The 57,140-nt window shown below is 70.6% G+C and carries 49 protein-coding genes and 1 riboswitch (1 of these 50 running past the window's edge); of the genes, 12 read left to right on the forward strand and 37 right to left on the reverse strand.

The genetic code is table 11. The features are described 5' to 3' along the window. Positions 1 to 178 precede the first annotated feature (178 nt). A complete protein-coding gene (locus AC5YDV_RS02235; RefSeq protein ID WP_496182013.1) occupies positions 179 to 1,513 on the forward strand; it encodes a glucose-6-phosphate dehydrogenase in 1,335 nt (444 codons plus the stop codon). A gap of 156 nt (positions 1,514 to 1,669) precedes the next feature. Here AC5YDV_RS02235 and AC5YDV_RS02240 read toward each other — a convergent pair whose 3' ends face one another. Then, positions 1,670 to 3,520: a glycoside hydrolase family 15 protein gene (locus AC5YDV_RS02240; RefSeq protein WP_496182012.1), complete on the reverse strand. Its 1,851-nt coding sequence runs from the start codon at positions 3,518 to 3,520 to the stop codon at positions 1,670 to 1,672. 96 nt (positions 3,521 to 3,616) lie between these two features. Here AC5YDV_RS02240 and AC5YDV_RS02245 point away from each other — a divergent pair, with 96 nt between their 5' ends. Further along, the gene (locus AC5YDV_RS02245; protein WP_496182011.1) at positions 3,617 to 4,102 is read left to right on the forward strand and encodes a VOC family protein; all 486 of its coding nucleotides are present in this window, start codon (positions 3,617 to 3,619) and stop codon (positions 4,100 to 4,102) included. A gap of 37 nt (positions 4,103 to 4,139) precedes the next feature. On the opposite strand, the gene AC5YDV_RS02250 is transcribed toward AC5YDV_RS02245, so the two are convergent. The 3 genes from AC5YDV_RS02250 to AC5YDV_RS02260 are packed head-to-tail and all read right to left on the reverse strand — an operon-like array spanning position 4,140 to position 8,054. Then, positions 4,140 to 5,096, reverse strand: a complete 957-nt coding sequence (locus AC5YDV_RS02250) for a GNAT family N-acetyltransferase (RefSeq protein WP_496182010.1) — start codon at positions 5,094 to 5,096, stop codon at positions 4,140 to 4,142. A gap of 15 nt (positions 5,097 to 5,111) precedes the next feature. Continuing rightward, positions 5,112 to 6,548 carry a threonine synthase gene (thrC, locus tag AC5YDV_RS02255; protein WP_496182009.1) on the reverse strand — a complete coding sequence of 479 codons (1,437 nt, stop codon included), beginning with the start codon at positions 6,546 to 6,548 and terminating at the stop codon, positions 5,112 to 5,114. Between the two features lie 27 nt (positions 6,549 to 6,575). Continuing rightward, positions 6,576 to 8,054, reverse strand: a complete 1,479-nt coding sequence (locus AC5YDV_RS02260) for a helix-turn-helix domain-containing protein (protein ID WP_496192325.1) — start codon at positions 8,052 to 8,054, stop codon at positions 6,576 to 6,578. A gap of 118 nt (positions 8,055 to 8,172) precedes the next feature. Between AC5YDV_RS02260 and aceA the strand changes: the two genes are divergently transcribed. Next, entirely contained in the window at positions 8,173 to 9,477 is a 1,305-nt protein-coding gene (gene aceA, locus AC5YDV_RS02265; protein WP_496182007.1) for an isocitrate lyase, read from the forward strand. 27 nt (positions 9,478 to 9,504) lie between these two features. Next, entirely contained in the window at positions 9,505 to 11,148 is a 1,644-nt protein-coding gene (aceB, locus tag AC5YDV_RS02270) for a malate synthase A (RefSeq protein WP_496182006.1), read from the forward strand. 223 nt (positions 11,149 to 11,371) lie between these two features. Here the strand turns inward: aceB and AC5YDV_RS02275 are convergent, their stop codons facing one another. The 19 genes from AC5YDV_RS02275 to AC5YDV_RS02365 form a co-directional block, all read right to left on the reverse strand. Continuing rightward, a complete protein-coding gene (locus tag AC5YDV_RS02275) occupies positions 11,372 to 12,760 on the reverse strand; it encodes an amidase (RefSeq protein WP_496182005.1) in 1,389 nt (462 codons plus the stop codon). A 17-nt stretch (positions 12,761 to 12,777) separates the two neighbouring features. Further along, positions 12,778 to 13,755, reverse strand: a complete 978-nt coding sequence (locus AC5YDV_RS02280) for a polyprenyl synthetase family protein (RefSeq protein ID WP_496182068.1) — start codon at positions 13,753 to 13,755, stop codon at positions 12,778 to 12,780. 5 nt (positions 13,756 to 13,760) lie between these two features. Next, positions 13,761 to 15,344 (reverse strand): NADH-quinone oxidoreductase subunit NuoN, encoded by a 1,584-nt coding sequence (gene nuoN, locus AC5YDV_RS02285; protein WP_496182004.1) that lies wholly within the window; start codon positions 15,342 to 15,344, stop codon positions 13,761 to 13,763. Then, positions 15,344 to 16,852 carry an NADH-quinone oxidoreductase subunit M gene (locus AC5YDV_RS02290; RefSeq protein ID WP_496182003.1) on the reverse strand — a complete coding sequence of 503 codons (1,509 nt, stop codon included), beginning with the start codon at positions 16,850 to 16,852 and terminating at the stop codon, positions 15,344 to 15,346. Before AC5YDV_RS02290 ends, nuoN begins: the two co-directional genes overlap by 1 nt. Before the next feature lie 13 nt (positions 16,853 to 16,865). Next, positions 16,866 to 18,731, reverse strand: coding sequence for an NADH-quinone oxidoreductase subunit L (gene nuoL, locus AC5YDV_RS02295; protein WP_496182067.1), 1,866 nt, complete (start codon positions 18,729 to 18,731; stop codon positions 16,866 to 16,868). Positions 18,732 to 18,786: 55 nt separating this feature from the next. After that, a complete protein-coding gene (nuoK, locus tag AC5YDV_RS02300; protein ID WP_496182066.1) occupies positions 18,787 to 19,086 on the reverse strand; it encodes an NADH-quinone oxidoreductase subunit NuoK in 300 nt (99 codons plus the stop codon). 6 nt (positions 19,087 to 19,092) lie between these two features. After that, positions 19,093 to 19,908 carry an NADH-quinone oxidoreductase subunit J gene (locus AC5YDV_RS02305; protein ID WP_496182002.1) on the reverse strand — a complete coding sequence of 272 codons (816 nt, stop codon included), beginning with the start codon at positions 19,906 to 19,908 and terminating at the stop codon, positions 19,093 to 19,095. Further along, on the reverse strand, positions 19,905 to 20,456 hold the full coding sequence (nuoI, locus tag AC5YDV_RS02310) for an NADH-quinone oxidoreductase subunit NuoI (RefSeq protein ID WP_496182065.1): 552 nt from the start codon (positions 20,454 to 20,456) through the stop codon (positions 19,905 to 19,907). The genes AC5YDV_RS02305 and nuoI overlap by 4 nt, the downstream gene beginning before the upstream one ends. 11 nt (positions 20,457 to 20,467) lie before the next feature. Beyond that, entirely contained in the window at positions 20,468 to 21,802 is a 1,335-nt protein-coding gene (gene nuoH, locus AC5YDV_RS02315; RefSeq protein ID WP_496182001.1) for an NADH-quinone oxidoreductase subunit NuoH, read from the reverse strand. Continuing rightward, on the reverse strand, positions 21,799 to 24,195 hold the full coding sequence (locus AC5YDV_RS02320) for an NADH-quinone oxidoreductase subunit G (protein ID WP_496182000.1): 2,397 nt from the start codon (positions 24,193 to 24,195) through the stop codon (positions 21,799 to 21,801). Before AC5YDV_RS02320 ends, nuoH begins: the two co-directional genes overlap by 4 nt. Next, entirely contained in the window at positions 24,192 to 25,511 is a 1,320-nt protein-coding gene (gene nuoF, locus AC5YDV_RS02325; RefSeq protein WP_496181999.1) for an NADH-quinone oxidoreductase subunit NuoF, read from the reverse strand. Before nuoF ends, AC5YDV_RS02320 begins: the two co-directional genes overlap by 4 nt. Beyond that, the gene (nuoE, locus tag AC5YDV_RS02330) at positions 25,508 to 26,191 is read right to left on the reverse strand and encodes an NADH-quinone oxidoreductase subunit NuoE (protein WP_496182064.1); all 684 of its coding nucleotides are present in this window, start codon (positions 26,189 to 26,191) and stop codon (positions 25,508 to 25,510) included. Before nuoE ends, nuoF begins: the two co-directional genes overlap by 4 nt. Positions 26,192 to 26,238: 47 nt before the next feature. Further along, on the reverse strand, positions 26,239 to 27,519 hold the full coding sequence (locus AC5YDV_RS02335; protein ID WP_496182063.1) for an NADH-quinone oxidoreductase subunit D: 1,281 nt from the start codon (positions 27,517 to 27,519) through the stop codon (positions 26,239 to 26,241). Positions 27,520 to 27,575: 56 nt separating this feature from the next. Further along, positions 27,576 to 28,316 (reverse strand): NADH-quinone oxidoreductase subunit C, encoded by a 741-nt coding sequence (locus tag AC5YDV_RS02340; protein WP_496181998.1) that lies wholly within the window; start codon positions 28,314 to 28,316, stop codon positions 27,576 to 27,578. Further along, positions 28,313 to 28,870 (reverse strand): NADH-quinone oxidoreductase subunit B, encoded by a 558-nt coding sequence (locus tag AC5YDV_RS02345; protein WP_496181997.1) that lies wholly within the window; start codon positions 28,868 to 28,870, stop codon positions 28,313 to 28,315. The genes AC5YDV_RS02340 and AC5YDV_RS02345 overlap by 4 nt, the downstream gene beginning before the upstream one ends. A 23-nt stretch (positions 28,871 to 28,893) precedes the next feature. Beyond that, on the reverse strand, positions 28,894 to 29,250 hold the full coding sequence (ndhC, locus tag AC5YDV_RS02350; RefSeq protein WP_496181996.1) for an NADH-quinone oxidoreductase subunit A: 357 nt from the start codon (positions 29,248 to 29,250) through the stop codon (positions 28,894 to 28,896). Positions 29,251 to 29,275: 25 nt separating this feature from the next. After that, entirely contained in the window at positions 29,276 to 30,562 is a 1,287-nt protein-coding gene (locus AC5YDV_RS02355; protein ID WP_496181995.1) for a geranylgeranyl reductase family protein, read from the reverse strand. A 256-nt stretch (positions 30,563 to 30,818) separates the two neighbouring features. Next, a complete protein-coding gene (locus AC5YDV_RS02360) occupies positions 30,819 to 32,516 on the reverse strand; it encodes a DUF6297 family protein (protein ID WP_496181994.1) in 1,698 nt (565 codons plus the stop codon). After that, positions 32,516 to 33,208: an ABC transporter ATP-binding protein gene (locus AC5YDV_RS02365; RefSeq protein WP_496181993.1), complete on the reverse strand. Its 693-nt coding sequence runs from the start codon at positions 33,206 to 33,208 to the stop codon at positions 32,516 to 32,518. Before AC5YDV_RS02365 ends, AC5YDV_RS02360 begins: the two co-directional genes overlap by 1 nt. A 26-nt stretch (positions 33,209 to 33,234) precedes the next feature. Between AC5YDV_RS02365 and AC5YDV_RS02370 the strand changes: the two genes are divergently transcribed. After that, positions 33,235 to 33,936, forward strand: coding sequence for a demethylmenaquinone methyltransferase (locus AC5YDV_RS02370; RefSeq protein WP_496181992.1), 702 nt, complete (start codon positions 33,235 to 33,237; stop codon positions 33,934 to 33,936). 13 nt (positions 33,937 to 33,949) lie between these two features. Then, a complete protein-coding gene (locus tag AC5YDV_RS02375) occupies positions 33,950 to 35,641 on the forward strand; it encodes a TM0106 family RecB-like putative nuclease (RefSeq protein WP_496181991.1) in 1,692 nt (563 codons plus the stop codon). 36 nt (positions 35,642 to 35,677) lie between these two features. On the opposite strand, the gene murA is transcribed toward AC5YDV_RS02375, so the two are convergent. Genes murA through AC5YDV_RS02390 form a run of 3 tightly spaced genes read right to left on the reverse strand, consistent with a single transcriptional unit; the run spans position 35,678 to position 38,356 of the window. Then, positions 35,678 to 36,985, reverse strand: a complete 1,308-nt coding sequence (murA, locus tag AC5YDV_RS02380) for a UDP-N-acetylglucosamine 1-carboxyvinyltransferase (protein WP_496181990.1) — start codon at positions 36,983 to 36,985, stop codon at positions 35,678 to 35,680. A gap of 19 nt (positions 36,986 to 37,004) precedes the next feature. After that, positions 37,005 to 37,469: a hypothetical protein gene (locus AC5YDV_RS02385; protein WP_496181989.1), complete on the reverse strand. Its 465-nt coding sequence runs from the start codon at positions 37,467 to 37,469 to the stop codon at positions 37,005 to 37,007. Next, positions 37,469 to 38,356, reverse strand: coding sequence for a 1,4-dihydroxy-2-naphthoate polyprenyltransferase (locus AC5YDV_RS02390; protein WP_496181988.1), 888 nt, complete (start codon positions 38,354 to 38,356; stop codon positions 37,469 to 37,471). The genes AC5YDV_RS02385 and AC5YDV_RS02390 overlap by 1 nt, the downstream gene beginning before the upstream one ends. Before the next feature lie 95 nt (positions 38,357 to 38,451). Here AC5YDV_RS02390 and AC5YDV_RS02395 point away from each other — a divergent pair, with 95 nt between their 5' ends. Next, complete coding sequence (locus AC5YDV_RS02395) at positions 38,452 to 38,691, forward strand: PLDc N-terminal domain-containing protein (protein ID WP_496181987.1); 240 nt, start codon at positions 38,452 to 38,454, stop codon at positions 38,689 to 38,691. A gap of 16 nt (positions 38,692 to 38,707) precedes the next feature. On the opposite strand, the gene AC5YDV_RS02400 is transcribed toward AC5YDV_RS02395, so the two are convergent. The 7 genes from AC5YDV_RS02400 to lat all read right to left on the reverse strand — a co-directional run bounded on the left by AC5YDV_RS02400 (position 38,708) and on the right by lat (position 46,398). Then, the gene (locus AC5YDV_RS02400; protein WP_496182062.1) at positions 38,708 to 39,160 is read right to left on the reverse strand and encodes a deoxycytidylate deaminase; all 453 of its coding nucleotides are present in this window, start codon (positions 39,158 to 39,160) and stop codon (positions 38,708 to 38,710) included. Between the two features lie 16 nt (positions 39,161 to 39,176). After that, positions 39,177 to 40,184, reverse strand: coding sequence for an ABC transporter substrate-binding protein (locus AC5YDV_RS02405; RefSeq protein ID WP_496181986.1), 1,008 nt, complete (start codon positions 40,182 to 40,184; stop codon positions 39,177 to 39,179). Positions 40,185 to 40,204: 20 nt separating this feature from the next. Further along, positions 40,205 to 41,011, reverse strand: coding sequence for an ABC transporter permease (locus AC5YDV_RS02410; RefSeq protein ID WP_496181985.1), 807 nt, complete (start codon positions 41,009 to 41,011; stop codon positions 40,205 to 40,207). Between the two features lie 86 nt (positions 41,012 to 41,097). Next, positions 41,098 to 41,227: riboswitch (FMN riboswitch) on the reverse strand. A gap of 16 nt (positions 41,228 to 41,243) precedes the next feature. Next, a complete protein-coding gene (locus tag AC5YDV_RS02415) occupies positions 41,244 to 42,155 on the reverse strand; it encodes a GH25 family lysozyme (RefSeq protein WP_496181984.1) in 912 nt (303 codons plus the stop codon). Between the two features lie 72 nt (positions 42,156 to 42,227). Further along, positions 42,228 to 43,763, reverse strand: a complete 1,536-nt coding sequence (gene amaB / locus AC5YDV_RS02420) for an L-piperidine-6-carboxylate dehydrogenase (RefSeq protein ID WP_496181983.1) — start codon at positions 43,761 to 43,763, stop codon at positions 42,228 to 42,230. Next, a complete protein-coding gene (hglS, locus tag AC5YDV_RS02425) occupies positions 43,760 to 45,061 on the reverse strand; it encodes a 2-oxoadipate dioxygenase/decarboxylase (protein WP_496181982.1) in 1,302 nt (433 codons plus the stop codon). Before hglS ends, amaB begins: the two co-directional genes overlap by 4 nt. Continuing rightward, complete coding sequence (gene lat / locus AC5YDV_RS02430; protein WP_496181981.1) at positions 45,061 to 46,398, reverse strand: L-lysine 6-transaminase; 1,338 nt, start codon at positions 46,396 to 46,398, stop codon at positions 45,061 to 45,063. The genes hglS and lat overlap by 1 nt, the downstream gene beginning before the upstream one ends. 209 nt (positions 46,399 to 46,607) lie before the next feature. On the opposite strand from lat, the gene AC5YDV_RS02435 reads away from it, so the two are divergent. After that, complete coding sequence (locus tag AC5YDV_RS02435; protein WP_496181980.1) at positions 46,608 to 47,639, forward strand: NAD(P)-dependent alcohol dehydrogenase; 1,032 nt, start codon at positions 46,608 to 46,610, stop codon at positions 47,637 to 47,639. Between the two features lie 70 nt (positions 47,640 to 47,709). Here the strand turns inward: AC5YDV_RS02435 and glpX are convergent, their stop codons facing one another. After that, complete coding sequence (gene glpX / locus AC5YDV_RS02440) at positions 47,710 to 48,711, reverse strand: class II fructose-bisphosphatase (RefSeq protein ID WP_496181979.1); 1,002 nt, start codon at positions 48,709 to 48,711, stop codon at positions 47,710 to 47,712. A 214-nt stretch (positions 48,712 to 48,925) separates the two neighbouring features. On the opposite strand from glpX, the gene AC5YDV_RS02445 reads away from it, so the two are divergent. From AC5YDV_RS02445 to AC5YDV_RS02460, 4 genes are read left to right on the forward strand one after another with little or no spacing between them, the layout of a single operon-like run. Then, on the forward strand, positions 48,926 to 50,146 hold the full coding sequence (locus tag AC5YDV_RS02445) for an efflux RND transporter periplasmic adaptor subunit (protein ID WP_496181978.1): 1,221 nt from the start codon (positions 48,926 to 48,928) through the stop codon (positions 50,144 to 50,146). Next, on the forward strand, positions 50,143 to 50,892 hold the full coding sequence (locus tag AC5YDV_RS02450) for an ABC transporter ATP-binding protein (RefSeq protein WP_496181977.1): 750 nt from the start codon (positions 50,143 to 50,145) through the stop codon (positions 50,890 to 50,892). Before AC5YDV_RS02445 ends, AC5YDV_RS02450 begins: the two co-directional genes overlap by 4 nt. After that, on the forward strand, positions 50,889 to 52,115 hold the full coding sequence (locus tag AC5YDV_RS02455; protein ID WP_496181976.1) for an ABC transporter permease: 1,227 nt from the start codon (positions 50,889 to 50,891) through the stop codon (positions 52,113 to 52,115). The genes AC5YDV_RS02450 and AC5YDV_RS02455 overlap by 4 nt, the downstream gene beginning before the upstream one ends. A 13-nt stretch (positions 52,116 to 52,128) precedes the next feature. After that, complete coding sequence (locus AC5YDV_RS02460; protein ID WP_496181975.1) at positions 52,129 to 53,919, forward strand: efflux RND transporter periplasmic adaptor subunit; 1,791 nt, start codon at positions 52,129 to 52,131, stop codon at positions 53,917 to 53,919. A 3-nt stretch (positions 53,920 to 53,922) separates the two neighbouring features. Here the strand turns inward: AC5YDV_RS02460 and AC5YDV_RS02465 are convergent, their stop codons facing one another. The 3 genes from AC5YDV_RS02465 to AC5YDV_RS02475 all read right to left on the reverse strand — a co-directional run. Next, on the reverse strand, positions 53,923 to 54,864 hold the full coding sequence (locus AC5YDV_RS02465) for an NHL repeat-containing protein (protein ID WP_496181974.1): 942 nt from the start codon (positions 54,862 to 54,864) through the stop codon (positions 53,923 to 53,925). A gap of 76 nt (positions 54,865 to 54,940) precedes the next feature. Beyond that, on the reverse strand, positions 54,941 to 55,819 hold the full coding sequence (locus AC5YDV_RS02470; protein WP_496181973.1) for a fructose bisphosphate aldolase: 879 nt from the start codon (positions 55,817 to 55,819) through the stop codon (positions 54,941 to 54,943). 100 nt (positions 55,820 to 55,919) lie between these two features. Continuing rightward, positions 55,920 to 57,140, reverse strand: partial view of a helix-turn-helix transcriptional regulator gene (locus AC5YDV_RS02475; protein WP_496181972.1) — the end only. The gene runs 1,611 nt beyond the window's last position; 1,221 of the gene's 2,832 nt are visible here — the last part of the coding sequence; its start codon lies beyond the right edge, outside the window — the gene reads right to left on this strand; its stop codon occupies positions 55,920 to 55,922.

Below are 57,140 nucleotides of genomic sequence, written 5' to 3' on the forward strand. Positions count from 1 at the left end.
TCCCCGGGCCGTGCAGTGAAGTTAAGACGATGATGAAGGATCACGCAACTTCCTGTCCCAAGGACCGGGACGGCGGGACCCCAACTCACCCGGAGCGTGCTGCATTTTGTTTCGGCGAAGTACCCCCATGATGACCAGTTCTGTTTACACAAAATGCAGCACGGCTACCGTGGGCGCCATGGACCAGATCCAGACGCTCGTCATCCTCGGCGCCTCGGGGGACCTGACCTCACGACTGTTGCTGCCCGGCATCGCGACCTACCTCACCGGGCAACCCGATCGCCGCGTGCAGGTGGTGGGTTCCTCGCACCGGGACTTCCCCGGCTGGGCCGACACCGTCGCACAGGCGTTCGCCGAGGCGTCCGGCCCCGCGGCCGAGCACGCCCGCTCGACGACGCGCTGGATCACGGCGGACGCCACGTCCGCCGACGACCTCGCCGCGCTCCTCGCCGACGTGGACGGACCAGCCTGCCTCTACTTCGCGCTTCCGCCGTCCGTCACCGTCAAGGCCGTCGAGGCGCTGACCACCATCGACGTCCCGGACGACCTGGCCCTCGCGCTGGAGAAGCCCGTCGGCACCGACCTCGCCTCGGCCCGCGAGGTGAACCGCCTCGCGGCGAAGGTGGTTCCCGAGGAGCGGACGTTCCGGGTCGACCACTTCCCCGGCATGCCGGGCGTCCTCAGCTTCGTCGGCCTGCGGTTCGCGAACCGGCTCCTCGCACCCCTGTGGAGCGCCGAGCACATCGAGAAGATCGAGATCACCTTCGACGAGACCCTCGGCCTCGAGGGACGCGCCGCCTTCTACGACAACACCGGCGCCCTCCGGGACATGTTCCAGAGCCACCTGCTGCAGGTGATGGCCCTGGTCATGATGGATCCCCCCAGCCGGCTCGACCACGTCGAGGTCCAGGCTGGCACCGCACACGTCCTGCGCAACACCAGCCTGTGGCAGGGCCACCCAGCGCAGGCGATCCGGGGGCGGTACACGGCCGGGCACGTCGGCGGCAAGGACCTGCCCGACTACGTCGCCGAAGAGGGCGTGGACGCGTCGAAGAACACCGAGACCTTCTTCCAGGTCACCCTCGAGGTCGACTCGTGGCGCTGGGCGGGCGTCCCGGTGACCTTGCGCTCCGGCAAGGCCATCGGCGACCCGCACCAGCAGATCCTCGTCACGTTCAAGCAGCCACCGCACACCTACGAGGGCCTGTCGCGCGACCTGCCCCCCAACACGGTCTGCATGGGCTTCGAGGACGAGCACCTCCAGTTCGGCCTCAACGTCGGTGGTCCCTTCGACAGCCGCGGGCGCTCGCGCGTCACGGTCGGCTCCGAGATGCCGGAGGCCGCGCTCACGGCCTACGGCTCGGTGATCCGCTGGATCCTCGAGGGCAATCCCACGTTCACCGTCCGGGGCGACGGCGTCGAGGAGGGCTGGCGGATCACCGAGGAGGTCCTGGACGCCTGGGCCGACCAGCCGCTGCACGACTACGCCGCGGGGTCGTCCGGACCGGTTTGACCGTCGGACGCAGCGCCTTCACGCAGGCTGTGCCTTGCGTTTCGCGACTTGCTGGTGGAACGTCGCTGGACGTCACAGAGGGACGCGAGATTTGATGGCCAAGAGGGTTCCACCAGCAAAACCTCACGAAGTCACCTCATGGGCAGCCCGACCGTGTCACTGCTCGGCCTGATCGTCCTGGCTGACGCCCGACAGCGCGTCCGCTGCACGGATCAGGCCGAGGTGGCTGAACGCCTGCGGGAAGTTGCCCGCCAGCCGGCGTGACTCGGGGTCGTACTCCTCGGCGAGCAGGCCGAGGTCGGTGGCGCACCCGACGAGCGTGTCCATCAGCGCGAACGCGTCGTCGCGGCGTCCGGACAACGCGTACTGCTCGACCAACCAGAACGAGCAGATCAGGAACGGGTACTCGTGGCCGGCCAGGCCGTCGGTCACCGCCTCGGTCCGGTAGCGGCGCAGCAGGCCGGACGGGCCCTGCAGGTCCCGCTCGATGGCGGCGACGGTGCCGAGCATCGCCGGGTGGTCGGGCGCGATGAACCCCGCGTGCGGCAGTTGCAGCAGGGAGGCGTCCACCTCGGTGCCGTCGTAGGTCTGGGTGAAGGTGTTGCGCTCGGCGTCGTACCCGCGTTCCCAGATCTCGGCGGCCAGCCGGTCGCGGTAGGCGCGCCACGTGTCGACGTCGCCGTCCAGCCCATGCACCTCGACCGCCTTGATGCCGAGGTCGAACGCCGCCCACATCATGGCCCGGCCGTGCGTGAAGAAGTGCAGGTCGCCGCGCATCTCCCAGATGCCGTGGTCGGGACGGTCGTAGTTCTCGATGCAGTACTGGATGAGGTTCCGCTGCATCCCCCAGCTGTAATGCGTCTCCGTCTGGCCCGCGGCGCGCAGCTTCGACAAGGCGATCATCACCTCGCCGGCGACGTCGGCCTGGTACTGGCCGGCCGCCCCGTTGCCGATGCGGACCGGGCGCGACCCCTCGTAGCCCGCGAGGTGGCCCAGTTCCATCTCGGGCAGCTCCTTCTCCCCACCCAGGCCGTACATGATCCGGATCTCGTTCGCCTCGCCGGCGATCGCCCGCAGCAGCCAGTTGCGCCACAGCCGCGCGCCGTCGAGGAAGTCGTGCGAGATCATCGCCTCGATCGTGAACGCTGCGTCGCGCAGCCAGGTGAAGCGGTAGTCCCAATTGCGCGATCCGCCGAACTCCTCGGGCAGGGACGCCGTGGGCGCGGCCACGATGCCCCCCGTCTCCGAGTGGGTCAGCCCGCGCAGCACCAGCAGCGACCGCATGACCAGGTCGCGGTACTGCGGCGGGCAGCCGGACGCCTCGGGCGCCAGGTGCGACGCCCAGTCCGACCAGTACTGCAGCGTGTCGGTGAGGGCACGCTCGGGTTCCACGGGCTCCGGGGCCTTGTGGTACGAGTGCGACCACGTCATCACCCAGTCGGCCTTCTCCCCCTCCTGCAGCGGGAAGCGGCCCACGAGGTGGTCGGCCGGCGCTCCGCTCGGGTGGCCGGCGTGCTCGTCCGTCTCGGCGGCGGGTTCGAGCAGGGGACCCGTCAGCTGGATCGCGTTGGGGCCCGCCACCGCGTAGAGGGCCCTCCCTCCGAACGAGTCGACCTGCCGGACCCACGGCGTCCGCTCGCCGTACTCGAAGCGGATGACGAGGTCGTGCTCGACCACGACGCTCCCCTCGATGCACTCCACGTGCCGGACGAGGTCGGCGTGGTCGCTGCTCGGCGGCAGGAAGTCCACGACCCGGGCCAGCCCGGTGTCACAACGCCACAGGGTCTCCAAGATGAAGGAGTTGTCGAGGTAGCGCCGCTCGAGGACCTCTCCGCCGGCGATGGAGAGCTTCCAGCGGCCATCGTCGGGAGTGCCGAGGATGGCGGTGAAGATCGCACCGGAGTCGAAGCGCGGGAAGCAGAGCCAGTCGATCGACCCCTCCCGCGAGACGAGTGGACCCGTGTGCAGGTCGGCGAGCAGGGCGTAGTCCTCGATGGGCGTGCTCATGCGTTCCATTGCTACCACCCCTGATCGGGCGTGGGAATGGGTTGTCCCTCGGGAATCCCCCGGGTTAGCGTGGAACGGTCGAGCGAGGAGGCTGCGATGGGAATCCCCAAGAACACGATCTGCCTGTGGTACGACAAGGACGCAGAGGCGGCGGCTGAGTTCTACGCCTCGGTGTTCCCCGACAGTCGCGTGGACGCCGTGCGCACCGCGCCCGGTGACTACCCGGACGGCCACCGGGGCGACGTCCTGACGGTCGAGTTCACGGTGTGCGGCATCCCGTGCGTCGGGTTGAACGGCGGTCCGCAGTTCCAGCACAGCGAGGCGTTCTCGTTCCAGATCCTGACCGAGGACCAGGCCGAGACCGACCGCTACTGGGACGCCATCGTCGGCAACGGCGGCCAGGAGAGCCAGTGCGGCTGGTGCAAGGACCGCTGGGGCGTCTCCTGGCAGATCACGCCGCGTGCGCTGTCGGAGGCGATGGCGTCCGACGAGCCCGGCGTGGCCGAACGCGCCTTCGCGGCGATGCTGCCGATGCAGAAGATCGACGTGGCGACCATCGAGAGGGCCGTCGCGGGCGGGTAGGAGGGGCGGTGACCCGCCGGTACCGCCCCGGGGGACGTCAGCGCCCGTCGCGCTGCATCGTCGCCCAGGTCTTCTTCAGCACGAACCCCAGCCGTTCGTAGAGCCGCGTCGCGCCCGTGGGGCTGTCGGAGTCGACGTCCAACTCGACGACGTCGTACTCCCCCGTCGCGGCGGCCAACGCCATCGTGCGGGCCAGCGCCGCGGCGGCCAGGCCGCGACCCCGGGCGTCCGGCACGGTGCCGACGAGGTTCACGTACAGCTGCCGGGGGACCCACTGGGCGGCCAGCACGTACGCGAGCACGCGGTCGGGGTCGGCCGGGTCGACGGCCAACGACGACAGATCCAGGCGATTGGAGCGCGCGGTCCACGTGTCGTGCCACCGTTCGGGCGCGGACGGCGCCGAGCCCCAATGGTCCGCGAACGCCGCGTTGTGCGCGGTGCGGGTCGCCTCCTCATGCTCGGGACCGGGCGACACGAGCGGCACGTCGGCGTCCGCGGGGGGAAGCTCGCCCGACAAGGGCCGTCCCAGCAGGTTGAAGTACCGGACCACGTCATAACCCCGGTGGAGGAACAGGCCGCGGGCCGACGCCCCTTCCAGTCCGCCGTTGCCGCGCCAGACCGCCGACTGCCCGGGGTGCCGCTCGCTGGCGAGTTCCGCAGCGCGCGCCTCCATGCGATCCATGAGCTCGCGTCCGATGCCGCGCCCGCGGTGCTCCGGGTGGACGCCCCCGTCCAGGTGGCAGCGCACCCTGCCCTCGTGGTCCAGGGTCAGGCCCACCCGGAGCTGCCCGAAGGCCACCAACGTCCCGCCGTCCCAGACGGCCCAGGAGTCGCGCTCGGGGTCGAAGCCGTGCTCGGTGAGTTCCTCGGCGAGGTCCTCGGCGGAGTAGAACTCCTCGGTCCCGTCGACCTCGGCGAGCAGGTTCGTCAGGCTCGTCCAGTGGTCGACGGTGTCGGTGGTCAGGTGCGTCCAAGTGAGGGTGTCGTGGGTCACGGCTCCCATCGTGCCTCAGTGTGTGGCGATCAGGCGCTTCAGGGCGTCCACGTCGTGGGGCAGCGCCAGCACGCGACGCGGCAGGTCCTCGATGCCGGCGAACCGCTCAGGACGCGGTACGTCGTGGCCGAGCGCCTCGACGATCGTCGCGGAGAACTTCACCGGCAGTGCGGTCTCCAGGACGATCACCGGCCGGGCCAGCGACTCGCGCTCCAGCAACTCGCGCGCCACCTTCAGTCCATCCGCGGTGTGGGGATCGACCACGTAGCCATGGCCTCCGGCCTCGGCGGCGATCGTCGCGACCCGGTCGGCGTGCGTGCTCGACCCGGCCACGAACCCGAACCGCTCCCTCAGCCCCCGGAACTCCTCGGTGTCGGTGAGCACGAACGACCCCGTGGTCGGCACCTCCTGCCCGAACAGCCGGCGGGTCTCGTCGGCGTCCCGGCCCAGCAGGTCGAAGATGAACCGCTCGAAATTCGACGCCTTCGAGATGTCCATGCTCGGCGAGGACGTCTCGTGCGTCTCGGCGGTCCCCCGCACGCGGTAGACGCCGGTGTCGAAGAACTCCGCCAGTACGTCGTTCTCGTTCGTGGCGAGGACGAGCGTATCGATCGGCAGACCCATCTCGCGAGCGATGTGGCCCGCGCAGATGTTCCCGAAGTTGCCGGACGGGACCGCGAAGGTGACCCGCCGGTCGTCCGCCGTGGTCGCCTGCAGGTACAGCGCCACGTAGTAGACCACCTGCGCGACGAGCCGGGCCCAGTTGATCGAGTTGACCGCCCCGATCGCGTGCTCGGCCTTGAAAGCCAGGTCGGCGTTGACCTCCTTGACGAGGTCCTGACAGTCGTCGAAGACACCGTCGAGGGCGATGTTCACGATGGCCGGATCGTCGATGCTGAACATCTGCGCCTGCTGGAAGGGGCTCATCCGCCCGGCAGGGGTCAGCATGAACACACGGACGCGATCCTTGCCGAGCATCGCGTACTCGGCCGCAGAGCCGGTGTCACCCGACGTCGCGCCGAGGATGGTCAGGGTCTGGTCGCGGCGCTCCAGCTCGTACTCGAACAGCTCGCCCAGCAACTGCATCGCCATGTCCTTGAACGCGGCGGTCGGCCCGTGGCTCAGGTGTCCGAGCAGGACCCCGTCGCCCAGGTCGGTCAGCCCCACGATCGCGTCGGTGCCGAACTTCTCTGCGGTGTAGGCGCGCTCGCAGATGCCGCGCAGGTCGTCGCTGGGGATGTCGTCGACGTACAGGCCCAGCACGGCGGCGGCCAGGGCGGCGTAGCCCTCCTCGGCGAGCAGGGTCCGCCACGACGCCAGCACGTCGGCGTCCACCCTCGGGTAGGACTCCGGAAGGTACAGCCCGCCGTCCGGGGCGAGGCCCTCGAGCAGGATGTCGCAGAACGGGAGGCCGGGGCGTCCGCTGCTGTCACGGGTCGAGACGTACTTCACCCGCGACAGCCTATCCGCACCGACCGGTCACCCCCGATCGCTGTGCGCATCGAGGAACGCGTAGATCTCGGTCTCGTCCACGCCCGGGAACGCGCCGGGCGGCAGCGCGGCCAGCAGGTGCGTGTGCGCGCGGGCGGACGGCCAGGCGCGACCGGCCCAAGCGTCCATGAGGTGCTTGTCCGGCACCTTGCAGCAGGTCGGCGCCGGGCAGGTCGACTTGTGCCGGTTCCTCGTCTCCCGTCCTCGGAACCACTTCGCCGCGTTGAATGGACCCCCGACCGTGATGGCGAACAGCCCGTTCGCCTCCCCCTGGATGTGCGCGGTGCACCAGAACGTGCCCGCGGGGGTGTCGGTGTACTGCCGGTAGGCGCTGAAGGTGTCGACCTGCTCGAACACCTGCCGGGACGTCCAGTAGCGGCAGGCCACCTGGCCCTCGATCGCGCCCGTGTGGTCCGACGGGAACGGGACGCCGTCGTTCTCGTAGGCCTTGTAGTACGTGCCGGACTGGTGGACCTTCGAGAAGTGCACCGGCAGGCCCAGGTGTTGGGAGGCCAGGTTCGTGAACCGGTGCGCCGCACCCTCGTACGAAACGCCGTACGCGTCGCGGAGGTCCTCGATCGAGAGGTCCTTGGCCTGCTTGGCGCGCTGCAGCATCTCGACGGTCTGGCGCTCGGGCATGCTCAACGCCCCCGCGAAGTAGTTGGTCTCCACGCGCTGGCGCAGGAACTCCCCGAACGATTGGGGCCGCTCATGCCCCAGCACCTGGTGGCCGAGCGCCTGCAACAGAACCGCGCGGGGGTTGTGGTCGGGGCGGCTCGACCGGGGCAGGTAGATGCGCCGGTTCACCAGGTCGGTCACCGACCGGGTGGACGACGGCAGGTCGGACACGTGCGCCATCGAGAAGCCGAGGTGGTCGGTGATGGCGCCGATCATCCGCTCCGACAGGGGCCCGCCCGTGTAGCCGACCCGCCGCAGCAGGTCGGCGGCCGCCGCCTCGATCTCGGGGAAGTAGTTGCCGCGGTCCCGCATCTCGCGGCGCAGTTCGGTGTTGGCGCGGCGGGCCTCCTCGGGGGTGGCCGCCCGCTCCTCGGCCTGGCGGCGCAACTCGCGGTGCAGGGCGACCATCGCCTCGAGCACCTCGGTCGGCGTCCGCGGCGAGATGCGGATCGACGGCAAACCGGCCGCCTGGGCCAACGGCGACCGCATGGCCGCCTCCAACTCCACCTCGAGCTGGGTGCGGTGGCTCGGGGTGCCGGTGGTCAGGTCGTCCAGCGTGGTGCCGTACAGCGCCGCCAACCGCTGCAGGACGCCCACGCGCGCCTCGCGCTTGCCGTTCTCGATCATCGACAGCTGGGAGGGGGCGACCTCCGCCTGCTCGGCGACCTGCGCCAGGGTGAGCCCGCGTTGCTTGCGGAGGGCGTGGAGGCGGCGTCCGAGCCCGAAAGAGTCGAGGAACGACTCCTGTTCCGGCGCCGGTGCCGGTGCGTGCCATGGGGTATTCGTCACAAGTTCACAATAGTGAAATTCTTCACATCTTTCCAGAGATTGGCGGGTGAAGAAGGGTTGCAGAGGCCGCAACATGGTGTCAGGCCACAACGGACCCCTCAGTGCAGAGGAGCACACCATGACCGAGAACACCCAGAACACCCAGAACCCCGTCACCGCCGACTCCCTCGAGTTCGACTGGATGACCAACCCCCGCTGGAAGAACGTCCGCCGCGACTACAGCGGCGCGGACGTCGTTCGCCTCCGCGGCACCGTCCAGGAGGAGTTCACCCTCGCCAAGCGCGGTGCCGAGATCCTGTGGGACGAGGTCACCCGCGGCAACGGCCACTACGTCAACTCGCTGGGCGCCCTCACCGGCAACATGGCCGTGCAGCAGGTCAAGGCCGGCCTCCGCGCCATCTACCTCTCCGGCTGGCAGGTCGCCGGTGACGCCAACCTGTCGGGCCAGACCTACCCCGACCAGAGCCTCTACCCCGCCAACTCGGTGCCCGCGGTCGTCCGCCGCATCAACAACGCGCTCATGCGCGCCGACCAGATCGAGCACCTCGAGGGCATCTCGACGGTCGACAACTGGCTCGTCCCGATCGTTGCGGACGCCGAGGCCGGCTTCGGCGGCCCGCTCAACGCCTACGAGCTCATGAAGGGCATGATCCAGGCCGGTGCGGCGGGCGTGCACTGGGAGGACCAGCTCGCCTCCGAGAAGAAGTGCGGCCACCTCGGTGGCAAGGTGCTCGTCCCCACCAAGCAGCACGAGCGCACCCTGAACGCCGCCCGCCTCGCCGCGGACGTCTCCGGCGTCCCGTCGGTCATCATCGCCCGCACGGACGCCGAGGCCGCCACGCTGATCACGTCGGACGTGGACGAGCGCGACCAGGAGTTCCTGACCGGTGAGCGCACCTCCGAGGGCTTCTACAAGGTCCGCAACGGCATCGAGCCCTCGATCGCCCGCGCCCATGCCTACGCCGAGTACGCCGACCTCATCTGGATGGAGACCGGCACCCCCGACCTCGAGCTGGCCCGCCAGTTCGCCGAGGCGGTCAAGGACAAGCACCCCGACCAGCTCCTCGCGTACAACTGCTCGCCGTCGTTCAACTGGAAGAAGCACCTCGACGACGCCACCATCGCCAAGTTCCAGCGCGAGCTCGGTGCCATGGGGTACACGTTCCAGTTCATCACCCTGGCCGGGTTCCACGCCCTCAACCACTCGATGTTCGACCTGGCCCACGGCTACGCCCGCGAAGGCATGTCGGCCTACGTGAAGCTGCAGGAGGAGGAGTTCGCCTCCGAGGCCCGCGGCTACACCGCCACCAAGCACCAGCGCGAGGTCGGCACCGGCTACTTCGACGCCGTCGCCACCATCGTCAACCCCGAGAGCTCCACCACCGCGATGGCGGGCTCCACCGAGTCCGGCCAGTTCCACTGACGGACTCCGCGTGACAAGGACACAACCATGAACCAGAGCATGAGCAGCCTGGCCGAGCAGACCTCGAGCTTCGGCCCGCAACCCACCAACCCGCGCTTCACCAAGAAGGCGCCGACCGTCGCGCCCGGCGAGGACCGCATCCTCACGGCGGCGGCCATCGACTTCATCGTCCAGCTCAACGACCTCGCGACCAAGCGCCGCGACGAGCTGATCGAGGCCCGCCACGCCCGTCGCGACGCGATCGCGCGTGGTGAAGACCCCCGGTTCCTGCCCGAGACCGCCCACATCCGGGCGGACGACACGTGGGTGGGCGCGCCGCTCGCCCCCGGCCTGGAGGACCGCCGCGTCGAGATCACCGGCCCGACCGAGCGCAAGATGACCATCAACGCGCTCAACTCCGGTGCCGCGACCTGGCTGGCCGACCTCGAGGACGCCAACCAGCCGGCCTGGGAGAACATGATCGGCGGCCAGCTGAACCTCTACGACGCGATCCGCGGCAAGATCTCCTTCACCTCGCCCGAGGGCAAGGAGTACACGGTCACCGCCGAGCAGACCCCGACCATCATCGTCCGCCCCCGCGGCTGGCACTACGACGAGAAGCACCTCCTCGTCGACGGCAAGCCCATGGTGGCCGGCGTCGTGGACTTCGGCCTGTACTTCTTCCACAACGCCCGTGCGCTCCTGCGCCGGGGCCGGGGGCCGTACTTCTACCTGCCGAAGACCGAGTCTCACCTGGAGGCCCGTCTCTGGAACGACCTCTTCATCCGGGCCCAGGACCTCCTGGGGATCCCGCGCGGCACGATCCGTGCGACCGTCCTCATCGAGACCATCACGGCCGCCTTCGAGATGGAGGAGATCCTCTACGAGCTGCGGCAGCACAGCTCCGGCCTCAACGCCGGTCGCTGGGACTACCTGTTCAGCATCATCAAGAACTACCGCGACCGGGGCGCCGAGTTCGTCCTCCCCGACCGCGCGCAGGTCACGATGGAGGCGCCGTTCATGCGGTCCTACACCGACCAGCTCGTGCGCGCCTGCCACCGCCGCGGTGTCAGCGCGATGGGCGGCATGGCGGCGTTCATCCCGAACCGCCGCAAGCCGGAGGTCACCGAGGCCGCGCTGGCCAAGGTCAGGGCCGACAAGCAGCGCGAGGCGAACGACGGCTTCGACGGCTCCTGGGTCGCGCACCCCGACCTGGTGCCCGTCTGCCGTGAGGTCTTCGACGCCACGCTCGGGGACAAGCCCAACCAGATCGACAAGCGCCGCTTCGACGTCATCCCGGACGACCGGGCGCTGATCGACCTGCGGATTCCGGGCTCGACGATCACGGACGCCGGCGTCCGCACGAACATCGACGTCGGCATCCGCTACATCGAGTCGTGGCTGCGGGGCAACGGGGCCGCGGCGATCCACGACCTCATGGAGGACGCCGCCACCGCCGAGATCTCGCGCTCGCAGATCTGGCAGTGGCGCAACGCCGGGGTCACCACCGAGGAGGGCCACCAGGTCACCACCGAGTGGCTGGGCCAGGTCTTCGACGAGGTCTTCGAGTCGTTGGAGCGGTTCGAAGGCGACCGGTTCGACGACGCCCGGGGCCTCTTCCAGGAGGTCGCCCTGGCCGACGAGTACCCGGAGTTCCTCACGCTCCCCGCGTACGAGCGTTTCGTCGCCTGACCCCACCCGCCGAGGGCTCGGGTTCAGAGCGCCGAGGGCTCGGGTTCAGTCCGCCGAGGGCTCGGGTTCAGTCCGCCGAGGGCTCGGGTTCAGTCCGCCGAGGGCCTGCCATCTTTGAGATGGCAGGCCCTCGGCCTTGCGGCGAGCCCTCGACGGTCGGAAGCCGAGCCCTCGGCAATGGGAAGCCGAGCCCTCGGCAGTGGGAACCCGAGCCCTCGGCGGTTCAGGCGGGCGGTGGTGCCACCAACGGCCAAGGATGGTCGGCCTCCAACCGCGCCGCCAACGCGAGCAGGACGCCGTCCTGGTCGAGGCGTCCGGTGAGCATGACACCGATCGGCAGCTCCACGCCGTCCACCTCGGTGCGCACCAAGGGCAGGCTGATGCTGGGCCGTCCGGTCAGGTTGGCGACGGACGTCCAGGGCGTGTGGTCGATCTGCGCGGCGAAGTCGGCGGCCGGATCGTTGTCGTCGCGGAGAGCACCCACCAGCGCGGGCGGTTGCGCCAGCGTCGGCGTCACCACGACATCGAATCCGGCCCAGTTCTCGGACGTCTCGTGGCCCAACTGCTGGATCGCCGCGAGCGCCAGGGCGTACTCGACCCCGGTGACGCGACGGCCGCGGGCACGCAGCCACGACGTCATGGGCGTGAGCAGGTCCTCCCCCTCGGGCTGCAGCGGGATCGATGCCGCCCCGGTCGTCCACACCGCGTCGAACGCGGCCCACCGCTCGGCCGGGAACGGGACCGGCGCCTCCACCACCTCGTGCCCCAGGTCGGCCAACCAGCCGGCGACGCGGCGCGCGGCGTCCTCGCACGCCGGGTGCACGACCGCGGTGTCGCTGATCACCGGCCTGGTCAGGACGCCGACGCGCAGCCGTCCGGGATCGGCGGCCGCCAGACGGGCGACACCCCAACCCGGCGCCAACACGTCGAGGCCGAGCACCGTGTCGGCGACCGTCCGACTGATGACACCATCGCTCACCAGACCGGGGCCGGGTGCCCGGCTGGGCAGCGCCGGCACCCACCCGCGGGACGGCTTGTGCCCGACGACACCGCAGGATGCCGCCGGGATCCGAATGCTGCCCCCACCATCGGACGCGTGCGCGAGCGGGACGATGCCCGCCGCCACCGCCGCAGCCGCCCCACCCGAGGAACCGCCGGCACCCCGACGGGTGTCCCACGGGGTCAGGGCCGGTGGGCGATCGGCCGGTTCGGTGTAGGCCGGGAACCCGAACTCCGGCGCCGTCGTCAGGCCGATCGCCACCGAGCCGGCATCGAAGAGACGCTGGGCCACCACGTCGGTTCGCACCCCCACGGTGCCCCGCAGCGCCGCCGAGCCGCCTTCGGCGGGCAGGCCCTCGACCTCGACCAACTCCTTGATGGGCACCGGGACGCCGGCCAAGGGACCGGCGTAGTCCCCCCTGCCGACGGAGGCGTCCACCGCCGCGGCCTGCGCCAGGGCGCGCTCGGGGGTGAGGGCGGCGAAGGCGCCGTACCGCGGACCGAGCTCCTCAGCGGCGCTCAGGGCGAGGCGTGCGACCTCGACAGCGCTCCACTCCCCCGCCCGGACGCGCTGCGCGATCTCGACGGCGGAGGCGTGGGCAGGGAGCGTCATGTCCCTACGCTAGCTGCTCAGCTCGAGCGGGACACCAGCTGGTCGCAGAGAGCCGACAGCGCATCGCGAGCGGCACCCTCGGGGACATCCGCGAGGTGGCCGCGGGCGACCTCGGCACGGCGGAGGACCTCTTCTCGTGCCTCGCGCAGCACCGGATGAGCGCGGAGCGCCTCCAACGCTTCGGTGACCTCGTCCTCGTCCGTGAGGGGGCGCGAGGTCAGGTCGAGGAGCCGCTCGTCGCCCGGCCCGGCGGACTGCCGCAGCATGAGCACGGGCAGCGTGGCCACGCCCTCCCGGAGGTCGGTGCCGGGTGTCTTTCCGGACGTGTCGGACGCGATGTCGATCAGGTCGTCCGACAACTGGAAGACGACGCCGAGCTCCTCGCCGTACCGCGCCAGGGCGTCCAGGACGTCCTGCGGCGCACCACACACCATGCCGCCGAAGACCGTGGAGGCCGCGATCAGCGAACCGGTCTTGTCCGCGATGACGTCGAGGTAGTGGGCGAGGTGGTCGGCGTCCGGCTCGGGACCGCGGGTCTCGGCGATCTGGCCCTGGACGAGGCGGGCGAACGTCTCGGCCTGCAGCAGCACGTAGTCGGTGCCCATGGTCGCGACGGTCGAGGAGGCGCGGGCGAACAGGAAGTCACCGACCATGATCGCGACGGTGTTGTCCCAGCGGCTGTTCGCCGAGGGGACGCCGCGGCGCACGTCGGCCTCATCCATGACGTCGTCGTGGTAGAGGCTCGCCACGTGGGTGAGTTCCATCACGACGGCGGCGCGATCGATCATCGACGGGTCGGCGCCCGGGTAGAGCTGCGACGCCAGCGCGACCAGGAGCGGGCGGAACCGCTTCCCGCCGGCGGACAGCAGGTGCTGGGCCGCGTCCGTGGTGAACGCGGTCTGGGCGACCGCGGTGGCGGCCAGGCGCGCTTCCACGGCATCGAGGCGCTCGCGGACGAGCGCCTCGAACGCCGGGTCAACGGCGGGCTGTTGAATGGATGTCACCGAAGGAAGCCACCCGCGAAGGTCGCCAGCTGCATCACCTGGTCGGGGACCACACCGAGCCACAGGGTGGCGACGGCGCCGATGACGATCGGGATCCAGGTCCACGCGCTGGCATTGCCGACGAAGACGCCCTTGGCGGGCGCGCCGGCGAACATGACGACCACCAGCCGCAGGTAGAAGTACACGGCGAGGAGGCTGGCCAGGACGGCCACGACCACGAGCCAGCCGTACCCGCCGCGCCAGGCCGCCGTGAACACGGCCCACTTGCCGATGAAGCCACCGGTCAGCGGGATGCCCGCGAAGCTCAGCATGAACAGCGACATCAGGCCGGCCACCCACGGGCTCTTCCGGGCCAGGCCGGACCATCCCGCGATGGAGTTCTCCTCGCCGGCCGCGTTGCGCACCAGGGTGACGATGGCGAAGGCACCGATCGTCCCGAAGCCGTACGCGGTGAGGTAGAACATCACGGCCGAGGCGGACGTCGCCTGACCGGCCGGGACGACCTGCGTGGCACCGACGATGGCGGTCAGCACGAAGCCGGCGTGGGCGATCGAGGAGTAGGCGAGGAGGCGCTTGACGTCGGACTGGGTGAGGGCACCGATGATGCCCACCGCCATCGTCAGGACGGCCAGCACGGCGAGGATGGGCTGCCAGTTCCAGCGCTCCCCGTCGAGGGCGACATACAGGACGCGCGTGAGGGCGCCGACGGCGGCGAGCTTGGTGCAGATCGCCATGAACCCGGTGACGGGGGTCGGTGCGCCCATGTAGACGTCCGGCGTCCAGCTGTGGAACGGCACGACGCCGACCTTGAACAACAGGCCGATGCCCACGAAGGCGAGGCCGATGTACATCAGCCCGTTGCCGGTGAGCGAGTTGCCGCCCACCGCCTCGTGGATGGCACGGAGGTCGAACGACCCGCTGTAGATGTACAGCATGGCGATGCCGAACAGGAAGAAGCCGGAGCTGAACGCGCCCAGCAGGAAGTACTTCAACGCGGCCTCCTGGCTCAGCAGGCGGCGACGGCGCGCCATGCCCGAGAGCAGGTAGAGGGGCAGCGAGAAGACCTCGAGGGCGACGAACATGACGATCAGGTCGGCACTGGCCAGGAAGACCATCATGCCGCCGACGGCGAAGAGTCCGAGCGGGAAGACCTCGGTGTGCTCACGACGGGCGGCCGACGCGTCGGCCTCCTCGACGGAACCCGGCACCGAGGCGGCGGACGCCGCGAAGGCGCTCGCTCCCCCGTTCAGCTGGCGCTCGGAGAACACCATGAACGCGAGCGCTCCGAACACGAGCAGCGCGGCCCACATGAAGTAGGTCGGCCCGTCGAGCATGATCGATCCCATGGCCAGGCGGCCCTGACGCCCCGCGCGCCAGTTGATGACCAGGAACCCCAGCGAAAGGACGACCGAGGCGAACACCAGCGTCATCTGGGCCAGGAACCGGTACGCCCGGGGGAGGACGGCGTCCAGCAGGATGCCGATGCTCGCGGCGGCGAGGACCAGCAGGACCGGGGCCAGGGCCCTCCACTCGAGCGTGGGGGCCGCCATCTCCAGGGCCGGCAGGAGGACGGACGACATCACTTGGCTCCCTTCACGACCGGGGCCGGGTCGGTGGTGCCGACGTAGGCCAGGGTCGCCTGTGCGGTGGGCTCAACCAGCTGGACGGCGGGCTGGGGGACGAAACCGAGGAATACCAGAACCCCGATGATCGGCACCATGATCGCCTTCTCCAGTCCGGTGAGGTCGCGGCCCGTGAACTGGGCCGCGGTCTGGTCGGAGATGGGTCCCGTCATCGTCTTCTGGTACATCCGCAGGATGTACACGGCAGCGAGGACGACGCCCAGGAGCGCGACCGCGGTGACGACCGGGTAGCGGCTCCACGTGCCGGCGATGACCATGAACTCGCTGACGAACGGGGCCAGACCGGGCAGCGACAGGGTCGCCAAGCCGGAGACCAGCAGGACCCCCGCCACGACGGGCGCGACCTTCTGGACGCCGCCGTACGCGGCGATCTCGTAGCTACCGGTGCGCTTGGCCAGGTACCCGACGACCAGGAACATGCCCGCGGTCGAGAAGCCGTGATTCAGCATGTAGAAGATCGAGCCGGTCATCGACGTGGTGGTGAAGGCGTAGATGCCCAGCACCATGAAGCCGAAGTGGCTGACCGAGGTGTACGCCACCAGCCGCATGAGGTTGCGGCTGCCGATGGCACCCAGGGCGCCCCAGATGATCGAGACCACGGCGAACCACACCATGAAGGGGGTGATCCAGAGGGACGCCTCGGGGAACAGGCCCAGACAGAGCCGGATCATGCCGAAGGTGCCGATCTTGTCGAGCACGCCGACCAGCAGGGTCGCGGTGCCCGGCGTGGAGTTCTCGGCGGCGTCCGGCAGCCACGTGTGCAGCGGCACCATCGGGGCCTTCACGACGAAGGCGATCAGGAAGCCCAGCATCAGCCACCGGCCGAGGTCACCGTCGAAGCGGACGGCGGCCAGGTCGGGGATCAGGTAGGACGGCACGCCCTGCGAGGCACCCACGACGTAGACGCCGACGACCGAGGCCAGCATGATGAGGCCACCGGCCAGGCTGAAGAGCAGGAACTTGACGGCGGCGTAGGAGCGGCGCTCCCCACCGAACCCGACGATCAGGAAGTACGTCGGGATCAGGGTCGCCTCGAAGAAGATGTAGAAGAGCAGGACGTCGTTCGCCAGGAAGACGAACATCGCCAGGCCCTCGAGCATCAGGACGAGCGCGAAGAACGCCTGGGCGCTCCACCGATTCGCCGGGGGCTCCCACTCGGCCAGCAGCACCACCGGCGTCAGGACGGCGGTCATCAGGACCATCGCGATGCCCATGCCGTCCGCGTCGAGCGCCCACCAGGCCCCGAAGGCGCGGATCCAGGGAACCTGGACCGCCAGGTCGGTGCCGCCGGCGTGCAGCACGGCCACGCCGACGGCGACGGCCAGCGTCGCCACGGAGACGCTGATGCCGAGGACGCGCGCCGCTCCCTTGCCCATGGGCAGCAGGAGTAGGACGCCGCCGACCAACGGCAGCAGGCCGAGGAAGGTCAACCAGGGGAATGTCATGTCAACTCCTCCCTCAACCGAGCTGGTTGAGGATCAGAACGGCACCCACGAGCAGGACGCCGACCACCATGGTGAGGGCGTAGCTGCGGGCGTACCCGGTTTGCAGGCGGCGGACCTGCGTGGACAGCCCGGCGAAAGCGCGCCCGGTCGAGTCCGCGGCTCCGTCGATGCCCTTCGAGTCCGTCGTGTCGATGGCGCCCGACAGGGCGATGGTCGGGCTCACGAACAGGGCGTCGTTCACCTGGTCGCCGAACAGGACGTTGCGGCCGGCGATCGTGATGGGGTTCGCCGTGGCCGGCGCGGTGACCGGGATGGACGACCGACCGAACACGAGCCAGGCCACGACGACGCCGAGAGCCACCACGATCATCGTCATCCAGCCGACCGCGGTCGGGATGAGGCTGAGCTCGTGGGGGTGGTTGCCCACGGCGGGCTCGAGCCAGGTCTGGATCCAGAAGTTCATGACGATGCCGATGCCGACCGAGAAGATCGCGAGGACGATGAGCGGGATCGTCATCACCTTCGGGGATTCGTGCGGGTGCACACCCTCCTGCCAACGCTTCTCGCCGAAGAACGTCATGAGCATCAGGCGCGTCATGTAGAAGGCCGTGATACCGGCGCCGACCAGGGCGCAGATGCCGATGAAGGTGTTGTGCTCGAAGGCCGCCTCGATGATGTGGTCCTTCGAGAAGTAGCCCGAGAGGAACGGGAACCCGATGATGGCGAGGTAGCCCATCGCGAACGTCCAGAACGTGACCTTCATCGCCTTGGCGAGCCCGCCGTAGTGGCGCATGTTCACGTCGTCGTTCATGCCGTGCATGACGGACCCGGCACCCAGGAACATGTTGGCCTTGAAGAAGCCGTGCGTGAGCAGGTGGAAGATCGCGAAGGCGTACCCGGCCGGGCCGATGCCCGCGGCGAGCAGCATGTAGCCGATCTGCGACATCGTGGAGCCGGCGAGGACCTTCTTGATGTCGTCCTGGCTCGTACCGATCCAGGCGCCCGCGAGCAACGTCACCGTGGCGACGATGACGACCGCCATCTGCGCGGTCGGGGACGCCTCGAAGAGCGCGTGGCTGCGGACCACGAGGTAGACGCCCGCGGTCACCATCGTGGCGGCGTGGATGAGGGCCGAGACCGGGGTCGGGCCCTCCATGGCGTCCAGGAGCCAGGCCTGCAGCGGCACCTGAGCGGACTTGCCGCAGGCGCCCAGGAGCAGGAACAGGCCGATCAGCGTCGCCCACAGCGGCTCGGTGCCGGCGGCGGCGGCGTTCACCTCGGTGAACTTGGAGCTGCCGAACATCGCCAGCATCGTGGAGATGCCCATCAGCATGCCGAGGTCACCCACGCGGTTCATGACGAACGCCTTGGTCGCGGCGGCGGCGGCGGTGGGCCGGTGCTGCCAGAACCCGATCAGCAGGTACGACGCCAGACCGACGCCCTCCCAGCCGATGAACAGGATCAGGTAGTTGTCGGCCAGCACCAGCAGGAGCATGGCGGCGATGAACAGGTTCAGGTAGGCGAAGAACCGGCGGCGCCGCGGGTCGTGGCTCATGTAGCCGATCGAGTACACGTGGATGAGGCCACCCACACCGGTGATCAGCAGGGCGAAGAGGATCGACAGCTGGTCGACCAGCAGGCCGACCTGGAAGTCCCACTCCCCGACCGAGAACCAGGTGTAGAGGTGGGACGACACCGCACGCTCGGTGGCCGGCGACAGGAGTTGCTGGCCGAACAGGCAGGCGGCGATCGCGAACGACCAGAACACCGCGGCGGTGGCCAGCAGGTGGCCCCAGGCGTCCGTCAGCTTGCCGCCGAGCAGGAGAAGGGCCGCCACGATCGCCGGCACGGCGATCATCGTCCACGCCCACGTGAACATCCCGGTCGCTGCGACCGGTTCGGCGATGGTTTCGAGAAGGATCACGTCGCCCACCTCAGAGCTTCAGCAGGTTGGCGTCGTCGACCGAGGTCGAGCGGCGCGTCTTGTAGATCGAAACGATGATGGCCAGGCCCACCACGACCTCCGCCGCGGCGACCACCATCACGAAGAACGCGGTGGTCTGCCCGTCGAGTGTTCCGGTGATGTGGGCCCCCGCCACGAACGCGAGGTTGCAGGCGTTCAGCATCAACTCGACGCAGAGGAACGCGATCAACGCATTGCGCCTGAGCATGACGCCGACGGCGCCGATCGCGAACAACAGGGCAGCCAGAATGAGGTAGTTCTCGGGATTCATCATGGCTCAGTCCTCCTCGTCCTCGTCGCGGATCTCCTTGACGGAGGTGAACGTGTTGCTCGTGACCTGCGTCAGCGGGGTCGGGTCGATGAGGGCGCCGCGCACGGCGAGCGTCTCGCTGAGTGACTTCTCGGCGACCGTGCCGTCCGGCAGCAGGGCGCCGACGCCGATCGAGTTGCTGCCCGCGTAGACGCCCGAGTTCGGCCGCGACCCGGGGTGTTCGCCCAAGGTCTTGTAGGCGTGCATGCGGTCGGCCGCGACCTCGGCCTGGCCCTTACGCGGGCGCAGGCGCTCGGGGTGCGCGAGGAGCATGGCACCGACGGCCGCGACGATCAGCAGGGCGGCCGCGAGCTCGAAGACGAACACGTAGCGACCGAAGAGCAGGTTCGCCAGGCCCTCGACGTTGCCGCCGAACTCGGCGTTGGCCGCGGTGACCGTGGCGGGCTCGGAGTGCAGCGCACCACCGATGCCGAAGAACAGCATCGCGACGACACCGATGCCGGCCAGCACGGCCAGGGGGCGCTGACCCTTGATGGTCTCGACCGCCGAGTCGGGGGTCACGATGCCGACCATCATCAGGACGAACAGGAACATCATCAGCACGGCGCCGGTGTAGACGATGATCTGCACCATCGCGAGGAACGGCGCATCGAGCGACGCGTAGAGGACGGCGAGTCCGACCATGGTGACGGCCACCGACAGCGCCGCGTAGACGGCACGACGGCTCAGCACGAGCCCGAGGGCACCGAGGACGGTCAGCGGGGCCACCACCCAGAAGGTCACCTCCGCTCCGGTGACGAGTGGAAGTAGCACGGTGTTCACGAAGCGACCTCCTCGGTCTCGACGGGACCGGTCCGCGTGTCCGGGACACCCGTTGCGGGCAGGCCGAGGAAGTAGTCCTTCTCGTCGTTGCCGAGGCGGCGGGGGTGCGGAGGCTCCTCCATGCCCGGCAGCAGCGGGGCGAGGAGTCGGTCCTTGGTGTAAATCATCTTCTCGCGCGACGTGTCGGAGAGCTTGAAGTCATTGGTCATCGTCAGCGCGCGCGTCGGGCACGCCTCGATGCACATCCCACAGAGGATGCAGCGCAGGTAGTTGATCTGGTAAACCGCGCCGTACCGCTCACCCGGCGAGTACCGGGCGTCCTCGGTGTTGTCCGCGCCCTCGACGTAGATGGCGTCGGCCGGGCACGCCCAGGCGCACAACTCGCAGCCCACGCACTTCTCCAGGCCGTCGGGCCAGCGGTTCAGCTGGTGACGACCGTGGAAGCGGGGAGCCGTGATCTTCTCCTGCCCCTTCTCGGGGTACCCCTGCGTGAAGGTCTTCCGGAACATCGTCCGGAACGTGACGCCGAAACCGGCCCAGGCATCCAAGAGCCCCATGGTTACGCGTCCTTCCTGTCGTCTTCGGACGCCGCGGGTGCGGCCTGGTCGGTGTCGGTGCTGGTGCCGGCGATCACGTCGGCGAACTCCGGCAGGGTCTGGCCCGGCAGCGGCGGGACGGGGTACCCGCCCGCGAAGGCGTCGAAGGAGACCGGCACGAGGGACGGCTCCTCCTGCTTCTCCTCGCCACCGCCCAGGAACAGGACGGCGAGGAGGGCGAGGACGACCACTCCGATCAGGATCCACAGCAGCGGACCCTGGAGGAGGCCGTGGTTGGTCAGCCCGCGCAGCAGCGCGATGACCATGACCCAGCCCAGCGAGATCGGGATCAGCCACTTCCAGCCCAGGTTCATGAACTGGTCGTACCGGAAGCGCGGAAGCGAGGCGCGGACCCAGACGAAGAAGAAGATGAAGGCCTGGACCTTGATGACGAACCAGAGGAGGCCCCACCAGCCGGTGTCCGGGATCAGGAAGCCGAGCGGCCAGATGGCCTTGTAGCCACCGAGGAACAGCGTGGTGACGATCGCCGAGAGGGTCGTCATGTTGATGTACTCGGTGAGGTAGAAGATCGCGTAACGGAACCCGGTGTACTCGGTGATGTGGCCCGAGACCAGCTCGGACTCGCACTCGGGGAGGTCGAACGGGACGCGGTTGGACTCACCCAGCATCGAGATCACGTAGATGGCGAAGGAGGGCAGGAGCAGCAGCCAGTACCACTGCTGCAAGCCGACGGGGTTCGCGCCGAACATCGGCAGCCCCTGCGCCTCGACGATCGTCCCGGTCGACATCGAGCCGGCGTAGAGGAACACGGCCACGTAGCTCAGGCCCATCGAGATCTCGTAGGAGATCATCTGGGCACTGGCGCGCATCGAGCCGAGCAGCGAGTAGGGCGACTGCGAGGAGTAGCCCGCGAGCACGAAGCCGTACACGGCGGTGGAGGCCGCCGCCAGCAGGACCAGGGCGGAGACCGGCAGGTCCGCGACCTGCAGTCGGGTGTGGACGCCGAACATCTCGACCTCGCCAGCCAGCGGGATCACCGACCAGGCCGTGAAGGCGGACACGCCAGCGATCAGCGGGGCGAGGCCGTACAGCACCTTGTCCACCATGCCGGGTGCGAAGTCCTCCTTGAGGAGGAACTTCAGGCCGTCACCCAACGTCTGGCCGAGGCCGAGCGGACCGTTCATGATCGGGCCCTTGCGCTGCTGCATCTTGCCCAGCACACGGCGCTCGAACCACACGTTGACGATCTGCCAGGTCAGGACCAGCAGGACGATGCCCACGGCCTTGATCAACACGATCCACCACGGATCGTTCATGACGAAGGGTTCAGGGGTCATGCCGCACCTCCGGTGACAGTGACGAACTCGCCCGCGGCGACGCGGAGCTCACCGAGCCCCTGGCCACCACGGTTGCCCGGGATCCAGACGACCCCGTCGACCATGGAATCCTCGACGAACAGCGTGAGGTCGGTGGAACCACCGGCGCTCGCCACCCGCACGGTGTCGCCCTCGCCCAGGCCGAGGTTGGACGCCGTGCTCGGGCTGACGCGGGCGACGACCGGCTTGGCCGTGGCCAGCAGGGAGGTCGCGCCGGCGTTCGAGGCGGAACCGTCGATGAGCTCACGCCACGACGCGAGCACCAGGCCCTCGCCTTGCGACGCGAGCGGGAGGTCCTCGTGCGGGGCGCCCGTGCGAGCGCCCTCCCACGTCCCCAGCTCGGTGAGCTCGGCCTTGGCGCTCTTGGCGGACCGGATCCCGAGGTCCGCACCCAGCGCGTCCGCCAGCATGGCGAGCACGCGGAGGTCGGTCATCGGGTTGGCGGCCTGCCGGTTCACGCGGTTGACGCGGCCCTCACGGTGCTCCCAGTTGAGGAACGTGCCCGACTGGTCCTCGATCAGGTCGACCGGGAGGACCACGTTGGCGCGCTCGGTGACCTCGCTCAGGCGCGTCTCCAGGCTGACCAGGAAGCCGACCTGCTCCAGCGCCTCGCGGGCGATGACGGCGTCCGGCAGGTCGGTGGGCTGGACGCCCGCGACCACCAGCGCCTTCAGGTCACCGGTCCTCGCCGCGTGCAGCATGGCGCCGGTGTCGAGACCGGGCTCCGTCGGCAGGGAGTGGACGCCCCACACCGACTGCACGTCGACGCGAGCCGCGGCGTCCGCCACGGAACGGCCGCCGGGCAGCAGGTTCGGCATGCAGCCCGCCTCGATGGCGCCACGGTCACCGGCGCGGCGGGGCACCCACGCGAAGCGGGCGCCCGTGCGGGCGGCGAGGTTGACGACCGACGTCAGGGTTCCGAGCGCCCCGGCGGCGCGCTCGCCGACCAGGATGATCGTGTCGGCGTCCGCGTCGAGCTTGGAGACCACCTCGGCCTCGGTGCCCGGCACGGTCGGGACGAGGTGCGCACCCAGCTTCGCGGCGCCGTTCGAGACGAACGGGGCCACCGTGACGACCTTCAGGCCCTTCTTGCGGACGGCCTTGCGGAGGCGCAGGAAGACGATCGGGCTCTCCTCCTCGGCCTCGAACGCCACGCAGATGACCTGCTTGGCCCGCTCGAGGTCGGCGTAGGTGACGCCCTCCCCCAGACGCTTGCCGGCGACCGCGTGGGCGAGGAAGTCGCCCTCCTCGATCGTGTGCTGGCGGGTCCGGAAGTCGATGTTGTTCGTGCCGAGCACGGCGCGGGCGAACTTGGCGTAACCGTAGGAGTTCTCCAGCGTGAGGCGTCCGCCGGTGATGACACCGACGTCGGTGCCGGCGGCCTTCAGGCCCGCCACGGCCAGGTCGATGGCCTCGGGCCAGGACGCCGGGCGCAGGGTGTTGCCCTCACGGACGAGCGGACCGCGCAGGCGGTCGTCGCCACGGCCGGAACGGAAGGCGAACCGACCGCGGTCGCAGTTCCACTCCTCGTTGACCTCGGGGGCGTTCCCGGCGAGGCGACGCTTCACCTGGAAGTGACGGTGGTCGGAGCGGAGCTGGCAACCGGCCGCACAGATCTCACAGGTGACCGGGGTCGACACGAGGTCGAACGGACGGGCCTGGAAGCGGTAGTCTGCGCTGGTCAGCGCGCCGACCGGGCAGATCTGGACGACATTGCCGGAGAAGTAGCTGTCGTAGGGCTCGCTCTCGTACTGGCCCACCTGCTGGAGCGCGCCGCGCTCGACCAGGGCGATGAACGGATCGCCGGAGATCTGCTCGGAGAACCGGGTGCAGCGCGCGCACAGGACGCAGCGCTCGCGGTCGAGCAGGATCTGGGCCGAGACCGCCACCGGCTTGGGGTAGGTCCGCTTCGGGTACTGGTAGCGCGACTCCGAGTACCCGTGGCTCATGGACTGGTTCTGCAGGGGGCACTCGCCGCCCTTGTCGCAGATCGGGCAGTCCAACGGGTGGTTGATCAGCAGGAATTCCAGCATGCCCTTCTGCGCCTTGTCGGCGACCGGCGAGCTGACCTGCGTCTTGATCTGCATGTTCGGGGCGACCTCGAGCGTGCAGGACGCCTGGGGCTTGGGCATGCCGCGCCCGTTGCCCATGTCGGGGACCTCGACCATGCACTGGCGGCAGGCGCCCATGGGCTCCAGCAGCGGGTGGTCGCAGAACCGCGGAATGTTGATGCCGATCATCTCGGCCGCGCGGATGGCGAGGGTGCCCTTCGGCACCTGCACCTCGGTGCCGTCGATGAAGACCGAGATCAGGTCCGACTTCTCGACGGCGCCGGCCTTGGCGTCGACGCTCATGCGTGCTCTCCTGCCTGCTTGACCGGGAACAGGGCGCTCTTCCCGTACGGGAACAGCTCCCACGCCGGCGTGTGGTAGCCGGCCTCGAACTCGGAACGGAACTCCTTCACGGCCGACGTGACGCACGCGACCGCACCATCGGCGAGGGCGCAGAACGAGCGGCCCCCGATGTTCTCGGCCACGTCCAACATCTTCTCGATGTCGCCCTCCTGGGCCTGCCCCGCCTCGAACTGGCGCAGCATCTGCACCAGCCACCAGTTGCCCTCACGGCAGGGGGTGCACTTGCCGCAGGACTCGTGCTTGTAGAACTCGATCCAGCGCAGCGTCGTCCGGACCACCGAGGTGGTCTCGTCGAAGATCTGCAGGGCGCGGGTGCCGAGCAGCGAGCCGGCAGCCGCGACCGAGTCGAAGTCGAGCGGCATGTCGAGCGCGTCCTTGGTGAGGATCTGTGTCGAGGACCCGCCCGGCGTGAAGAACTTCAGCTCGTGGCCGTTGCGCATCCCTCCGGCCAGCTCGATGAGCCGGCGCAGCGTGATGCCCATGGGGGCCTCGAACTGGCCCGGGTTCGCGACGTGGCCCGAGAGGGAGAAGATGCCGTGACCCTTGCTCTTCTCGGTGCCCATCGAGGCGAACCAGTCCGCACCCTTGGCGATGATGCCGGGGACCGACGCGATCGACTCCACGTTGTTGACGACGGTCGGGCTGGCGTACAGGCCGGCGACGGCCGGGAACGGCGGCCGCAGGCGGGGTTGCCCGCGGCGTCCCTCGAGCGAGTCGAGCAGGGCCGTCTCCTCGCCGCAGATGTAGGCGCCGGCGCCCGCGTGGACGACGATCTCGAGGTCGTAGCCCGTGCCGAGGATGTTCTTGCCGAGATAGCCGGCCGAGTACGCCTCGCGCACGGCCTGCTGCAGGCGGCGGATCACGTGGAGGACCTCGCCCCGCACGTAGATGAACGCGAAGTGGGAGCGGATGGCGTACGAGGAGATGGCGACACCCTCCACGAGCACGTGGGGGTTGGCCATCATCAGCGGGATGTCCTTGCAGGTGCCCGGCTCCGACTCGTCCGCGTTGACGACGAGGTACTTCGGGTTGGGGTTGTCCTGGGGGACGAAGCTCCACTTCATGCCCGTGGGGAACCCGGCGCCGCCGCGACCGCGGAGACCCGCGTTCTTGACCTCGCCGATCACCGCGTCCGGCTCCATCTGCAGGGCCTTCTTCAGACCCTTGTAGCCGCCTGTGCGCTCGTAGTTGGCGAGCTTCCACGCGCGGTCGTCGGCCCAGGTCGCCGAGAGGACCGGGGTGAGCGTGTCGGTCACTTCTGCTCCTCCTGAGTCGGCGGGGCCGCGTCGGGAGCGGACCAGCCGTGCTCCTTGGCGATGGACAGGCCGACCAACGAAGCGGGGCCCGCGGTGGGACCCTCGTCGGCGCGGCCGTCGGGGAAGCCGGCGAGCACGCGCTCGGCCTCCTTCCAGCTGGTCAGGGTGGCACCGCGGGTCGACTGGACGGGCTTGCCCGATGCCAGGTCGTCGAGCAGGCGGTCCGCCTTCTCCGGGTCCATGTTGTCCATGAACTCCCAGTTCACCATCATGACCGGCGCGAAGTCGCAGGCCGCGTTGCACTCGAGGCGCTCGAGGCTGAAGGTGCCGTCCGCCGTGGTCTCGCCCTCACCGATGCCGAGCTTGTCCGAGACGTGGTCGAGCAGCGCGTCGCCGCCCATGACCGCGCACAGGGCCGTCGTGCAGACGCCGACGTGGTGCTTGCCGGCCGGACGCCGCTTGTACATCGTGTAGAAGGTCGCCACACCGGAGACCTGCGCAGCGGTGATGCCCAGGATGTCGGCGCACGCCTCGATGCCGCGCGGGGAGACACGGCCGTCGACCGACTGCACGAGGTGCAGCATCGGCAGCAGGGCTGAGCGAGGCTGGGGGTAGCGACCCGCCAACTCGCGCAGCTCGGCGATCGTGTGGTCGTCGATGTTGCTGGACTGGTCGGTCATGTCCACCGAACCGGAGTCCGGGAACCAGGTTTGGAACTCGTGACCGCTCACCGGTCAACACCTCCCATGACAGGGTCGATCGAAGCCAGGGCCATGATCACGTCCGAGATCATGCCGCCCTCACACATCAGGGGCATGGACTGCAGGTGGTTGAAGCCTGGGTCCCGCATGTGGGAGCGGTACGGACGCGTGCCCCCGTCGGAGACCACGTGGCAGCCGAGCTCGCCCTTGGGGCTCTCGATCGGCACGTAGGCCTGGCCGGCCGGGACCCGGAAGCCCTCGGTCACGACCTTGAAGTGGTGGATCAGCGCCTCCATGGACTCGCCCATGATGTGCTTGATGTGCTCGTGGCTGTTGCCCTGGCCGTCCGGGCCGACGCGCAGGTCGGCCGGCGAGCTGATCTTCGCGTCGGTGTACATGACCGGCTGGCCGATGGACTCCTCGAGACGGTCCGCGACCTGCTTCACGATCTTCAGCGACTCCCACATCTCCTGGTACCGGACCAGGAAGCGGTCGTAGCAGTCGGCCCCGTGGTAGACGGGGATGTCGAAGTCGTAGGTCTCGTAGCCGCAGTAGGGCTGCGCCTTGCGCAGGTCCCACGCGTAGCCGGCCGAGCGCAGGATCGGACCGGTGACGCCGAGCGCCATGCAGGCGGCCAGGTCCTGGACGCCGACGCCGACGGTACGGCCCTTGAAGATCGGGTTCTGCTCGATGAGCTGCGAGATCTCCGGGATGTGCTTCTCCAGCCAGGCGATCAGGTCGCGCAACTGGGAGATCGCGTTCTCCGGCAGGTCGACGGCGACGCCGCCGGGCCGGACGTAGGCGTGGTTCATGCGGACGCCCGTGACGGCCTCGAAGAAGTCGAGGATCATCTCGCGTTCACGGAAGCCGGCCATCATGACCGAGGTGGCGCCCAACTCGTTGCCCGTGGTGCCGATCGCGACCAGGTGGTTGCTGATGCGGTTGAGCTCCATCATGAGCACGCGGATCTGGGTGGCGCGCTCGGGGATCTTGTCCTCGATGCCGAGCAGGCGTTCGACCGAGAGGCAGTAGGCGACCTCGTTGAAGATCGGCGCCACGTAGTCCATGCGGGTGACGAACGTCGACCCCTGGGCCCAGGTGCGGAACTCCATGTTCTTCTCGATGCCCGTGTGCAGGAAGCCGATGCCGGGGCGCAGGCTCTTCACCGTCTCGCCCTCGGTCTCCAGGATCAGGCGGAGGACGCCGTGGGTGGCCGGGTGCTGCGGGCCCATGTTGATGACGAGGGTCTCGTCACCGCGCTCGGCCTGCTCCTGGGCGATGTCGGCCCAGTCGCCGCCCATGGGCATGTAGACCGTGCCGGTCGCCTCCTCGGAGCCCTGGGCGTAGTAGTCGTGTTCCTGGCTCACCGGTATTCCCTCCGCTGGTCCGGGGGCGGCACAACCGCGCCCTTGTACTCGACGGGGATACCGCCGAGGGGGTAGTCCTTCCGCTGGGGGTGTCCGGCCCAGTCATCCGGCATGAGGATGCGGGTGAGGGCCGGGTGCCCGTCGAAGATCACGCCGAACATGTCCCAGGCCTCGCGCTCGTGCCAGTCGGCGGCGGGGTACGTCGCGACCACGCTCGGGATGTGCGGGTCGGCGTCCGGCGCGGTGACCTCCAGGCGAACGCGGCGGTTGTGCGTGTAGGAGAGCAGGTGGTACACCACGTGCTGCTCGGCGCCGGCGTCCGTCGGGTAGTGGACGCCGGAGACACTCATGCAGCCCTCGAAGCGCAGGTGTGCGTCGTCGCGCATGGCCTTCACGACCTCGGGAAGCCTCTCGCGCGGCACGAAGATCGTCAGTTCGCCACGGTCGAACAGGACGTGCGAGACGCCGCCGTCGACGAGTTGCTCGAGCCGGACGACCATCCGCTCCTGGTCATCGGCGAGCGGGCGCTCGGTCACCTGGCGGGGCAGGTACTCGCGGACGATGCCGCCGTAGCCGGACGTGTCCGGGGTGCCCTCCGACCACATGCCCGTCCGGATCACGGCCGGGCTGGGCTGGGCGTCCTCACGCTCGAGGCCGGCCGCGGGCGCCGAGTCCTGACCGGAGACACGGGTGTCGATGGTCTTCTCCTCGCCCGGGAGCTTCTTCTCCTCACTCATCGCATGAGGCCCTTCATCTCGATGGTCGGGGTCGCGGCGAGCTGGAGCTCCTCCAGGTCCTCCAGGACCTTGGCGCGGTGCGCGCCCATCGGGTCGCGCAGGACGATCTCGCGCAGCTTGAACATGCCGTCGATCAGCATGTCCGGACGGGGCGGGCAGCCGGGGACGTACACGTCCACCGGGACGATGTGATCACCGCCCTGGACGATGGCGTAGTTGTTGAACATGCCGCCGGAGCTGGCGCACACGCCCATGGCCATGACCCACTTCGGGTTGGGCATCTGGTCGTAGACCTGCCGCATGACCGGGGCCATCTTCTGGCTCACGCGCCCGGAGATGATCAGCAGGTCGGCGTGGCGGGGCGATGCGCGGAAGGCGACCTGGCCCCAGCGGTCGGCGTCGTACCGCGCACAGCCGAAGGCCATCATCTCGATGGCGCAGCAGGCCAGGCCGAACGTCGCCGGCATGATCGACGCGCGCCGCATCCAGCCGGCGATCCCCTCGATCGTGGTGGTCAGGATTCCCGATTCCGGGAGTGCGTCTTCGATACCCATGTCAGATTCCCTTTCCTACCGGCTCAGTCCCACTCCATGCCGCCGCGCTTGTACTCGTAGAAGTACGCGATGCACAGCAGCAGGAGGAACACGATCATGGCGAGCACGACGAACATGCTCAGCTGGTCGAACGCCACCACCCAGGGGTAGAGGAAGGCGATCTCGACGTCGAAGACGAGGAACATCATCGCGGTGATGTAGTACTTCACCGGGAAGCGGCCACCCGCGGGCTTGGGCGTGGGGTCGATGCCGCACTCGTACGGCATGTACTTGACCTTGTTGTAGCGCTTCGGGCCGATGACCAACGACGCCACGACCATCACCGCCAACAGGATGGCCGAGAAGAACAACACCCCGAGGATCGGAACGTAGGGGCTCATCGCACCCTTCCCTTCTGGTGGCGCGTCATGCTGACGGCACCGCCTTCGTCAACGCTGTGATGGCCTTGTCCATCCAATCACCATCGGTGGTGTCGTACAGGTGGGCAAGCAGCTTCATCGTGAATTTCATCAGTGTGGGTCTTGGCAAACCGTAGCGCGTGCAGAGACGCATGATCTCCGGACGCTCGATGAGGGACACGAAGACCTGTCCGAGGCGGTAGTACCCGCCCCACTCCGCCTCCAGGCGTGTGCGGTAGCCGTCCAGCGCCTTCTCGGCCTGGGGCGTGCCGAAGCCGCGCGCCTTGGCGTCCGCGATGGCGTCGGCGGCGAAGTCGGCCGCCTCCATGGCGTACGGGATACCCTCGCCGTTGAAGGGGCTGACCATGCCCGCGGCGTCCCCGACCAGGACGAGGCCCCGGTGGTAGGCGGGCTTGCGGTTGAAGCTCATCGGCAGGGCGGCGGAGCCGATCGTGCCGATCATGTTCTCCTTGGTGAGGCCCCACTCCTCGGGCGTGTTCGCCAGCCACTTCCACATCAGGTCGCGGAAGTTCATCCGCTGGCTCGCGGCGGAGCTGTTCACGGTGCCGAGGCCGACGTTCACGGTGCCGTCGCCCATGGCGAAGATCCAGCCGTAGCCCGGCAGGAGGTTGGACTCCCCCGGCTTGCCGTCCCACAACTCCAGCCAGCTCTCCATCATCGGGTCGTTGGTGCGGACCGGGCTCTTGAAGTACGCCCGCGCCGCCACCCCCATGGGCCGCTTGCGGTTCTTCTCCAGGCCCATCGCGAGCGCGAGGCGGCTGGAGTTGCCGTCCGCCGCCACCGTGATCGGGGCGCGGTACTCGGCGCCACCCTTCGTCCGGACGCCGACGATGCGGTCGGTCGCCGGGTCGATGATCGGGTCGGAGACGTTCGCGCCCTGCACGAGGGTCGCGCCGGCCGTCACGGCCAGCTGGGCGAGCATGTGGTCGAACTCGGAACGCGAGCGCGTGAGGCCGTAGTTCGGGAACTGGGCCAGCTCGGGCCACGGGAACTCGAACGGCTCACGGGGGCCGGCGTAGGTGCGCAGCCCGCGATTGTGGATCCACCCGGCTTCCTCGGACACATCGACGCCCAGGCGGATCAGCTGCTTGGTCGCGCGGGGGGTGAGGCCGTCGCCGCACACCTTGTCGCGCGGGAAGGTGGACTTCTCCAGCAGCGTCACCGTGAGGCCCTTGTCGGCCAACCACTTCGCCGTGGTCGAGCCGCCCGGGCCCGCGCCCACGACGATGACGTCCGATTCGACCACCGGCTGCGCTGCGCGCTCCTCGGTCATCGAATCACACCCCTCACCGGCACCTGGCGGCGCCCATCAGTCGGTCAGTCTAGGAGACGAATCCGACAAGTGCCATTTCGGTCCAGAGGACGCGTCCCTGCTTGTCAGAACGATGTTCTTGAAGTTGAATTGGCAAGGACTTCGTGACGAAATTGCCGTTCGCGGTGACCCTGGCGGGGTATGGCCCACGTCCCGTGGGACAGGGCCGGTTCCCCGCCACCGATGCCGGCCGAGAGCCGACCCCACGAACAGGGCCTCAGCGACGGCCGCGCTGGGCCTCGGCGAGCTTCTGCTGTTCCTTGGCCTGCTCCTGCATCTCCTCCATGTTGAAGCCCACACGGAGGATGAGCATCAGTACCGCGCCGATGCCGAGGGCCCACAGCGGCGACACGTTCAGCAGGATCGGGGCGGTCACCAGCGCCGCGACGTCGAAGCCGCGGATCAGGTTGAACACCAGGGTCGGCGGGAGCGCGCCGGCACCGGTCGACATCATCGGCACGGCGAAGTTGACCGGCTTGGCGGTCTGCCAGCGGACGGCGCCGAGGAGTCCGGCCATGGCGCAGGCGATCGTGACGAGGAGGGCGTCCAGCGACGTGCGGGGCAGGCCACCCGTGGCGCCCAGGAAGGCCGGCAGGGTGCCCATCGCCCAGATGGCCGCGAGGATCGCCGGCACCACGAAGCTCGCGGTGCGGAGGTCCGCCGTCGAGAACGGCAGCGTCCGGGCGAGCCCTGAGGACCGTGACAGGACGCGCAGCGCCCCCAGCGTGGGGATCAGCGCGAACATGAGGGCGACCGCCGACACGAAGGGTGTCAGCAGCGCCATGCCGATCGCGTCGCTGGCGTAGGGCACGAGGATCGCACCGGCCAGCCCCAGCAGCGGACGCGGGAAGCGGATCAGCCGCTGGATGTCGCGCCACACGAGGGCGCCGAGGCCGGTCCACCGGCCGGGGGTGGCCCGGACGTGGCCGCGCTCGATGGCCTCACGGTCGACGAGGATGTCCCGGGCCAGTCCGAGGTCGAGGCCGAACATGGCCCCCTGCAGTCCCGACACGAGCGAGCCGCCGCTGGTGAGGCGTCCGCGGGCGAAGCTCTCCAGGCGCCGGTGCGCGAGCACCCCGAACAGCAGGGACGCCACGGCCCCGAGGACCGCCAGCGCCCACGGCACCTGCCCGAGCCAGGACGGGGGCTGGATGTTGACCCACCCCGCGGCCACCGCGACCATCGTCGAGAGGACGACCGCCGCCACGGCGGTGAACAGCGCCTGCGCGACACGCAGGGGCCGGACCCGGCCGTGGCTCTGCTCCCACGCGGCCCACGCGACCAGGCCCGACGCCACGAGGCCGGACGCCGCGGCCCACGCCGCGACGACGACGTACGGCTCCCCCGCGATGGCCGCGACCCCGGCGGACACGGCGGAGGCGACGACGGCGGCACCGACGATGACGGCCCAGAGGCGTCCGCGCAGGATGCGCCCGCGCCCGATGGGCGCCTCCATCAGCCAGAACCCCTCGGCCGCGGAGGCGAGCACCGGTCCGAACAGCCGCGCGAACGACAGGGTGAGGGCGCCGAGCGCGAAGAACATGCCCCACGGGACGAGCAGCCGACCGTTGAGGCACGCCGCGGTGTCGCACGAAGCAGAAGCCGTCTGGCTGCCGATGATGACGTTGACGATCATCGCGCCGATCATCAGCACGCTGAAGATGGCGATGTAGGCGTCCGAGAACACGTCGCCGAGCGAGCGGGTCGCGCGTCCGTGGCGCCAGGACTTCACCAGCGCGTGCAGCGCCTGCTCGTCGACGACCTCGGGCTCCTCCTCGGGCAGCCAGGCGAAGGCCCACTCCCGGCGCTCGTACTCGGCGTACGGATCCTCGGCCACCTCGACGACGAACTGCTCCGGTGGGATCGACGCCGGCTCGGCCTGCTTGGTGGTGCGCTTGCGGCGTGCCCGGGCCATCAGGCCGCCCCGTCCTGCGCGGACGCCGCGCCCGCGGCGTCCGCCTCGCTGCCGGCGGGCGGCTGGACGGCCACGATCCGGGTGGCGACCTCCTTGACGAGGAACGGCTCGTGCGAGGCGAAGACCACGGCCAGGCCGCGCTTGCGCTCCTCACGGAGGCGGGCCGCGAGCCAGGCCACGCCCTCGACGTCCAGGCGCTGCTCGGGCTCGTCCAGGACGAGCAGGCGACGGGGCCGGACGAAGGCCGTCCCGAGCGCGAGGCGCCGCCGCTGGCCGGACGACAGCGTGCCGGGCAACTGCCCCGACTGCGGGACGAGCTGAACCTCGGCCAGCACCTCGTCGACGATCGACTCCGGGTCCGGGACGCCGTGGGCGCGGGCCAGCAGGTCGAGGTGCTCGACGACCGAGAGGTCCGGGAAGAAGTCGAGGTCGTCGATCACCGACGCCATGCCCTTGCGGATCTCCGGATTGGTCTCGCTCATGCGTTGGCCCTCGAACTCGACGCGGCCCTCGTCGGGGCGGATCGAGCCCACCAGCATGCGGAGGATGGTCGACTTGCCCGCACCGTTGCGTCCGGTGAGGGCCACCGCCTCACCGGCCGACACGGTCAGCGAGAAGCCCTCCACGATGCGGGTGGGTCCATAGGACTTGCTGATGTTGGTCGCGGTCAGGACCGGTGCACGGGACGCCATGTCTCCAAGCATGGCAGGATCATCAGGTGCAGAAGTTCGATGCCCGGGCCACACTCGCCAAGCGCCGCGCCGATGTCGCGGCCATGTTCGACGGGGTGGCCGGCCGCTACGACATCATGAACGACCTGATGTCGCTGGGACAGGTCCACCGATGGCGGGCCGAGACGGTGCGGGCCGTGGACCCGCGCCCCGGCCAGCGCATCCTCGACCTCGCCGCCGGCACCGGCACGTCGTCGCGCACCTTCGCGGACGCCGGCGCGCTCGTCGTCCCGGTCGACCTCAGCCTGGGCATGGTCACCGAGGGCAAGAAGCGCCAGCCCGACCTCGGCTTCGTGAACGCGGACGGCCTCCAGTTGCCCTTCGCCGACGACACGTTCGACGCGGTGACGATCTCCTACGGCCTGCGCAACGTGGAGGACACCCTGGCCGCCCTCACCGAGATGCATCGCGTGACCGCCCCCGGCGGCATCGTCGTGATCGCCGAGTTCTCCACGCCCACGTGGGGACCGTTCCGCGAGGTGTACCGGCGGTACCTCGTCCGGATGCTGCCGGTGATGTCCGGCATCCTGTCGTCCAACCCGCGGGCGTACGACTACCTCGCCGAGTCCATCCTCGCCTGGCCCGACCAGCCGACCCTGGCCGACCTGATGCGTGAGGCGGGCTGGCACGCCGTGGAGTGGAAGAACCTGTCCGGCGGCATCGTGGCCCTGCACCGGGCGGTGGCCTAGCCTGAGCACGCCCATGACCTTCGTCCTCGACGCGTACGCGGCCCGCAGTTGCCCCCTCAAGACGGTCAACTCGTTCAGCCCGCACCTCGTGGCCCCGAGCCTGGAGCGCCCCGACCCGCCCTTCTTCCGGGACGCGGGCGCCATCGAGGCCGCGGTGTTCGAGGCCGTGACCGCCGGCCAAGGGCGCATCGTGGACCTGCGCCCCCTGCGCCACGGGCCCCGCGATGAGGCCGAGCAGGCCTGCCTCGATGCGCTGGCGTCCGGGGCGGACGTGGTGATCGGCGGACTGCTGCCCAGTGACGTGGAGCACCATCGCACGGGACGCCCGAGCATGTTGGTCCGCGGCGTCCACGGCGGCTACCACCCGGTGCACGTGAAGTTCCACCGCGTGCTCGAGTCCAGTGGTCAGGACCCGACCCCCCTCCCCGTCTCCCGGCTGGGCTCCCCCGCCCGGACCGTCGGTGTGGTCGGGCGCCGGTTCCGCTGGGGCAACCGTCTCAACGCCGCCCTGCAGGTCGCCCACTACTGGCGCCTCCTCGAGGCCACCGGGTACGCCGCGGCCGAGCCTTGGGCGGGGCTCATCGGCATCGACAAGATCGTCGTCGACCCCGAGCACGGGCCGGCCCACGCCGAGCAGGTGGTCACGTGGCTGGACCTCGCCGCCGAGGTCGTCCCGCCCGACCCGCGCACGTTGGAGTGCCCCGAGGACGCCGCGCCCATCTCGACGCTGGCCCGCTACGACGCCGAGCACCGCTACCGGGTCGAATTGGCCGAGGCCGCGCTCACGTCGTCCGGCCAGGACCGGTTGCTCACCCCGATCATCTCGAACGAGTGCCGCGGCTGCATCTGGCAGGAGTACTGCCAGGCCCAACTGGACGCCGACGACCTGTCGCTGCGCATCACCAAGGCCCCGCTGGACGTCCATGAGGTGCGGACGCTGCGCCGGCTCGGCATCAGCACCGTGTCGGAGTTGGCGCACGCCGACCTCGACGACCTGCTCGAGCGGTACCTGCCCCGGGCCAGCCACCGGATCGGCAGCGAGGAGCGCCTCCGCCGCGCCCATCGCCGCGCCCAGCTCATGGACTCCGGCGTCGAACTCGAACGCCAGAGCCAGGGCCCACTCGACCTGCCCCGGCACGACCTCGAGATCGACGTCGACATCGAGACCTCGGCGGACGACCGCGTCTACCTGTGGGGCTTCTGGGTGGACGACCCCACCCGCGGCGAGCCGTACAGCCGCCAGTTCGCCTCCTTCACCGACCTGGACGACGAGTCCGAGGCCCACCTCGCCGCCCACGCGCTCGGGTGGCTGCGCCAGCTCGTCACCGGGCGCGACGCCGCCGTCTACCACTACTCCGACTACGAAGTGGTCCGGCTCCACAAGCTGGGGCCCCGGCTCGGCGAGCTGGGGACCTGGGCGACGGCGTGGGCGGACGAGTCCTTCGTCGACCTGTTCGAGGTCGTCCGTCGGAACTTCTTCGGCGCCAACGGACTGGGGCTGAAGGTCGTCACGGCCGCCGTCACGGGGTTCGCCTGGCGCGACGAGGACCCCGGCGGCCTGAACTCGCAGCGTTGGTTCGCGGACGCCGTGGGCCACCCGGACGAGCGCGTCCGCGACGTGTCCCGAGTGCGCGTCCTGGAGTACAACGAGGACGACGTCCGGGCCACCTGGCACCTGAGGCGCTGGTTGCGCGACCAGGCCTGAGTCAGGAGCACTGTGGTCCCCACCCGGGGCGTCGCCTCAGTCGGCCGGGGTGATGGACAGGCCCAGGTGGGCGAACTGCTCGGCCGGACGGTAGTAGCCGCGCTCCAGGTGCCTGATGCCGCCGATCCGTGACGGTGAGTCGGCGATGGCCGCGGCGATGACGGAGGAGAACCCGGCGCGCACGTCCGGCACCTCGACCTCGGCGCCGCGCAGGCGCGACACCCCGCGGACGACCGCCGAGTGCACCGCGTTGGTGTCGTGGAAGCGGCAGGACTCGCCACCCAGGCACGTCGAGAACAACTCGATCTCGGCGCCCATCTGCTGGAGGGCGGGCACGTACACCAGGCGGTCCTCGTAGACGGTCTCGTGCAGCACCGACATGCCGGTGGCCTGGGTGAACAGCACCATGAGCGGGGTCTGCCAGTCCGTCATGAAACCGGGGTGCGTGTCGGTCTGCACCGCGGCGGGGCGCAGGCCGTCCGGGGCGGTGGCGAGGATGTGGTCGTCGGTGATGTCGAACTGCGCGCCCATCCCCCGCAGGGTCGTCAAGGCGGTGATGAGCCGGTCCTGCCGGCAGCCGTGCACCCGCACGTTCCCGCCGGTGAGCAGGCCGGCCACCAAGTAGCTGAACGCCTCGTTGCGGTCCCCCTCGAGCCGGACCTGGGCGCCACGGAGCCGGTCCACGCCGTCGATGGTCCACTTCCGGCCCGGCGACAGCACGATGCGCGCGCCCATGCGTTGCAGGAACAGGGCGAGCTCGATCACCTCGGGCTCGGTCGCGGCGTTGCGCAGCACCGTGCGCCCCTCGGCCAGGACCGCGGTCAGCAGGACGGTCTCGGTGGCGCCGACGCTGGGGTAGGGCAGCGAGAACCTGGTTCCGCGCAGGCGGGTGGCCCGGGCCCGGATGCCCTCGTCGGTCTGCTCGACCTCGGCGCCGAAGGCCTTGAGCGCCTCGATGTGGAAGTCGACCGGACGGCGTCCGATCGGGTCGCCGCCGACCAGCGGAACGAAGACCTCACCGGCCAGGTGCAGCAGCGGACCGAGCAGCAGGATCGGGATGCGGTTCAGGCCAGTGAAGGACAACGGCACCTCGGCGCCGATGTCCTTGCCGGGCGTGATCGTGATGATCCCCCGGGCCTCGTCGTGCTGGACGTCCACGCCCAGCGAGCGCAGCATGTCGCGCGTGATCGCGACGTCGCCGACCTCGGGAACATTGTGGATGCGGCTGGGCCCCTGCCCCAGAATCGCGGCGACCATGTGCTTGGTCACCCCGTTCTTCGAGCCGCGGACGTGCACGTCCCCCTGCAGGGGGCCGGACGGGGTCACTGACCAGGCGCTCGTCATGCGGTCAGGGTACGGCACGTCAAGCCGCGCGTCGGCCCTCTCCCCCACGCGGCGTCCGCACCGTCACGGAGTCGACCGCGGCGAGGCGGGCGACCTTCTCGGCGAGCGTGCGGGTGTACCCGTCCGGGCCACCGAACCACGCGAGTCCGTCCAGCGGAACGTCCTCCAGCGCGCGGCCGTGCCGGACGACCACGAACGGCACCGACACCACTCCAGGCTGCAGTTCAACGGCGTCGACCCGGTCCCAGGACACGTGTCCCAGCCCGGGCAACCGGATGCCCCGGTCGTCGTACGGCACGCGGAGGGTGAACGCCAGCCAGGCCGTGAGCCCGCCCCCCACGAGCCCCAGCAGGCCGAGCATGATGCCCGTCGGCCACGACAACCCGAGCAGCGACAACAGGCCGAGCAGGAACCACCCGAGGGCGACGACCCCGGTCACCACCATCATGGGCCCGGCGAAGGAGCGGGCGGACTCCAGGTCCATCAGCGGAGCCCCCCACCGACCAACACGCCCAGCAGGACGCCGAGGGCGACGAGGACCTCGGCGATGCCGGTCATCTTGAGCACGCGGATGAGGGCCGGGCCGTCGGCCCCACCCAGCACGGTTCGGATCGGGCGGACCAGGACGCCGAGGCCCAGCAGTCCGAGCAGGGCCCACCAGGTCGTCCCGGCGGCCACGGCGACGACGGCCAGCGCCCCCACCACGACGAGGCCGACGTACAACAGTCGCGCCCCACGGTCGCCGAGGCGGACGGCGAGGGTCCTCTTGCCGGAGTCCTCGTCGCCGGACAGGTCGCGGAGGTTGTTGGTCACGAGGATCGCCGACGCGAGGGCGCCGGTCGCGACGCCACCGGCGAGGGCGGCCCCCGGGAAGGTCAGCGTCTGCACGTACGTGGTGCCCACCGTGGCCACGAGCCCGAAGAACACGAACACGAACAACTCCCCGAGCCCCGCGTACCCGTAGGGGCGGTCACCGCCGGTGTAGTACCAGCCGGCCAGGATGCAGGCGATGCCGACGGGCAGGAGCCACCACTGCTCGGTGAGGAGGATGAGGGCGACACCGGCGACACCGGCGACACCGAAGCTGGCGAACGCCGCCCCCTTGACCTGCTGTGGCGAGGCCGCCCCCGAGCCGACGAGGCGCATGGGGCCGACGCGCTCGTCGTCGGTCCCCCGGATGCCGTCGGAGTAGTCGTTGGAGAAGTTCACGGCCACCTGCAGGGCGAGGGCGACCACTGCCGCCAGGGTGGCGCGGAGGGCGTCCGCGGCGCCCAGGTGGATCGCGAAGGCCGTGCCCACCAGTACCGGGGCCACTGCTGCCGGAAGCGTGCGCAGGCGCGCCCCCTCGATCCATTGCCCCACCGTCGCCACGCCGTCCAGCCTCCCCTGCCGGTCGCCCGGCCACACCTGCGCCGGTCCTCCGGCCCCCCCACATCCTGCCATGCGGGCCCGGATAGACTGGACGCATGCTGCGCGTCCTGTTGATCCTCGCCATCGTCGCCGTCACGGTGTATGCGCTGGTCGAGGCCGCCCAGGCGCACCCGAGCCGCACGCGCCTGTTGCCACGCTGGTTGTGGTTCGTGGCGATCATCGCCGTGCCGGTCCTCGGCCCGGTGGGCTGGTTCGCCCTGGGGCGTCCGACCCCGCCCGCGCGCCGCCCGTCGATCGCGCCGGACGACGACCCGGACTTCCTGCGCAGGCTCTGAGCCCGTCCCCCGCGGACTAGGCGATCCAGTCCACCAAGCCGTCGGCGTCGTGGGTGCCGCCCGGCCACACGGCCCGGACGATCCCCGCAGCCGCGAGCGCCTTGCGGCAACCCGGGCAGGGCGGATCCGTGATGTAGGCCGTCGCGCCCTTGGTGTCGCGCGTGGCGAACAGGAGCGCGTTCACCTCGGCGTGGATCGCGATGCAGAAGCCCGGCGTTCCCGGCCGGTCGTAGTCGCCCAGGCCGGGCACCGCGTCATAGTCCAGGCGTCCGCGCGGGCAGGCGCCCTCCAGGCAGTCCGGACGCCCGGGAGCGGCCCCGTTGTAGCCGGTCGCGATGATGCGCCGCTCGTGGACGAGGACCGCCCCGACCCTCCGCCGCGTGCACTTGGCGCGCCGGGCGACCGCGTCCGCGATGCCGAGGAAGTAGTCGTCCCAGTCCGGGACGACGTGGGTCCCGGCATCCGTCACCTCAGCCACGAATCCCTCACCCCAGGTAGTCGTTGGTCATGGCCTCTCCGGCGGGCACGTCCGTCTTGATCAGGCCCGCGTCGCGCATGAAGACCGACATGTCGTCCCACGCCTCCTCGTCCATCTGGCCCGTCGTCCGCCCCGCCGCGGGCTTCCACAGCGGGATGGTCGCGTCCAGCGTCGCCTGGGCGGACGCGGTGGCCCCGGCCTCGTCGAGGGTCGGGACGTACTCGCGCGCGGCATCCAGTGCGGACGCCGGGCTCGCGACGACCTTCTCGATCCCGCCGACCATCGAGCGGGTCACCTTGCGGGCCGTCTCCGGGTTGCGGGTGAGGTTCTCGCGCGTGGTCGCCAGAACGATCGAGACCAGGGGCACCCTGTCCTCGGCGAGCGGCACCGTTCGGGTGGGGATGCCGGCCAGCTGGAACTGGACCGCGTCGTTGTTGGAGAAGCCCACGACGGCGTCCACCTTGCCGGTGGTCAGCGCGGCTTGGGCGGTGTAGCCGATCTCGACGACCTCGACGTCGTCTTCGGTCAGGCCGGCCTCGTGCAGGGCCGCCTTGAGGCCGAACCACGACTCCCCGTAGCGGCCGGGGACGCCGATGCGCTGACCGGCCAGATCCGCGGCGGACTGGATGGGCGAGGCGTCCGGGACGATGAGCACGACCGGGTAGGCGTGGTAGTACTGCCCGAGGGCCACGAGGTCCATGCCCTCGGCGCGCGCCTGGACGAGTTCGTCGCCGCCCGCGATCACGTACTGTTCCTGGCCCGACACCAGCGCGGTGAACAGGCCCTCCTGGGCGCCGTGGTGCCGCAGCGTGGCCTCGACACCGTTGTCGGTGAAGATGCCCTCGGAGGCGGCGACGTAGAACGGCGCGAACTGGATGTCGGGGATGTACGTCAGCCCGATCGTTGCCTTCGCCGGCCCGGAGGCCGCCTGCGGCGGTGGCGTCTTGGCGCAGCCGGTCAGGACGAGCGCCAGGACGGCCAACAGCGCCAGTCCGGCGCGGAACATTCGGGTCATGGTGGTTCCTTTCAAGGTTGTCACGGTTCCGAACGGAGCATGGACGCGACCGTGCGCGACCGCCGCTCGATGAGGTGGATCAGGACGTAGAGGCCGGACGCCATGGCGCACAGGACGGCGATCGTGGCGAACATGCCGGCGGTGTCGACGGAGTCACGCTGGGCGGTGAGGAGTTGGCCGAGCCCGTGGCCGCCCATCACCATCTCGCCGACGACGGCGCCGGTGACGGACAGCGCAAAGCCGTTGCGGAGGCCCGCGAGGATGTTGGGCAGCGCGAGCGGCAGCTCGATGTGCCGGAGGAGGGCCAGCGAGCCGGCGCCGTCGACGCGGCCGGCGTCCACCACGCGGTGGTCGACGTGGCGCAGGCCGACCACGGAGGAGACCAGGATCGGGAAGAACACCATCAGCGCGCAGAGCAGGATGATGGGGCCGATGCCGTAGCCGACCCAGATCGCGAGCAGCGGCGCGAGCGCGATGGCGGGGATCGCCTGCGTCGCGCCGAGGAAGGGCGTGATGGCGGCGTTGAGGAGACGACTGCGGTGGATGCCGATGGCCAGGGGCAGGGCGACGGCCGCGCCCAGGGCGCTGCCCCCCACCGCCTCGGTGAAGGTCGCCCCCGTGGCCTGCCAGAAGCGGGGGGCCCCGAGGCCGACGACGAGTCGCTCCAGGACGGTGCCCGGGGCCGGGAGAAGGTAGGCCGGGGGCGCCGCCATCCCGGTGGTCAGGGACCACCCGACGAGCAGCAGGAGGGCGAACAGCCACGGCGCTGCGGCGTACAGGCCGGTCGGCCTGACGCGGACGCGTTCGCGCGGTGTACTGCTGGACATCGTCCCTCCATCGCCTCGGCGCCGAGGCATGGTCGGGAGGACAGCGGCCTCGGGGCGCACAGGGATGTGCGCGTACGCCGAAGACGCCCGTGCATCCTCCCATCCGGACTTTGACCGTCGGTCCCGGAATTCCACCGGGTCAACCAGGGGCCCGAGGGCCACTGGGTCGCGGACTGTCACCGCCGGTTCGGATTTTCACCGACCCCGGAGCACGTGTGTGTTCTGGGCCATCCTAGCGCAGGGGCGCGGACGCCCAGACCACCAGCTCATCGCGAGACCCGAAGAAGACGTTGCGGTCGAGGTTGTCGACGATGCCGCGTTGCCACAGCGTGGGCCGGTCCCACCCCGCCGGGAGCCGTCCGGGCACCTCCCCGTGGTCGTAGAGCCACAGCGGGTGGTCGGCGAACGACGTGTCGCCGCCGGTGCAGGTGTCCCACACGTCAGCGTCGGTGTAGATCACCGGGATCCGGCCCGACAGGCGCCGGTACTCGTCGGAGAAGTCGCGCACCCAGGTCCGCATCTCGGACGCGGTCAAGCCGTGGCACTGCGGCCCCTGCTCGGCGAACTCGAGGTCCAGTGCCCCCGGCAGGGTGCGCCCATCGGCGCTCCACGAGCCCCCGGCCGAGTGGAAGAAACGTGCCTGCAACGTGCCCGACGACTGGCTGGGCCGGGCGTAGTGGTAGGCACCCTGGACCAGCCCGGCCTTGCGGGCGTCCGCTCGCTGGTCGTCGTGGGTGGGGCTGCGCCGATCGGTCCCCTCGGTGGCCTTGACGTAGGCGAAGGCGTTGCCGGACGCCGCCAGCCCGTCCCAGTCGACCCGTTCCTGGTAGCGGGACACGTCGAAGCCGGCCACTCCCTCGCCTCCGCGCCACTCGGCCGACGGAGCGACAGGGGCGGCGGCCGCCCCCTGGACCTCGGGAGGTTCGGGGACCGGCCCCACGGCCGGGACGCCGAGGTCGACGGGGAGCGACGTCTCCGTGGCGGCCGCGACGGTGTCGGGACCCGGACCGGGCGCGTCGCGCGCGGACCACCGCGTGGGGCCCGTGGCGTGCGGCGACGGTGGGCCTCCTGCGGGTAGGGCGACGGGAGCGACGCACCCGGTCAGCACCAGGCCCACCGCCAGTACGGCCCATCGTCCGCGCATGACTCGGCCACCCTTCACCGGACCACCCTAGCCGGACTCGGGGGTCTCACCCCGGCAATGATCCACGACGTGTCAGCCGAAGTCCACACCCTGGGCCAGCTGGACCGATCCGGAGTGGTTGATGGTGTTGGTCCCCCGCCGCATGTACGCGCGCCAGGCGTCCGACCCGGATTCGCGACCGCCGCCAGTCTCCTTCTCGCCCCCGAACGCACCGCCGATCTCGGCGCCGGACGTCCCCGCGTTGATGTTCGCGATGCCCGTGTCGGCACCGGCGGGTCCGAGGTAGCGCTCGGTCTCGATCACGTCGTTGCTGAACAGGCCGCTCGAGAGGCCCTGCGGGACCGCGTTGTGCAGCGCCAGCGCCTCGTCGAAGTCGTCATAGGCCAGCACGTACAGGATCGGTGCGAACGTCTCGGTGAGCACGATCCCCTCCTGAGCGGAGAGGCGCACCAGCGCGGGGCGCACCCAGAAGCCACCGGCGTGGTCGCCCGCGCCGTCGAAGGTCACCCGTTCGCCTCCGGTGACGACCTCGCCGCCCTGGGCGCGGGCGGCGGCGAGGGCGTCCTGCATCGCGGTGAAGGCGGCCTCGTTCACCAGCGGGCCGAGCAGGACGCCGTCGGTGAACGGGTCGCCGGCCCGGAGGGATTCGAAGGCGCGCGCCACCCGGGCGACGACGTCGTCGGCGATCGAGCGGTGCACCAGCAGGCGCCGCGTCGAGGTGCAGCGTTGCCCGGCCGTCCCCGCGGCACCGAACACGATCGAACTGACCGCCTGGTCGAGGTTGGCGGACGGGGCGACGATGACGGCGTTGTTGCCACCCAGCTCCAGCAGGGAGCGCCCGAAGCGAGCCGCGACGCGCGGACCCACCTCACGGCCCATCCGCGTGGAGCCCGTGGCCGACAGCAGCGCGACACGCGGGTCGTCGACGAGCACCTGGCCGATGGTCCGATCGCCGATGACGACCTCGTGCAGGCCCGTGGGGGCGCCCTGCTCGGCCATCGCGCGCCGCAGGAGGGCGTCGCAGCCCAACGCGCACAGGGGTGTCAGCTCGGAGGGCTTCCACACGACGGGGTCGCCACAGACCAGCGCGATCGCCGTGTTCCACGACCACACCGCCACCGGGAAGTTGAACGCCGAGATGACCCCGACCACCCCCAGCGGCTGCCACGTCTCCTGCAGCCGGTGACCGGCGCGCTCGCTGGGCATCGTCCGGCCGTACAGCTGGCGGGACAGGCCGACGGCGAAGTCGCAGATGTCGATCATCTCCTGGACCTCGCCGAGCGCCTCGGTGTGGATCTTGCCGGCCTCGATCGTGACCAGCGCGGCGAGGTCCTCCTGGTGCTGGGCGATCAACTCGCCCAAGCGCTTGACCAGCCGGCCGCGGACAGGACCCGGCACCTCGCGCCAGGCCCGGAAGGCCTCGGCGGCCCGGCCCACGGCGTCCGTCACGTCTGCGGGGGTGTGGGTGCGGACGCCGGCCAGCTCGGCCCCCGTCATCGGGGTGCGGGCGCGGACGGCCCCGTCGTCGGTGAGCCAGGCGCCGGAGTCGACACCCAGCGCGTCCAGTGCCGCGAGCGCGCGGTCACGGAGCTCGGCGGTGGTCTTCATCGCTTCTCCTCCATCGCGTCCTCGGACGCCTTCTGCTGGGCTGCGTAGAGCTCCAACGGGTCGTGCACGGTGCGCCCCATCGCCTCGGCGAGCCAGCGTTCGTCGCGGTGCGACCCCTCGCGCGTGGTGTCGCGGCTGCCGGCGTTGTCGAGGTTCGAGGCGAAGATACCGGCGGCCGATCGGGGCAGGAAGTCCTCGTAGACGATCGGCGTCCGGACGCCGTCGACCCACTCGAAGAAGGCCAGGCCGTCTGCGGCGAGGCCGTCCTCGTCGCGGGGCCAGTTCTCCTGCCAGACGTCGACCTTGACCTGGTTGCGGTCCCCTGCCGACATGCCGGCCGACCTCTCGTCGATCTCGACGATGAGCCGGTCGTACAGGTCGCGCCCCTTCGGGGTCAGCGCGATGCCGCGCTGTTCCACCTCGCCGAAGCGCACCGACAGGGTGCCGTCGACGACGGAACCGTCGGCCTCGCGGAACCGGCGCCGCTCGGCGAGCGCCCTGAACGACGTCTGGCGGAGCAGGACGTCCGGCCCCTCCCACCGGGGCGGGCCCTGGATCTCGTCGATCATCGCGATCCCGAGCGCAGTCATGCGGGCGTAGAGGTCGTCGATGTCGAGCACGCGCGGTGTGAGGTGGTTGATGTGGGTGGTCCGCACGCCGCCGATGTCGGCCGCGACCCCCGAGATTCTGGAGAGCCGCTCGTACCACGCGCGGTCGACGGGCTCGTCCGACAACTCGAAGCAGGCGGTGGCGCCGCGCAGGAACTCCGCGGCGTCGTCCTCCTCCAGCCCGCCGTCGCGCTCGGCCCGCGCGGCCATCGCGACGACGGCGTCCGGGAACAGCTCGCGTCCGGACAGGAAGGAGTCGAGTTCCGCCTGGGTGTCCTCGTCGAAGTAGCGGCGATCGTCGGTGACCAGCACCGAGCAGAACACGCGGAAGGGGTTGATCGCCAGCGCCTCCTTCGTGGTCGGGCGGAAGGCGGTCGAGACGATGGGGAGCGAGGTGGCGGCGTCCCCGCGGAGGTCGTAGAAGCCGACCGGTTCCATCCCCAGGGCGGCGAAGATCTCCGCGACGCGCGCCAACTCGCGGGCGGTGCCGACGCGGATGGCCCCGTGTCGCTCCGCGGTGACCCGGTCGATGCGACCCAGCCGCTCGGCCGTGTCGGGGTGGGCCCGGACGTAGTCGGTGTTCACCGCCGTGGAGACGTCCACCAGCGTGTTGTAGGCCGGCACCTCGGTGCCGTACATGGCCGACAGGGACCGCGCGAAGTCGCTGCGCAACTGATGCGTGCCACGCATCACGCCTCCAGCGAGGTGAGGACGCGGTCGAGCGCGTCGACCGCCCGGTCGAGGACGTCCCGGGTGACGGTCAACGGCGGGCGCAGGCGCAGCGAGCGCGACCCGCACCCGAGCATGAGGACGCGTTCAGCGCCGGCCAGGCGCCGGATCGCCTCGTCGCGCATCGCGTTGTCGGGCAACGAGATCGCGGTCATCAGGCCGATACCGCGTGGGTTGCCGACGACCTGGTGGCGGTCGGCGAGCTCGCGGAGGCGGCCCAGCAGGTATTCCCCCTCGGTGCGGGCGTTGGCCATCAGGTCGTCGGCCTCGATGATCTCGAGGATGCGCCGCGACCGGACCATGTCGGTCAGGTTGCCGCCCCACGTCGAGTTGATGCGGCTGGAGGTCTCGAACACGTTGCCGCGCACCTCGGCGACGCGTCCGCCGGCCGTGATGCCGCACACCTGGAGCTTCTTGCCGAAGGCCATCACGTCGGGCGCGACGCCGTAGTGTTGCCAGGCCCACGGCGTGCCGGTCATGCCGCCGCCGGTCTGGACCTCGTCGAAGATGAACAGGGCGTCGTGGGCGTGGACGAGCTCCTTCATCCGCTGCAGGAAGCCAGCGCGGAAGCGGTGGTCGCCGCCCTCACCCTGGATGGGCTCCATGATGAACGCCGCGATGTCGTGCGGATGGGCCTCGAACGCGGCCGCCGCCTGGTCGAGCGCGTGCTGCTCGACGGCGTCCATGTCGCGTTCGCTCGCCCAGTACGGGGAGTCGATGCGCGGCCAGGAGAACTTGGGAAAGCGCGCCGTCTTGTTCGGATCGGTGTTGGTGAGGCTCATCGTGTAGCCCGAGCGGCCGTGGAAGGCGTCGGTGAGGTGCATGACCTGGGTGCCGAGATCGGGGCTGCGACCCTGCAGCTCGTTCAGGCGGGACTTCCAGTCGAACGCGGTCTTGAGCGCGTTCTCCACGGCGAGCGAGCCGCCCTCGATGAAGAAGTAGTGGGGCATCTCGTCGGCGCCCATCACGCGGGCGAAGGTGTCGACGAAGCGGGCCATGGCCACGGTGTAGATGTCGGAGTTGGACGGCTTGTTGAGGGCGGCCTCCAGGAGCTCGGCCTTGAACTCCTCGTCCTCGGTGAGGCCGGGGTGGTTCATGCCGAGGGCGTTGGAGGCGAAGAACGTGAACATGTCGAGGTACTCGTCCCCGGTCGCCTCGTCGACGAGGGTCGTGCCGTGGGAACGCTTCAGGTCCAGCACCAAGGGCATGCCATCGACGAGGAGGTGACGGCGCAGGCTGTCGAAGACCTCGGCGGGACGGATCGTGGTGGTCGCGACGGGCGAGAGTGCTTCAATCATTACGAGAGCATACGGGGGTGCGGGCCGTAAAATCTATGCTCAAATCCTGAGAATCCCTCAAACCTTCACATGACGCGCCGTCCAGGTGCGTGACGAGAGGGTGGTCGCACGTTTCCCCCTTCCGCCCCCCACTCGCGCCCGCGACCCTACCCTGATGAGAAGTCCGCGGGAGGTGTCACGAAGGCACCCACACCAGGAGGTTTCGCGTCATGAAGGCAGTCCAGTACCAGCAGGTCGGCTCGGCACCCGTGGTCGCCGATGTCCCGGATCCGATGGCCCCACCCGGGGGCATGGTCCTGAAGGTCACCGCGTCCGGCCTGTGCCACAGCGACGAGTTCGTGATGAGCCTCGACGAGCAGACGTTCGCCGCGTACGGGTACGACCTCCCGATGACGCTGGGCCACGAGTCGGCCGGCACGATCGTCGAACTCGGCGAGGGCACCCGCGGCGTCGAGGTCGGCGACAACGTGCTGGTCTACGGCTGCTGGGGTTGCGGCGTGTGCGACATGTGCGCCCGCGGCAACGAGAACTACTGCCGCAACGGCATGGTCTCCCCCGGCTTCGCCCGTCCGGGCGGCATGGCTGAGTACATGGTCGTCGACAGTCGGTTGCACGTGGTGCCCATCGGCGACCTCGACCCGATCAAGATGGCCCCCCTCAACGACGCCGGCCTGACGCCCTACGCGGCGATCAAGCGCAACCTGCACCGCCTCCGCGCAGGCTCCACCGCCGTCGTGATCGGCGCCGGGGGTCTGGGGCACGTCGCGATCCAGTTGCTGCGCCGCATGTCGGACGCCCAGGTCATCGCGCTCGACCTTGACGCACCCAAGCTCGCCTTCGCCCGGGAGGTCGGTGCCCACCACGCGCTCGTCTCCGAGAGGGCGGCGGCCGACAAGGTCAAGGAGCTCACGCAGGGCCACGGCGCCGACCTCGTGCTGGACTTCGTCGCCGCCGGGCCCACGCCCGACCTCGCGGTGGCCTGCGGCGGCATGCAGTCGGCGGTCGTCTTCATCGGCGCGGGCAACGGGCACGCCAAGGTCGGCTTCGGCATCACGCCGTGGGAGATGTCGGTGTCGAACTCCCTGTGGGGATCCCGCCTGGAGTTGATGGAGCTCATCCAGATGGCGCACCGGCAGCCCCTGGAGATCCGGACCGTGCCCTTCCCGCTCGAGTTGGCGCCGATGGCGTACCAGATGCTCCACGAGCGCAAGATCGACGGCCGCGCCGTCGTCGTGCCCTGACCGGCCCCTGACAGCGCAGCACCCCGGGTACGGCTCCGAAGGGAGCCGCGCCCGGGGTGCGTCAGGTCTCTCAGGCCCGCGCGCCGTACATCTTCGCCCAGGCGTTGACCTTGTCCAGGTGGTGGTGGGCCTCGACCCACCGCACCGTGCCGGACGCCGAGCGCATGACGACCGACTGGGTGCGCGCACCGCCACCGGGCAGGTAGCGGACACCGTCGACCAAGTCACCGTCGGTGATGCCGGTGGCCACGAAGAGGGTCTTGTCGGAGGAGACGAGGTCATGGGTGTCCAGCACCTTGTCGACGTCGAAGCCGGCCTCCTCGGTGCGGCGGCGCTCCTCGTCGGTGGTCGGGTGCAGGCGGGCCAGGATGCGACCGTTCAGGGCCTTCATCGCGCAGGCCGTGACGACGCCCTCGGGGCTGCCGCCGATGCCGGCGAGCATGTCGATCTTCACGCCGTCGGTCGCTGCGGCCACGGCCGCGGCGACGTCGCCGTCGGTGAACATGCGGGTCGCTGCCCCCGCCTCGCGGATCTGCCGGACGAGGTCGTTGTGGCGCTCCCGGTTGAGGACGCCGACCACAATGTCGGAGACGTCCTTGCCCTTGGCCCGGGCGACCTTCACGATGTTGTCGGCGATCGGGGCGTCGAGGTCGATGACGTCCGCCGCGTCCTCGCCAACGACCAGCTTCTCCATGTAGAAGCACATGTGCGGGTCGTACATCGTCCCGCCCTCGGCTGCGGCCAGCACCGCGATCGAGTTGCGCATGCCCCAGGCGAGCAGGCGGGTGCCGTCCACCGGGTCGACCGCGATGTCGATCTTGTCGCCCTGTCCGGTGCCGACCTTCTCACCGTTGGCGAGCATGGGGGCCTCGTCCTTCTCGCCCTCGCCGATGACGATCGTCCCGTCCATGTCGACGTGGTTCAGGATCGAGCGCATGGCGTCCACGGCCGCCTTGTCGCCGGACTCCTTGTCGCCGCGCCCGGCCCACTTGCCCGCGGCGAGTGCCGCGGCCTCGGTGGCGCGCATCAGATCCAGCCCCAGGTTGTGACCCTCCAGCATGACCCGTCCCATGAAACCCCAGACCTCCTCGTGTGCTCGGCCGCGAATCGGCCGGCCTGTCCGTTTCATCGTCCCCCAGTGGGACGGTTCCACGCACACGGGGTCGCCCCGCGGCGGTTACCGGGCCCGACTCATCCCACGAGTTGGCCTCGGAGGGACCACGGACGGAGGCGCGCCGGCCCGGCAACGGGCAGAGTAGGGGGCGACCCCCGACTGAGGAGCCCCCGTGACCGCCCCCACACCACCCCCACCCGTGCCTGAGGCAGCACCGCCGGCCCCGAAGAAGCCACGCAAGCAGTTCAAGCCGTGGCAGTACATCCTCATCGGGGCGGCCATCCCCGTGGCGCTGATGATCATCCTCGTCGGGGTGACGCCCCTGCTGCTCGGCGCGTTGATGGGCGGGTCCAGCTCCACGGGTCCCGGGGAGAGTGAGTACGCGGTCGGCCGCATGGAGCTGTCCGAGAGCGTCACGCTGCCGGGCACCATCGAGCCGACCCAGCGCCTCGACCTCTCGTTCAGCAGTCGTGGCGAGGTGACCCACGTCGCGGTCGCCGTCGGGGACGCCGTGACCCCCGGATCCGTGCTGGCCACCATCGACGACTCCGATCTCCGTGCCGCCGTCACCGACGCCCGTGCCGAGACCGACGCCGCTTGGAAGGACTACCAGGACGCCCGGAAGTCCGGACAGTCGTCGGCCATCAGCGCGATGCGGTCGGCCCACGCCGTCAAGGCCCAGGCACTCAAGGACGCCGAGGCCGCCCTCGAGAAGGCGACGCTCACCTCGACCATCGACGGCGTGGTCGCCGCCGTGAACGTCCAGCCCGGTCAGGTGGCCGGCGAGTCCGGGGGCGGGAGCCCGGGCGGTGCCCTGACCGGCGCCGGCGACGCGTCCGGTCAGGCCGACGTCGTCGTCATCTCCCGGACGTTCCAGGTCAAGGCGTCGGTCGGCGGCGGGGAGCGCAGCCGGTTGGCCAAGGGCATGGAGGCCATGGTGACGTCGAGTTCCTCCCCGACCCCGCTGCGTGGCAGCGTGACCGCACTCGGGGTCGTCGCCGAGACCGCGCCGAGCGGCGACAAGCCGAGCGCGGCATCCTTCCCCCTCGTCGTCACCCTCGAGGGCCAACCCGAGAACGTGTTCGCCGGGTCGCCGGCCACCATCGAGGTGCTGGCCGAGGCCCAGGGCGGGCCGGTGCTCGCCATCCCCGCGGAGGCCCTGCTGGAACGCACCTCGGACTCCGACGGGACGGTCCTCCTCCGCCGGGGCAGCGACGTCGTCCCCACCCCGGTCAAGCTCGGCACCACCGCCGGCGGCATGGTCGAGGTCGTCTCGGGCCTCGCCGAGGGCGACGTCGTCGTGTTCTTCCCGGCGCAGGGCCCGGCCGGCCCCGGGCGCGCGGATGGCCAGGTCGTCGTGGGCCCGGCGAGGGAAGCGGAGCCCCCGCGGTGACCGCAGACGCCGCGCTCGACCTCGCGCCCGACCCCGGGGCGTCCACCGACCCGATCCCCGTGCTCCAACTCCGGGGCATCTGGAAGACCTATTCCACCGGCGCCGTCCAGGTGCACGCCCTGCGCGGCGTCGACCTCGACGTCCACGCCGGGGAGTACGTCGCGATCATGGGCCCCTCCGGTTCCGGCAAGTCGACGCTGATGAACGTCATCGGCTGCCTCGACGTCCCCACCGCCGGCCAGTACGTGTTGGACGGCGAGGACGTCGCCCACCTGTCCGACAACGCCCTGGCCGACATCCGCAACGAGCGGATCGGGTTCGTGTTCCAGCAGTTCAACCTGCTGCCGACCCAGAGCGCGTGGCGCAACGTCGAACTGCCGCTGTGGTACGGCCGCGTCAAGGGGCCCGAGCGCAAGCAACGCGCCCTGGACGCCTTGGCCCGGGTCGGCCTCGCCGACCGGGCCCACCACAAGCCCGGCGAGCTGTCGGGCGGCCAGCAGCAGCGCGTGGCGATCGCCCGCGCGCTGGTCACCGACCCGGCGCTGATCCTGGCCGACGAGCCCACCGGCAACCTCGACTCGGTGTCGACCGCCGACGTCCTCGGCCTGCTGGACGAGCTCCACGCCGCCGGGCGGACCATCGTCCTGATCACGCACGAGGCCGAGGTGGCCGCCCGTGCGGAGCGGGTCGTCCGGGTGTTCGACGGCCGCATCGCCGGCATCGACGTGAAGGCGGCGGGCCGATGATGACCTGGTGGGAGACCCTGCGGCTGGCGTTCGACGCGATCGTGGCGCACCGCGTCCGGTCGATCCTGACGACGCTCGGCATCACCATCGGCATCGCCGCCGTCACCCTGTCGGTCGGCATGGCACAGGGGGCGACCGCGAGCGTGAGCTCCGAGATCGGCAGCCTCGGCTCGAACCTGCTCACCGTCCAGGCGGGCTTCTTCTCAGCCGAGCCGGGCAAGGTCTTGGACGAATCGACGATGCCGACCCTCACCATGGCGGACGCCGAGGCGCTGTCCGACCCCTCCATCGCCCCTGACATCGCGGCGGTGGCGCCGGCCATCAGCACCGGCTTCGAATTGTCCGCGCGCGACGCGACGATCGGGACGAGCGCCGAGGCGACCACGCCGGCATGGCTCACCGTGCAGTCGCGAACCCTGGCGGCCGGCTCTTTCTTCACCCAGGAGCACTACGACGACGCCGCGGCCGTGCTCGTGCTCGGCACCAACCCCGCGACGCAGCTGTTCGGCGAGCCACTGGCGGCCGTCGGGCAGACGGTGAGCGCGGGCGGCAACACCTTCCTCGTGATCGGGGTGCTCGACCAGGCCGGCGGGTTCACCTCGTCGGACGACGCGGCCGTGCTGCCACTCACCACGTACCGCGAACGCCTGTCGTGGGGCGACGAGCCTCTCGGCACGATCTACCTGCAGGCGAGCTCGGCCGAGCGGCTGACCCACGCGCACCAGGAGGCCGAGGCCCTTCTGCTCGCCCGCCGCGGGGTCGCCACCGCCGACGAGGCCGGGATCATGATCATGTCCCAGCAGTCCTTGGTCCAGGCCATGGAGCAGGTCACCGCCGTCCTCACCCTGCTGCTGGGCGGCATCGCGGCGATCTCGCTGGTCGTCGGCGGCATCGGCGTCATGAACATCATGCTCGTGTCCGTCCAGGAGCGGGTCCGCGAGATCGGCCTGCGCAAGGCGCTCGGCGCCCGCCGCCGGACGATCCTGGCGCAGTTCCTCACCGAGGCGGCCGTGCTAGCCCTCGTCGGCGGAGCGCTCGGGCTCGCGCTGAGCGCCGGGGTCGCGTGGCTGGTGACCACGCTGGCCAACTTCCCGGTGCCGGTGTCGCTGCCGACCGTGTTGCTCGCGCTGGGCGTCTCCGCCGCGATCGGCCTCGTAGCCGGCAGCTACCCCGCCTCACGGGCCTCCCGTCTCGCCCCCATCGACGCGCTCCGCCGTGAGTGACCAGGAGTCAGCCATGACCGACCACCCCGCCCTCCCCCCGGCGCGGATCGCTCCGCGTGCCCCCGAAGGACCCCGCCTGCGGCGCGACCACCGCCGCCGCAACGTCGTCATCGCCGGACTGGTGCTGGCCCTGATCGGGGCCGGCGGTTGGGCCGTCGCGCTGTCCCAGGGACCGCGCTCGGGCCAGGACCGCTACACCACGGTGCTGGCCGACCGCGGCGACGTCACCCAGCGCCTCACCGGCAGCGGCACCGTCACCCGGGTCGACCAGATGGCCGTGCGGTTCCCCGCCGCGGGCACCGTCACCGAGGTGCGCGCCGCCGTCGGCGACACCGTCGCGACGGGCGACGTGCTCGCCGTCCTCGACGACAACGGCCTGCGCGCCAAGGTGCTCCAGGCCCGGGCCGACAGGGACGCCGCGGCGCTCGCCCTGCAGCAGGCCAAGGAGGCCGGAACGTCCGCGCCGTCCGGGCGGGGGACGGCGGGCGCCCTGTCGGACGTCGGCACTTCTGCGCCTGCCGAATCCACCCAGCCCGCGCTGCCGCCGGTCCCCGCCGTCGAGGTCGACCTGGCTCCGGTCGGGTCCGTCCTCGCCGAGGCGGACGCCGCTGCCGCCGTCGTCGCCGCTCGTCAGGCCGACGTCGACGAGGCCCTGGCCGCGCTCGCCTCGGTGTGCCCCGTTCCCGCCGAGCCCACGCCCCGCACGTCCGCCACTGCGGAACCCACCACCCCGACCCCGACGCCCAGCGCGTCCGTCACACCGACACCAACTCCGACGCCCAGCGCCTCCGCCACTCCCGAGCCCACGGCCACGGCGACGCCGACCTTGAGCGCGACGCCCGAGCCGGAGGTTCCCCTCGATCCCGAGGAGTGCCGTGCAGCGCTGGAGTCCGTGGCGGAGGCGCAACGCGACCTCACCGAGGCGCAGGCCGCGGCGTCCGCCCTGAACCATCAGGGGTTGGCGCTCCTGGAAGCGGCGACGGCCGCGCTGGGGCAGGCCGGGGCCCAACTGCAGGCGTGGGCCGAGGCGGCGATGCGGTACGTCGCGTCCGCTCTGTCGCCGCAGCCGGCTCCGCCGACCGGTCCAGTGGCGCCACCGGCCGGAGTCCCGACGGACGACCCCGGCGGCACCCACAGCGGGGGCGGAGACCCGAGCCGGTCGAGCATCGTGTCCGCCGAGGTCTCGCTGGCGAAGGCGCGGCGGGCGTTGGCGTCCGCTGAGGACGACCTCGCGGCGGCCACCCTGAAGGCCCCGATGGACGGCGTCCTGTCGGCGCTGCCGTTCGTGGCCGGCCAACCGACGACCGAGTCGGCGAACGCCGTCGTGGCCTCACCGACCGGTGCGGTCACGGTGACGATGACGATCCCGGCGGCGTCGTTCCTGTCGGTGCGGCCCGGTCAGGCAGCGACACTGCGGGGTGCCGGCGGGGTCCAGGACTCGGCCGAGGTGCTGACCAAGGCGCTGGTACCGAACGACACCGGCTCCTACCCGGTCACGCTCGTCGCGCGCGGGCCCAACGCCGACCGGTTCGCGGCGGGCACGAAGGCCGACGTCGAGATCGAGGTCAGCAGCGCCACGGCCGTGGTCGTCGTGCCGCTGTCGGCGGTGACCCGGACGGGCACCGAGGGCACCGTCCGCGTGCTGGCCGGCCAGGACATCGTCGAGGTGCCGGTGAAGCTCGGCAGCGTCGGTGACTCCCACGCCGAGGTCGTCAGCGGGGTCGAACCCGGTGACCGCCTCGTCGTGGCCGACGCCACCAAGCCGTTGCCGAACCCGTTCGCCGCGGGCGGCCCCGGCCGCTGATCGTCAGCGGTCGAGACGGGTGACCCAGTACTCGGTGTCCGACGTCGGCGGGGTGTTGAACCGGGCGTTGGGCAGGTACAGCCCGTCGCCGTGCGCCGCGATGGTGGTCGGCACGTCGAAGTCCGCGCTGGTCTTCACGTCCGCGACCGTCCCGGCGGTGCCGGCTCGGTCGAGGTGGACGACGGCCACCTGGTTGAGCTGGTTCTGCACGACGTACAGGGTGCGTCCGACCAGCAGCATGCCGTCGCCGAACGGCAGGCCGGCCCCGCCCAGGTCGACGACGGTGGCGTCGCCGGTGTCCGGGTCGATCCGGTACAGCACTCCGGTGGCCGACTGCACCGCCAGCAGCGCCGACCCGTCGGGGGTCTGGGTGATCCCGTTCAGGTTGAAGCCCGCGACGTGCACGTACGCCCCACCCAGCGGGAGGTCGACGACCTGACTGGCGTCCGGCAGCGCGCCGTTCGGTGCCAGCGGGAGCCCGTACAGCCGCTCATTGCGGGAGTCCGTGAACCAGGCCATGTCGCGGGTCAGCACGACGTCGTTGATGAAGGCGACCTCGTCGGTCAGGTCGTACGTGGCCAGGACGTCGCCGGACCGGGAGTCGACCACCCGGGCGTCACCCGACGAACCGCCCGCGATGAAGAGCCTGCCGCGGTTGTCGGCCTTGAGGCCCACCGAGGGAGTGCCCGACCCCTCGCTGACGAGCTTACCCTCGCCGCTGACCAGATCGACCGCGTAGACGTCGCCGTCGGCGAGCGACCCGAAGAAGGCCGTCACCCCCCGGATGGCGATGCCCTCCGGGCGGAACCCGTCCGGCAGGGCGAGCCGATCCGGGAAGGCCTGGCGCGGGCCGGGCGCGGCCACCGCAGGGGTGGAAACTCCGGCGAGCAGGACGGAGGCCGCGAGCGCGGCGAGGGTGCGGACCAGTGGGCGGCGGAAGTGCATCGTGAGTCCCTTCCTCGAAGGGTTCGACGCTAACCGCGCCCGGTCGTGGTCGTCAATGGTCCCCGGCCAGGGCTCCTCAGGTCGTCGACGCGGCGTAGATGCTGGCGATGGAGGCGTCGAGCACGGCGTTGAACTCCTCGTCCGAGAGGTCCCGGTGCAGCCCCTCGGTCAAGGCCCGCGAGAAGCTCGCCGTCATGCCGTGTTGGCGGGCCAGGCGCTCGTTGGCCTCGGCGCGCGTGTAGCCACCCGACAGGGCGAACACGCGCAGCACCTTCGGGTGCTCGATCACGTCGCGGTACAGGTCGTCGGTCTCGGGGAGCGTGAGCTTGAGCATGACCACCTCGTCGTCGCCCAGCGCGTCCAACCCGGACAGGAGCGCGTCGTGGAGTTGCTCCTCGGCCTCGGCCTTCAGCGGGCTGTGGATGTCGACCTCCGGCTCCAGGATGGGCACGAGCCCGGCCGCGAAGATGTGGCGTCCGATGTCGAACTGCTGCGCGACGACGGCGGCCAGCCCGGCACCCGGCTCCTCGACCACGGAGCGCATCTTGGTGGCGAAGACACCCTGCTCCAGGGCTTGCGGCAACAGGACGTCCAGGTCGTCCATGGGCTTCATCAGACGGGCGCCCGACTCGTGCTCGGCCAGGCCCTTGTCGACCTTGAGGATCGGCACGATGCCCTTGACGTTCCACAGGTAGTCAGCGGTGGGGCGTCCGGCGACCTCCCGGCGGAGGGTGTCCTCGAAGAGGATGGCGCCCAGGATGCGGTCCCCGTCGAAGCTCGGGCTCATCATGATGCGCGAGCGCATCTCGTGGACGCGGTCGAACATCTCGGCGTCGTCGGCCCAGCTCTCGACGCCGTACAGCTTGAGCGCCTTCGGGGTGCTGCCGCCGCTCTGGTCGAGCGCAGCCACGAACCCCGGTGCATCCTTCATCTTGGTGAACATCTGCTCGTTCATGGCACCTCCCGGGACCACCGATCCGGGCGGTCGGCGGATCCGGACGCCCGGGTTTCACCTCCATTGTCACCCATCTCGCAAGGGCGCGAAGGCCCTCGGCTCACCCCAGCAACCCGGCCTCGCGGGCGCGGGCCACCGCGTCCCCACGCGACGTCGCGGCGAGCTTGGCGATGATGTTCGACACGTGCACGCTCGCGGTCTTGCGCGAGATGAACAGGCTCTGGGCGATGTCCCCGTTGCTCCGGCCATCGGCCAGCAGCGCCAGGACCTCGGCCTCGCGCGCGGTCAACTCGGACGCCCCGGCGTGCGCGCGCTGCCCCGCCGACGACGCCAGCGCGTCCACGTCGCCGGCGAGGGGCCGCGAGGGAAGGGCGTCCGCCGTCGTGCGGACGGCGTCCAGCAGGTCGCGCGCCTCGCGGGCGTCACCGGTGGCGAGCAGGACGCCGGCCAGCCTCAGCCGGACCCGGCCGAGTTCGTACACGTTCGCGTACGCCTCGAACAGCCGCACCGTCTCCCGCCACGCCGCCACCAGGGCCTCGGGTTGGACGGCGTCCCCGGCGCGCCAGGCGAACCGCAGGGCCTCGGCGGCCAGCCGTGCCCGCCAGGCCACGCCCTCGGGACCCTCGGCACCCTGGTCCGGCATGCTGGCGTCGCTGCGCCGGCGCCAGTGCGCCACCTCGTCGGCCGCGCGGACGCGCTCCGCCCGCGTGGCGGACGCCGCCGCGTCGGCCAGCAGCCCGACGGCCAACGCCGAGATCCGCACGTTGCAGTCGTCACCCGGACCCCACTGGCGATCGATCTCGGCGGCGAGTTCGCGGGCCAGCGCGACGCCTTCGCTGAACCGTCCGCGCCGGCCCAGGTACTCCATGCGGCCCTGCAGGGCGCGGAGGCCGACGAGCGCGTCCCGGTGCCACGCGACGCGCGAGTCCTCGTACAACGCTGCGGGTGGCTCGTCGTCCCGCACCGCCAGAACCTGGTACCGGGTGGCGCGGACGAGGGACGCCATGGGTTCGGGTTCCACCCCTTCAGGGAAGTCGAGGCGGCGCAGCGCATCGTCGAGGCGTCCGAGCTCGAAGCAGCACTGGGCGGCCAGCAGCCGGCACGAGGCCTCGAAGGGAGCCCACACGCGGCCGATCCGCAGGGCGAGGCGGGCCCCCTCGTCAAGGAACGGCAGGGCGGCCTCCAGGTTGCCCGCCCGCACGTCGAGGAGTCCGCGTCGCAGGAGGACCCGGACACGCGCCCGCTCCGGTGGTGAGTCCGCCAGGACCTGGTCGAGCTTCGCCCGCGTGGCTTCGGGGTCGCCGTCCAGCCCGCCCGCCAG

This window comes from Propioniciclava sp. LT432, assembly GCF_059515965.1.

What these genes read in the sequence shown, in the direction of transcription:
- AC5YDV_RS02375 (WP_496181991.1), top strand. Translation starts at nt 33,950, where the DNA reads ATGACCTTCGTCCTCGACGCGTACGCGGCCCGCAGTTGCCCCCTCAAG.
- AC5YDV_RS02395 (WP_496181987.1), top strand. Translation starts at nt 38,452, where the DNA reads ATGCTGCGCGTCCTGTTGATCCTCGCCATCGTCGCCGTCACGGTGTAT.
- glpX (WP_496181979.1), bottom strand. Translation starts at nt 48,711, where the DNA reads ATGGGACGGGTCATGCTGGAGGGTCACAACCTGGGGCTGGATCTGATG.
- AC5YDV_RS02355 (WP_496181995.1), bottom strand. Translation starts at nt 30,562, where the DNA reads ATGACCGAGGAGCGCGCAGCGCAGCCGGTGGTCGAATCGGACGTCATC.
- AC5YDV_RS02465 (WP_496181974.1), bottom strand. Translation starts at nt 54,864, where the DNA reads ATGCACTTCCGCCGCCCACTGGTCCGCACCCTCGCCGCGCTCGCGGCC.
- AC5YDV_RS02470 (WP_496181973.1), bottom strand. Translation starts at nt 55,819, where the DNA reads ATGAACGAGCAGATGTTCACCAAGATGAAGGATGCACCGGGGTTCGTG.
- lat (WP_496181981.1), bottom strand. Translation starts at nt 46,398, where the DNA reads ATGATTGAAGCACTCTCGCCCGTCGCGACCACCACGATCCGTCCCGCC.
- AC5YDV_RS02410 (WP_496181985.1), bottom strand. Translation starts at nt 41,011, where the DNA reads ATGTCCAGCAGTACACCGCGCGAACGCGTCCGCGTCAGGCCGACCGGC.
- nuoL (WP_496182067.1), bottom strand. Translation starts at nt 18,731, where the DNA reads ATGTTCACGTGGGCGTGGACGATGATCGCCGTGCCGGCGATCGTGGCG.
- AC5YDV_RS02460 (WP_496181975.1), top strand. Translation starts at nt 52,129, where the DNA reads ATGACCGACCACCCCGCCCTCCCCCCGGCGCGGATCGCTCCGCGTGCC.
- AC5YDV_RS02275 (WP_496182005.1), bottom strand. Translation starts at nt 12,760, where the DNA reads ATGACGCTCCCTGCCCACGCCTCCGCCGTCGAGATCGCGCAGCGCGTC.
- murA (WP_496181990.1), bottom strand. Translation starts at nt 36,985, where the DNA reads ATGACGAGCGCCTGGTCAGTGACCCCGTCCGGCCCCCTGCAGGGGGAC.
- AC5YDV_RS02240 (WP_496182012.1), bottom strand. Translation starts at nt 3,520, where the DNA reads ATGAGCACGCCCATCGAGGACTACGCCCTGCTCGCCGACCTGCACACG.
- hglS (WP_496181982.1), bottom strand. Translation starts at nt 45,061, where the DNA reads ATGCGTGGCACGCATCAGTTGCGCAGCGACTTCGCGCGGTCCCTGTCG.
- nuoH (WP_496182001.1), bottom strand. Translation starts at nt 21,802, where the DNA reads ATGACCCCTGAACCCTTCGTCATGAACGATCCGTGGTGGATCGTGTTG.
- nuoN (WP_496182004.1), bottom strand. Translation starts at nt 15,344, where the DNA reads ATGTCGTCCGTCCTCCTGCCGGCCCTGGAGATGGCGGCCCCCACGCTC.
- AC5YDV_RS02435 (WP_496181980.1), top strand. Translation starts at nt 46,608, where the DNA reads ATGAAGGCAGTCCAGTACCAGCAGGTCGGCTCGGCACCCGTGGTCGCC.
- AC5YDV_RS02345 (WP_496181997.1), bottom strand. Translation starts at nt 28,870, where the DNA reads ATGGGTATCGAAGACGCACTCCCGGAATCGGGAATCCTGACCACCACG.
- AC5YDV_RS02405 (WP_496181986.1), bottom strand. Translation starts at nt 40,184, where the DNA reads ATGACCCGAATGTTCCGCGCCGGACTGGCGCTGTTGGCCGTCCTGGCG.
- amaB (WP_496181983.1), bottom strand. Translation starts at nt 43,763, where the DNA reads ATGAAGACCACCGCCGAGCTCCGTGACCGCGCGCTCGCGGCACTGGAC.
- AC5YDV_RS02320 (WP_496182000.1), bottom strand. Translation starts at nt 24,195, where the DNA reads ATGAGCGTCGACGCCAAGGCCGGCGCCGTCGAGAAGTCGGACCTGATC.
- aceB (WP_496182006.1), top strand. Translation starts at nt 9,505, where the DNA reads ATGAACCAGAGCATGAGCAGCCTGGCCGAGCAGACCTCGAGCTTCGGC.
- nuoK (WP_496182066.1), bottom strand. Translation starts at nt 19,086, where the DNA reads ATGAATCCCGAGAACTACCTCATTCTGGCTGCCCTGTTGTTCGCGATC.
- AC5YDV_RS02290 (WP_496182003.1), bottom strand. Translation starts at nt 16,852, where the DNA reads ATGACATTCCCCTGGTTGACCTTCCTCGGCCTGCTGCCGTTGGTCGGC.
- AC5YDV_RS02245 (WP_496182011.1), top strand. Translation starts at nt 3,617, where the DNA reads ATGGGAATCCCCAAGAACACGATCTGCCTGTGGTACGACAAGGACGCA.
- nuoE (WP_496182064.1), bottom strand. Translation starts at nt 26,191, where the DNA reads ATGACCGACCAGTCCAGCAACATCGACGACCACACGATCGCCGAGCTG.
- AC5YDV_RS02385 (WP_496181989.1), bottom strand. Translation starts at nt 37,469, where the DNA reads ATGGACCTGGAGTCCGCCCGCTCCTTCGCCGGGCCCATGATGGTGGTG.
- AC5YDV_RS02235 (WP_496182013.1), top strand. Translation starts at nt 179, where the DNA reads ATGGACCAGATCCAGACGCTCGTCATCCTCGGCGCCTCGGGGGACCTG.
- AC5YDV_RS02360 (WP_496181994.1), bottom strand. Translation starts at nt 32,516, where the DNA reads ATGGCCCGGGCACGCCGCAAGCGCACCACCAAGCAGGCCGAGCCGGCG.
- aceA (WP_496182007.1), top strand. Translation starts at nt 8,173, where the DNA reads ATGACCGAGAACACCCAGAACACCCAGAACCCCGTCACCGCCGACTCC.
- AC5YDV_RS02415 (WP_496181984.1), bottom strand. Translation starts at nt 42,155, where the DNA reads ATGCGCGGACGATGGGCCGTACTGGCGGTGGGCCTGGTGCTGACCGGG.
- AC5YDV_RS02335 (WP_496182063.1), bottom strand. Translation starts at nt 27,519, where the DNA reads ATGCCCATGGGCGGCGACTGGGCCGACATCGCCCAGGAGCAGGCCGAG.
- ndhC (WP_496181996.1), bottom strand. Translation starts at nt 29,250, where the DNA reads ATGAGCCCCTACGTTCCGATCCTCGGGGTGTTGTTCTTCTCGGCCATC.
- AC5YDV_RS02455 (WP_496181976.1), top strand. Translation starts at nt 50,889, where the DNA reads ATGATGACCTGGTGGGAGACCCTGCGGCTGGCGTTCGACGCGATCGTG.
- AC5YDV_RS02365 (WP_496181993.1), bottom strand. Translation starts at nt 33,208, where the DNA reads ATGGCGTCCCGTGCACCGGTCCTGACCGCGACCAACATCAGCAAGTCC.
- AC5YDV_RS02340 (WP_496181998.1), bottom strand. Translation starts at nt 28,316, where the DNA reads ATGAGTGAGGAGAAGAAGCTCCCGGGCGAGGAGAAGACCATCGACACC.